General features: G+C 70.4%; 48 protein-coding genes, 1 tRNA gene and 1 rRNA gene (1 of these 50 running past the window's edge). 33 read left to right on the forward strand and 17 right to left on the reverse strand.

All coding sequences use genetic code 11. The features are described 5' to 3' along the window. From rrf to AC5P09_RS18600, 3 genes are all read left to right on the forward strand, one after another. A 5S ribosomal RNA gene (gene rrf, locus AC5P09_RS18590) occupies positions 1-73 on the forward strand; the annotation flags it as partial. 114 nt (positions 74-187) lie between these two features. Next, positions 188-850: a DegT/DnrJ/EryC1/StrS family aminotransferase gene (locus AC5P09_RS18595; protein WP_307680232.1), complete on the forward strand. Its 663-nt coding sequence runs from the start codon at positions 188-190 to the stop codon at positions 848-850. Between the two features lie 88 nt (positions 851-938). Then, a tRNA-Thr gene (locus AC5P09_RS18600) sits at positions 939-1,014 on the forward strand. A gap of 67 nt (positions 1,015-1,081) precedes the next feature. On the opposite strand, the gene AC5P09_RS18605 is transcribed toward AC5P09_RS18600, so the two are convergent. Continuing rightward, positions 1,082-3,835, reverse strand: a complete 2,754-nt coding sequence (locus AC5P09_RS18605; RefSeq protein WP_307677660.1) for a SpoIIE family protein phosphatase — start codon at positions 3,833-3,835, stop codon at positions 1,082-1,084. Positions 3,836-4,211: 376 nt separating this feature from the next. On the opposite strand from AC5P09_RS18605, the gene AC5P09_RS18610 reads away from it, so the two are divergent. From AC5P09_RS18610 to AC5P09_RS18650, 9 genes are all read left to right on the forward strand, one after another. After that, positions 4,212-9,704, forward strand: coding sequence for a HAMP domain-containing protein (locus tag AC5P09_RS18610; RefSeq protein WP_493874956.1), 5,493 nt, complete (start codon positions 4,212-4,214; stop codon positions 9,702-9,704). Between the two features lie 318 nt (positions 9,705-10,022). Further along, positions 10,023-10,706, forward strand: coding sequence for a response regulator (locus AC5P09_RS18615; protein ID WP_493874957.1), 684 nt, complete (start codon positions 10,023-10,025; stop codon positions 10,704-10,706). A gap of 124 nt (positions 10,707-10,830) precedes the next feature. Beyond that, positions 10,831-13,533, forward strand: a complete 2,703-nt coding sequence (locus AC5P09_RS18620) for a DNA translocase FtsK (RefSeq protein WP_493874958.1) — start codon at positions 10,831-10,833, stop codon at positions 13,531-13,533. A gap of 234 nt (positions 13,534-13,767) precedes the next feature. Next, positions 13,768-14,607, forward strand: coding sequence for a helix-turn-helix domain-containing protein (locus tag AC5P09_RS18625; protein WP_493874959.1), 840 nt, complete (start codon positions 13,768-13,770; stop codon positions 14,605-14,607). A gap of 85 nt (positions 14,608-14,692) precedes the next feature. Continuing rightward, the gene (rimO, locus tag AC5P09_RS18630) at positions 14,693-16,165 is read left to right on the forward strand and encodes a 30S ribosomal protein S12 methylthiotransferase RimO (protein WP_493874960.1); all 1,473 of its coding nucleotides are present in this window, start codon (positions 14,693-14,695) and stop codon (positions 16,163-16,165) included. Further along, a complete protein-coding gene (gene pgsA / locus AC5P09_RS18635; protein WP_493874961.1) occupies positions 16,162-16,956 on the forward strand; it encodes a CDP-diacylglycerol--glycerol-3-phosphate 3-phosphatidyltransferase in 795 nt (264 codons plus the stop codon). Before rimO ends, pgsA begins: the two co-directional genes overlap by 4 nt. Beyond that, positions 16,953-17,510, forward strand: coding sequence for a CinA family protein (locus AC5P09_RS18640; protein ID WP_493874962.1), 558 nt, complete (start codon positions 16,953-16,955; stop codon positions 17,508-17,510). The genes pgsA and AC5P09_RS18640 overlap by 4 nt, the downstream gene beginning before the upstream one ends. A 109-nt stretch (positions 17,511-17,619) precedes the next feature. Further along, positions 17,620-18,000 (forward strand): helix-turn-helix domain-containing protein, encoded by a 381-nt coding sequence (locus AC5P09_RS18645; protein WP_003993396.1) that lies wholly within the window; start codon positions 17,620-17,622, stop codon positions 17,998-18,000. A gap of 319 nt (positions 18,001-18,319) precedes the next feature. Continuing rightward, positions 18,320-18,625: a hypothetical protein gene (locus tag AC5P09_RS18650; RefSeq protein WP_493874963.1), complete on the forward strand. Its 306-nt coding sequence runs from the start codon at positions 18,320-18,322 to the stop codon at positions 18,623-18,625. Here the strand turns inward: AC5P09_RS18650 and AC5P09_RS18655 are convergent. From AC5P09_RS18655 to AC5P09_RS18665, 3 genes are all read right to left on the reverse strand, one after another. Then, positions 18,573-19,337: an SDR family NAD(P)-dependent oxidoreductase gene (locus tag AC5P09_RS18655; RefSeq protein WP_493874964.1), complete on the reverse strand. Its 765-nt coding sequence runs from the start codon at positions 19,335-19,337 to the stop codon at positions 18,573-18,575. The genes AC5P09_RS18650 and AC5P09_RS18655 overlap by 53 nt on opposite strands. 33 nt (positions 19,338-19,370) lie before the next feature. Beyond that, positions 19,371-20,207, reverse strand: a complete 837-nt coding sequence (locus tag AC5P09_RS18660; protein ID WP_493874965.1) for a DNA-formamidopyrimidine glycosylase family protein — start codon at positions 20,205-20,207, stop codon at positions 19,371-19,373. A gap of 149 nt (positions 20,208-20,356) precedes the next feature. Further along, a complete protein-coding gene (locus AC5P09_RS18665) occupies positions 20,357-25,336 on the reverse strand; it encodes an ATP-dependent helicase (RefSeq protein WP_493874966.1) in 4,980 nt (1,659 codons plus the stop codon). A gap of 338 nt (positions 25,337-25,674) precedes the next feature. On the opposite strand from AC5P09_RS18665, the gene AC5P09_RS18670 reads away from it, so the two are divergent. From AC5P09_RS18670 to AC5P09_RS18680, 3 genes are read left to right on the forward strand one after another with little or no spacing between them, the layout of a single operon-like run. Next, positions 25,675-26,541: an AraC family transcriptional regulator gene (locus AC5P09_RS18670; protein ID WP_493874967.1), complete on the forward strand. Its 867-nt coding sequence runs from the start codon at positions 25,675-25,677 to the stop codon at positions 26,539-26,541. Continuing rightward, positions 26,538-27,281 carry an AzlC family ABC transporter permease gene (locus tag AC5P09_RS18675; protein ID WP_493874968.1) on the forward strand — a complete coding sequence of 248 codons (744 nt, stop codon included), beginning with the start codon at positions 26,538-26,540 and terminating at the stop codon, positions 27,279-27,281. Before AC5P09_RS18670 ends, AC5P09_RS18675 begins: the two co-directional genes overlap by 4 nt. Continuing rightward, positions 27,278-27,586 carry an AzlD domain-containing protein gene (locus AC5P09_RS18680; protein ID WP_493874969.1) on the forward strand — a complete coding sequence of 103 codons (309 nt, stop codon included), beginning with the start codon at positions 27,278-27,280 and terminating at the stop codon, positions 27,584-27,586. Before AC5P09_RS18675 ends, AC5P09_RS18680 begins: the two co-directional genes overlap by 4 nt. Positions 27,587-27,643: 57 nt before the next feature. Here AC5P09_RS18680 and AC5P09_RS18685 read toward each other — a convergent pair whose 3' ends face one another. Next, a complete protein-coding gene (locus tag AC5P09_RS18685) occupies positions 27,644-28,588 on the reverse strand; it encodes a hypothetical protein (RefSeq protein WP_493874970.1) in 945 nt (314 codons plus the stop codon). An 80-nt stretch (positions 28,589-28,668) separates the two neighbouring features. Here AC5P09_RS18685 and AC5P09_RS18690 point away from each other — a divergent pair, with 80 nt between their 5' ends. The 4 genes from AC5P09_RS18690 (at position 28,669) to recX (ending at position 32,592) form a co-directional block, all read left to right on the forward strand. Then, positions 28,669-28,863, forward strand: a complete 195-nt coding sequence (locus tag AC5P09_RS18690) for a DUF3046 domain-containing protein (protein WP_266432991.1) — start codon at positions 28,669-28,671, stop codon at positions 28,861-28,863. A gap of 126 nt (positions 28,864-28,989) precedes the next feature. Beyond that, positions 28,990-30,237 (forward strand): AI-2E family transporter, encoded by a 1,248-nt coding sequence (locus tag AC5P09_RS18695; protein ID WP_493874971.1) that lies wholly within the window; start codon positions 28,990-28,992, stop codon positions 30,235-30,237. A 322-nt stretch (positions 30,238-30,559) separates the two neighbouring features. Next, positions 30,560-31,687, forward strand: a complete 1,128-nt coding sequence (gene recA / locus AC5P09_RS18700; RefSeq protein WP_493874972.1) for a recombinase RecA — start codon at positions 30,560-30,562, stop codon at positions 31,685-31,687. 110 nt (positions 31,688-31,797) lie between these two features. Further along, complete coding sequence (gene recX / locus AC5P09_RS18705; protein ID WP_493874973.1) at positions 31,798-32,592, forward strand: recombination regulator RecX; 795 nt, start codon at positions 31,798-31,800, stop codon at positions 32,590-32,592. A gap of 302 nt (positions 32,593-32,894) precedes the next feature. Here recX and AC5P09_RS18710 read toward each other — a convergent pair whose 3' ends face one another. The 7 genes from AC5P09_RS18710 to AC5P09_RS18740 form a co-directional block, all read right to left on the reverse strand. Next, the gene (locus AC5P09_RS18710; RefSeq protein ID WP_493874974.1) at positions 32,895-33,434 is read right to left on the reverse strand and encodes a cupin domain-containing protein; all 540 of its coding nucleotides are present in this window, start codon (positions 33,432-33,434) and stop codon (positions 32,895-32,897) included. Positions 33,435-33,516: 82 nt separating this feature from the next. Continuing rightward, the gene (locus AC5P09_RS18715) at positions 33,517-33,702 is read right to left on the reverse strand and encodes a putative leader peptide (RefSeq protein WP_493874975.1); all 186 of its coding nucleotides are present in this window, start codon (positions 33,700-33,702) and stop codon (positions 33,517-33,519) included. Further along, positions 33,686-35,314, reverse strand: a complete 1,629-nt coding sequence (locus AC5P09_RS18720; protein WP_493874976.1) for an FAD-dependent monooxygenase — start codon at positions 35,312-35,314, stop codon at positions 33,686-33,688. Before AC5P09_RS18720 ends, AC5P09_RS18715 begins: the two co-directional genes overlap by 17 nt. Before the next feature lie 175 nt (positions 35,315-35,489). After that, positions 35,490-36,398: an amino acid ABC transporter permease gene (locus AC5P09_RS18725; RefSeq protein WP_493874977.1), complete on the reverse strand. Its 909-nt coding sequence runs from the start codon at positions 36,396-36,398 to the stop codon at positions 35,490-35,492. After that, positions 36,395-37,069 carry an amino acid ABC transporter permease gene (locus AC5P09_RS18730; protein WP_329336717.1) on the reverse strand — a complete coding sequence of 225 codons (675 nt, stop codon included), beginning with the start codon at positions 37,067-37,069 and terminating at the stop codon, positions 36,395-36,397. Before AC5P09_RS18730 ends, AC5P09_RS18725 begins: the two co-directional genes overlap by 4 nt. Before the next feature lie 96 nt (positions 37,070-37,165). Then, entirely contained in the window at positions 37,166-38,014 is an 849-nt protein-coding gene (locus tag AC5P09_RS18735; RefSeq protein WP_493874978.1) for a glutamate ABC transporter substrate-binding protein, read from the reverse strand. Between the two features lie 89 nt (positions 38,015-38,103). Then, positions 38,104-38,880, reverse strand: coding sequence for an amino acid ABC transporter ATP-binding protein (locus tag AC5P09_RS18740; RefSeq protein ID WP_266432978.1), 777 nt, complete (start codon positions 38,878-38,880; stop codon positions 38,104-38,106). A gap of 288 nt (positions 38,881-39,168) precedes the next feature. On the opposite strand from AC5P09_RS18740, the gene AC5P09_RS18745 reads away from it, so the two are divergent. Further along, entirely contained in the window at positions 39,169-39,855 is a 687-nt protein-coding gene (locus AC5P09_RS18745) for a response regulator transcription factor (protein WP_266432976.1), read from the forward strand. 9 nt (positions 39,856-39,864) lie between these two features. Then, a complete protein-coding gene (locus AC5P09_RS18750) occupies positions 39,865-41,256 on the forward strand; it encodes a sensor histidine kinase (RefSeq protein ID WP_493874979.1) in 1,392 nt (463 codons plus the stop codon). A 153-nt stretch (positions 41,257-41,409) separates the two neighbouring features. Here AC5P09_RS18750 and AC5P09_RS18755 read toward each other — a convergent pair whose 3' ends face one another. Then, positions 41,410-42,399: a TAXI family TRAP transporter solute-binding subunit gene (locus tag AC5P09_RS18755; protein ID WP_493874980.1), complete on the reverse strand. Its 990-nt coding sequence runs from the start codon at positions 42,397-42,399 to the stop codon at positions 41,410-41,412. A 110-nt stretch (positions 42,400-42,509) separates the two neighbouring features. Here AC5P09_RS18755 and AC5P09_RS18760 point away from each other — a divergent pair, with 110 nt between their 5' ends. Beyond that, entirely contained in the window at positions 42,510-42,914 is a 405-nt protein-coding gene (locus AC5P09_RS18760) for a pyrophosphohydrolase domain-containing protein (RefSeq protein WP_493874981.1), read from the forward strand. Between the two features lie 90 nt (positions 42,915-43,004). Here the strand turns inward: AC5P09_RS18760 and AC5P09_RS18765 are convergent, their stop codons facing one another. After that, on the reverse strand, positions 43,005-44,240 hold the full coding sequence (locus tag AC5P09_RS18765) for a cation:proton antiporter (protein ID WP_493874982.1): 1,236 nt from the start codon (positions 44,238-44,240) through the stop codon (positions 43,005-43,007). 4 nt (positions 44,241-44,244) lie between these two features. Continuing rightward, positions 44,245-44,730: a cation:proton antiporter regulatory subunit gene (locus tag AC5P09_RS18770; RefSeq protein ID WP_266432967.1), complete on the reverse strand. Its 486-nt coding sequence runs from the start codon at positions 44,728-44,730 to the stop codon at positions 44,245-44,247. Between the two features lie 198 nt (positions 44,731-44,928). Between AC5P09_RS18770 and AC5P09_RS18775 the strand changes: the two genes are divergently transcribed. From AC5P09_RS18775 to AC5P09_RS18795, 5 genes are all read left to right on the forward strand, one after another. Then, positions 44,929-45,879 carry a sensor histidine kinase gene (locus tag AC5P09_RS18775; RefSeq protein ID WP_493874983.1) on the forward strand — a complete coding sequence of 317 codons (951 nt, stop codon included), beginning with the start codon at positions 44,929-44,931 and terminating at the stop codon, positions 45,877-45,879. A 17-nt stretch (positions 45,880-45,896) separates the two neighbouring features. Then, a complete protein-coding gene (locus tag AC5P09_RS18780; protein ID WP_493875058.1) occupies positions 45,897-46,550 on the forward strand; it encodes a response regulator in 654 nt (217 codons plus the stop codon). 94 nt (positions 46,551-46,644) lie between these two features. Further along, positions 46,645-47,499, forward strand: coding sequence for a protein kinase domain-containing protein (locus tag AC5P09_RS18785; protein WP_493874984.1), 855 nt, complete (start codon positions 46,645-46,647; stop codon positions 47,497-47,499). A gap of 37 nt (positions 47,500-47,536) precedes the next feature. Next, positions 47,537-49,054 carry a tRNA (N6-isopentenyl adenosine(37)-C2)-methylthiotransferase MiaB gene (gene miaB / locus AC5P09_RS18790; protein ID WP_493874985.1) on the forward strand — a complete coding sequence of 506 codons (1,518 nt, stop codon included), beginning with the start codon at positions 47,537-47,539 and terminating at the stop codon, positions 49,052-49,054. Positions 49,055-49,150: 96 nt separating this feature from the next. Next, positions 49,151-49,864 carry a class III extradiol dioxygenase subunit B-like domain-containing protein gene (locus AC5P09_RS18795; protein WP_493874986.1) on the forward strand — a complete coding sequence of 238 codons (714 nt, stop codon included), beginning with the start codon at positions 49,151-49,153 and terminating at the stop codon, positions 49,862-49,864. A 182-nt stretch (positions 49,865-50,046) separates the two neighbouring features. Here the strand turns inward: AC5P09_RS18795 and AC5P09_RS18800 are convergent, their stop codons facing one another. Next, the gene (locus AC5P09_RS18800; protein ID WP_493874987.1) at positions 50,047-50,331 is read right to left on the reverse strand and encodes an antitoxin; all 285 of its coding nucleotides are present in this window, start codon (positions 50,329-50,331) and stop codon (positions 50,047-50,049) included. A 24-nt stretch (positions 50,332-50,355) separates the two neighbouring features. Beyond that, on the reverse strand, positions 50,356-50,688 hold the full coding sequence (locus tag AC5P09_RS18805; RefSeq protein WP_493874988.1) for a hypothetical protein: 333 nt from the start codon (positions 50,686-50,688) through the stop codon (positions 50,356-50,358). Positions 50,689-50,871: 183 nt separating this feature from the next. Between AC5P09_RS18805 and miaA the strand changes: the two genes are divergently transcribed. The 6 genes from miaA to hflX all read left to right on the forward strand — a co-directional run. Then, on the forward strand, positions 50,872-51,810 hold the full coding sequence (miaA, locus tag AC5P09_RS18810) for a tRNA (adenosine(37)-N6)-dimethylallyltransferase MiaA (protein WP_307677697.1): 939 nt from the start codon (positions 50,872-50,874) through the stop codon (positions 51,808-51,810). Between the two features lie 108 nt (positions 51,811-51,918). Further along, entirely contained in the window at positions 51,919-52,422 is a 504-nt protein-coding gene (locus tag AC5P09_RS18815; protein WP_493875059.1) for a hypothetical protein, read from the forward strand. Between the two features lie 77 nt (positions 52,423-52,499). Then, positions 52,500-53,369 (forward strand): diaminopimelate epimerase, encoded by an 870-nt coding sequence (gene dapF, locus AC5P09_RS18820; protein WP_493874989.1) that lies wholly within the window; start codon positions 52,500-52,502, stop codon positions 53,367-53,369. Between the two features lie 210 nt (positions 53,370-53,579). Further along, positions 53,580-55,763 (forward strand): RelA/SpoT family protein, encoded by a 2,184-nt coding sequence (locus tag AC5P09_RS18825; RefSeq protein ID WP_493874990.1) that lies wholly within the window; start codon positions 53,580-53,582, stop codon positions 55,761-55,763. 135 nt (positions 55,764-55,898) lie between these two features. After that, a complete protein-coding gene (locus tag AC5P09_RS18830) occupies positions 55,899-57,401 on the forward strand; it encodes a M1 family metallopeptidase (protein ID WP_493874991.1) in 1,503 nt (500 codons plus the stop codon). Positions 57,402-57,570: 169 nt separating this feature from the next. Beyond that, positions 57,571-57,671, forward strand: partial view of a GTPase HflX gene (gene hflX / locus AC5P09_RS18835; protein WP_493874992.1) — the 5' end (the start) only. It continues 1,393 nt past the right edge of the window; 101 of the gene's 1,494 nt are visible here — the first part of the coding sequence; the start codon lies at positions 57,571-57,573; its stop codon lies beyond the right edge, outside the window.

Here is a 57,671-nt window from a genome sequence, read left to right on the forward strand (position 1 = left end):
CCCGGAAGCTAAGCCTTACAGCGCCGATGGTACTGCAGGGGGGACCCTGTGGGAGAGTAGGACGCCGCCGAACAATTTTTCAAAGGGTTGGATCCTGAACTTCGGTTCGGGGTCCAGCCCTTTTTTGTTGTGCGTCACTTGAAGTTCACGTTGCGCTACCACGATCGTCGACATGGGTACTGCTGCAATGCTCAGGGCCGCTGGTGTCGGAGTCGGTGACGAGGTTGTCGTGCCGGCCTTCGGGAACGTGGAAGTCGCCGAGGCCGTGGTCCTGGCGGGGGCGCTTCCGGTGTTCGCCGACATAGATCCGGTGACGTACTGCCTCGACTCGTCCGCTGTCGAGGCGGCCATAACTCCGCGTACCGCGGCCGTCGTTGTCGTACACCGCTTCGGTCGGCCGGCCGACATGGTGCGGCTGCTCGGGGTGGGGGAGCGGCACGGGCTGCTTGTGCTTCAGGAGGGGGAGTCCGGGGAGCCGTACGACGAGATCGCTCAGCGGAGGCAGCGGGCCGGGTATCTCGATGCGAAGTTGAGGGGTGTGCGGACGCCTGATGGCGGTGACGGGCACACCTATCAGCAGTACGTCGTGCGGGTACCGGGGAACGGGCGGCCGGATCGGGACGCCTTTGCCCGGGCCGTGCAGGCCAAGGGAGTTGAGTGCCGGGTGCCGGTGAAGACGCCAGTGCATCGGCTGCCCGAATACCGTCGGTGCGTGTCCCTGCCGGAGACCGAGCGGGCCGCGGACGAGACGCTCGCTCTTCCGGTGGATGCCGCGTTGACCAAGCGGGACATGCAGCGGATTGTGGGGGCGTGCAATGCCCTTGGGGGACTGCTCCAGCCGGCTTTCTGAGGGCCCGTGAGGTGGTTGGGGGTACGGGTCTGTTCGGGGTATGATCTATTCCGTTGCCGCGGGGGGAAATCCCTCGAAAAGGTGACTGGCCCCTATAGCTCAGTCGGTAGAGCGTCTCCATGGTAAGGAGAAGGTCAACGGTTCGATTCCGTTTGGGGGCTCCAGCACAAAAGGCCCTCGTCCTTACGGGCGGGGGCCTTTCGCATGTCCTCTTCCGCTCTTTCGGTTCCTTCAGTCCTTGTGGAGGCCCGGTACGCGCATCGCCAGGATCGCCATGTCGTCGGAGGGGGCGTCCTGCGCGAAGCGTTCCACCGCGCGCATGATGCGGGCGGCGACCGCGCCTGCCGTGAGGCCTGTGCAGGTCGTGAGGACGTCGGCGAGGCCGTCGTCGCCCAGCATGCGGGTGCCTTCACGGCGTTCGGTGACGCCGTCCGTGACACAGAGGAGGACGTCGCCCGGGTCGAGGGTGATCGTCTGCTCGTAGAGCTCGAGGTCCTCCATGACGCCGAGGAGCGGCTGGGGCTCGGCGGCCGGTTCGACGGTGCCGTCCTGGCGGAGGCGGAGCGGGAGGGGATGGCCGGCGCAGACCACCTTCAGCTGGGCGCTGCCGTCCTCCTGGGGCCACAACTCGCCGTAGAGGAGGGTCAGGAAGCGGCTGCGGGCACCCTCGTCGAGGATCGCGGAGTTCAGGCGCTCCAGGACCGCGGGGCCGCTGAGGCCCTCCCTGGCCAGCAGTCGGAGGGCGTGGCGGGCCAGGCCTGTGACGGCCGCCGCGTTCGGGCCCGTGCCGCAGACGTCGCCGATGGCGAAGCCGTACGCGCCGTCCCGGATCGGGAAGAGATCGTAGAAGTCGCCGCCAACCTCGTTGCCCTCGCCGGCCGCGCGGTAGATGACCTCGACCTCGACGCCGTCGATCTCGGGGAGTTCGGGCGGCAGGAGGCTGCGCTGGAGGGACTGGCTGATGGCGGTGCGCTCGGAGTAGAGGCGGGCGTTGTCGAGGGCGAGGGCGGCCCGGCGGGACAAGTCCTCGGCCAGTTCCAGGATTTCCTGGCGGAAGTGCTCGTCCGTGGGCTTGCCGAGGGTGAGCATGCCGATGACCCGGTTGCGGGCCACGAGGGGGAGGACCACGGTTTCGCCGCCGACGGCGGAGGCCGTGGCGAGGGTGGGGCCGATGCCCGACGTGACCTGGTGCGGCGGGCCGCCGCTCATGCCGAGGCTGCGCATGGAGCTGCGCAGGGCGGCCTGGTGGGCCGCCTCGCCGGGGGCCGACCAGACGCGGGCGCCGGGGGTGGGTACCGGGTCGGGCGGGGCGACCTTCGACAACAGGGACTTGATGCCGTCGATCAGTTCCTCGTCCTCGTGCAGGACGTACGACAGGTACGGCTCGGAGGCCTGGTCGGCGATCGTGTAGACCGCGCACCAGGTGGCCAGGGTCGGGACCGTCATCTGGGCCATCAGGGCCAGCGTCTGGTCGCGGTCCAGGGTGCCGGCGAGGAGGTCGGAGGCCTCGACGAGGAAGCTCAGGGAGCCTCGGCGCAGGCGTTCGAGTTCGCCGAGGCGGGCGGATTCGACCGCCAAGGCGATGCGGTCGGCGGCGAACTGGAGGCGCAGCGCTTCTTCGTTCGAGTATCTCCCGGGGGATTCGGCGGCGACGCCGAGTGAGCCGGTGAGGCGGCCTTCCACCTTCAGGGGCACCGTGACGACGGAGCGCATGCCGGTGCCGCTCAGCAGCGGTACGGCGCCCGGTACGGCCGTGAGGTCGTCGTGGACGGCCGGCATGCGGGCCGAGCCGTAGCGGCCGGGGCCCGCCTCGACGGGGACGCGGGCGAAGCGCTGGCGGGCCGAGGGCAGGCCGGTGGAGGCGCGGACCTCCAACTCCGTTTCGTCGTCGGTCGCCAGGAGCAGGAAGGCGGAGTCGCCGTCGAGCATGTCGCGGGCGCGTTCCACCGTGCGCTGGAGGAGGCCGTCGAGGTCGTCCGGGGCCGGCGAGCCGATGAACACCTCGAAGGGGTCGGTGCTCTGGCCGTCGGACCCGGTGTTCGTGTCGGAGGCCGGGACGCGCAACGGCGTCTGCAGGACCGCCCGTTCGTGGTCGCGGACCAGGAGACAGACCGTGGAGGGCTCGCCGCCCGTGTCGCGGACGCGGAGGTGGGAGGCGTACACGGAGCTGACCCGGCCGTTGGCGGCCCTGATGCCGTAACTGCCCTCCCAGCGCGAGAGTTGCAGGGCCTCCGCGATGCCGGTGCTGGTGCCCGGGGTGTGCGGCCAGGCGGCGAGGTCGGTCAGCGGTTTGCCGAGGACCTGTTCGGCGGCGTAGCCGAAGAGTTCCTCGGCGTCCTCGTTCCAGGACGTGAGGGCGCCGGTGCGGTCGATCTGGACCACGGCGACTCGGACGCGGCCGTCGGCCAGCGGCAGGAGGTCGGCGGGCAGTGCGGGGCCCGCGGCGCGGGTGCCCACCGGGCGTTCGGGGAGGTCGAGCTGGAACCAGACCTGCTTGTGTGTGGGCGTGTACTCCACGCCCCAGTGGCCGGCCAGCGCCGCGCACAGTTGGAGGCCGCGGCCGCCCTCGCGGTCGGGGCTGCCCATGTCGACGGCCTGGCCCTGGAGCGGGATCTCGCGTTCCGGATAGCGGTCGGCGACCTCGACGCGTACGCCGTCGTCGCTTCGTAGACACAACACGTCGGCGGAGGTGCCGGCGTGCACCACGGCGTTGGTCACCAGTTCGCTGGTGAGGACCACTGCGTCGTCGATGATGTCGGCGAAGCCCCAGCCCTGGAGGGTGTCGCGGACGAAGGCGCGGGCGCTCGCGACCGATCGCCCGACGGGCTCGAAGCTGGCGGCCGCGCGCGCGGTGATCACAGAACTCCTCGGCCGGTTGTCGACGTGCAGGGCTCCCTGGCCGGCGAGCTCGTGCCGCTGATGCGGCAGGCCGCTGGTCGGCCGGGGGTCCGGGGGCTGTCCCCCAGGGATCAGTCCGGTGGTCATGTGTGCGGCCGCCCCTCCGATGCCCGCTCGTTCTTGTGCCACCGCCCAGGCCGGACGGACCGGCGCGGCTGGACAGCCGCATGCAAGGTTACTTACCTTCCCCGTCCATGCGGATGCCGGTCTGCAGTGTTTCCGTCCGGAGGGTGTGCGGACGATGTGCGAAGCTGCCGAACTGTTATGGCCTGGTTCGGCCAGGGTGAAACACTGGGCAAGCTTCTGGTGAAGGTACTGGCAGGCTGAGTGTGATGTGCACACGGTGGGCAGCAGCCCCGGGTGTGGCCTGATACAGCGGGCATGGATAAGCAGCAGCAACCGAGAAGCCGAGCAGTAACACCTGAGCACAGCAGTAACGGTCGACCCCTGCGGGAGGGACACAGTGGAGTCTGGCGCAGCGACGCGGGGCACTAAGACGCGCGCGAAAGGCGGACAGTCCCTGAGTAACCAGCGCAAACCGCGCAATGGCACCACCGCGGTGGATACGGCTGCCCTGAACAGGCTGCTGGCGGCTCTCGTGTCGATGCGTGACGGGAACTTCCGCAAGCGGCTCACCGTGTCCGGTGACGGCGTGATGTCGGAGATCGCCGCGGTTTTCAACGAGGTGGCCGACCGGAATCTCCATTTGACGGGTGAATTGTCGCGGGTCCGGCGCATGGTGGGGCGTGAGGGAAAGCTCACGGAACGGCTGGAAACAGGTGCCTCAGAGGGCTCCTGGGCGGCCGCCATCGACGCTTCGAACGCGCTGGTCGACGATCTCGTACGGCCTGTCTCCGAGGTCAGTCGGGTGCTGTCCGCGGTGGCGGAGGGTGATCTGTCGCCGCGCATGGAGCTGCGGACGCAGGCGCCGGACGGGACCGGGCATCCGTTGCGCGGGGAGTTCCTGAAGGTCGGGCGGACCGTCAACAATCTGGTCGACCAGCTGTCGACGTTCACCGACGAGGTCACACGGGTGGCCAGCGAGGTGGGTACCGAGGGCAAGCTGGGCGGGCAGGCCCGGGTGCGCGGTATGTCGGGTTCGTGGAAGGACCTGACGGAGTCCGTCAACACGATGGCGTACCGGCTGACGGCTCAGGTGCGGGACATCGCGCTGGTGACGACGGCGGTCGCCAAGGGTGACTTGTCCCGGAAGGTCACGGTTCATGTGGCCGGCGAGATGCTGGAGCTCAAGAACACCGTCAACACCATGGTGGACCAGCTGTCGTCGTTCTCCTCCGAGGTGACGCGGGTCGCGCGCGAGGTGGGTGTCGAGGGCGAGCTGGGCGGGCAGGCGCAGGTGCCCGGTGTGGCCGGTGTGTGGAAGGACCTCACCGATTCGGTGAACCTGATGGCCGGCAATCTGACGGCCCAGGTGCGCGGGATCTCCCAGGTGACGACCGCGGTCGCCAGCGGTGACCTGTCGCAGAAGGTGACGGTCTCGGCGCGCGGCGAGGTGGCGCAGCTCGCGGACACGATCAACCAGATGACCGAGACGCTGCGGATCTTCGCGGACGAGGTCACGCGGGTGGCCAACGAGGTCGGTGCCGAGGGGCAGCTCGGCGGGCAGGCGAACGTGCCGGGTGCGGCGGGGACGTGGAAGGACCTCACCGATTCGGTGAACACGGTCTTCCGGAACCTCACCACGCAGGTGCGGGACATCGCGGCCGTGACGACGGCCGTGGCCAACGGTGACCTCTCGCAGAAGGTCACCGTGAACGTGGCCGGCGAGATGCTGGAGCTGAAGAACACCGTCAACGGGATGGTGGACCAGCTGTCCGCGTTCGGTGCCGAGGTCACGCGCGTGGCGCGTGAGGTCGGGGTCGAGGGTGAGCTGGGCGGGCAGGCGCAGGTGCCCGGGGCCGCCGGCACGTGGAAGGACCTGACCGACTCCGTCAACACCGCGTTCCGGAATCTCACCGGACAGGTGAGGAACATCGCCCAGGTGACCACGGCCGTGGCCAACGGTGACCTGTCGCAGAAGGTCACCGTGGACGTCTCCGGCGAGATGCTCCAGCTGAAGAACACCGTGAACACGATGGTGGATCAGCTGTCGGCCTTCGCCGACCAGGTGACGCGGATGGCCCGGGACGTGGGCACCGAGGGACGGCTGGGCGGTCAGGCCGTGGTGCCGGGAGTGTCCGGCACGTGGAAGGAGCTCACCGACTCCGTCAACTTCATGGGCGGCAACCTCACCTCGCAGGTGCGGCAGATCGCTCAGGTGACGACGGCGGTGGCCCGGGGTGACCTGTCGCAGAAGATCGACGTCGACGCGCGCGGCGAGATCCTGGAGCTGAAGAACACCATCAACACGATGGTCGACCAGCTCTCCGCCTTCGCCGACCAGGTGACCCGGGTCGCCCGCGAGGTGGGTACGGAGGGCCGGCTCGGCGGGCAGGCGCAGGTGCCCGGCGTCGCCGGTGTGTGGCGTGACCTGACCGATTCCGTGAACGGCATGGCGGGGAACCTGACCGCCCAGGTGCGCAACATCGCGCAGGTCGCGACGGCGGTGGCCCGGGGTGACCTGTCGCAGAAGATCGACGTCGACGCGCGCGGAGAGATCCTGGAGCTGAAGAACACCCTCAACACGATGGTGGACCAGCTGTCGAGCTTCGCCGACCAGGTGACGCGGGTGGCGCGCGAGGTGGGTACGGAGGGCATCCTCGGCGGTCAGGCCGAGGTGCAGGGTGTCTCCGGCACCTGGAAGGACCTTACGCAGTCCGTGAACTTCATGGCGAACAACCTGACCATCCAGGTGCGCAACATCGCCGAGGTCACGACCGCGGTCGCCAAGGGCGACCTGTCGAAGAAGATCACCGTCGACGCGAAGGGCGAGATCCTCGAACTCGTCAGCACCGTCAACACGATGGTCGACCAGCTGTCGTCCTTCGCGGAGCAGGTGACGCGGGTGGCGCGCGAGGTGGGCACGGAGGGCATCCTCGGCGGTCAGGCCCACGCGTCGGGCGTCACGGGCATCTGGAAGGACCTCACCGACAACGTCAACCTGATGGCCAACAACCTGACCATGCAGGTGCGCAACATCTCCCAGGTCGCGTCGGCGGTCGCCAACGGTGACCTGACGCGGACGGTGACGATCGAGGCGCGCGGCGAGGTCGCGCAGCTCGCGGACACCTTCAACACCATGGTGAAGACGCTGAGTTCGTTCGCCGACCAGGTCACCAAGGTGGCCCGTGAGGTGGGCACGGACGGCATCCTGGGCGGGCAGGCGCGGGTGCCGGGAGTGGCCGGTACCTGGAAGGACCTCACCGAGTCGGTGAACCAGATGGCGTCCAACCTGACCGGTCAGGTGCGCAACATCGCCATGGTGACCACGGCCATCGCGAAGGGTGACCTGACCAAGAAGATCGACATTGACGCTCGTGGCGAGATCCTCGAACTCAAGACGACGATCAACACGATGGTTGATCAGCTGTCGTCGTTCGCCGAGGAGGTCACCCGAGTCGCCCGCGAGGTGGGTACGGAGGGCCAGCTGGGCGGTCAGGCACGCGTGCGTGATGTCGACGGAACCTGGCGCGACCTCACCGAGTCGGTGAACGAGATGGCCGGGAACCTGACCCGGCAGGTGCGTGCCATCGCGCGCGTGGCGACCGCGGTGACCCGTGGCGACCTGAACCTGAAGATCGACGTGGACGCCTCGGGCGAGATCCAGGAACTCCAGGACTACATCAACAAGATGATCGCCAACCTGCGCGACACCACGATCGCCAACAAGGAGCAGGACTGGCTCAAGGGCAACCTCGCCCGCATCTCCGCACTGATGCAGGGCCGCCGTGATCTGGCCGACGTGGCCTCGCTGATCATGAGCGAGCTGACGCCGGTGGTGACCGCGCAGCACGGCGCGTTCTTCGTCGCCATGCCGCTCCTGGACGGCAAGGACCTGAGCGCCGAGGCGGAGGAACAGTACGAGCTGCGGATGCTGGGGTCGTACGGCTACTCGATGGGCTCCATGCCGACGTCGTTCAGGCCGGGCGAGGCGCTGATCGGGACGGCCGCCGAGGAGAAGCGCACGATCCTCGTGGAGAACGCGCCCAGTGGCTATCTGAAGATCTCCTCCGGCCTCGGAGAGGCGCCGCCCGCGCAGGTGATCGTCCTCCCGGTGCTGTTCGAGGGCAAGGTGCTCGGTGTCATCGAGTTGGCCTCCTTCACTCCCTTTACGCAGATCCAGAAGGACTTCCTCAATCAGATCGCCGAGATGATCGCGACCAGCGTCAACACCATCTCCGTCAACACCAAGACGGAGGTGCTGCTGAAGCAGTCGCAGGAGCTGACCGAGCAACTTCGCGAGCGGTCGGAGGAGTTGGAGAACCGGCAGAAGGCCCTCCAGGCGTCCAACGCCGAACTCGAGGAGAAGGCGGAGCTGCTGGCCCAGCAGAACCGCGACATCGAGGTGAAGAACACCGAGATCGAGGAGGCGCGGCAGGTCCTGGAGGAGCGCGCCGAGCAGCTCGCCGTGTCGATGCGCTACAAGAGCGAGTTCCTCGCCAACATGTCGCACGAACTGCGTACACCGCTCAACTCGCTGCTGATCCTGGCCAAGCTGCTCGCCGACAACGCGGAGGGGAATCTCTCGCCGAAGCAGGTCGAGTTCGCCGAGACGATCCACGGGGCCGGTTCCGACCTGCTCCAGCTGATCAACGACATCCTCGACCTGTCGAAGGTCGAGGCGGGCAAGATGGACGTCTCCCCGACGCGCATCGCGCTCGTCCAGCTCGTGGACTACGTGGAGGCCACCTTCCGGCCGCTGACCGCGGAGAAGGGCCTGGACCTGTCCGTACGGGTGTCGCCGGAGCTGCCGGCCACGCTGCACACCGACGAGCAGCGGCTCCTTCAGGTGCTGCGCAACCTGCTGTCCAACGCGGTGAAGTTCACCGACTCCGGGGCTGTCGAGCTGGTCATCCGGCCCGCCGGCCGGGATGTGCCGGTGGCGATCAGGGAGCAGCTCCTGGAGGCGGGTTCGCTGCGTGACGCGGACGCCGACCTGATCGCGTTCTCCGTGACGGATACGGGGATCGGGATCGCGGCCAGCAAGATGCGGGTGATCTTCGAGGCGTTCAAGCAGGCGGACGGTACGACGAGCCGCAAGTACGGCGGTACGGGCCTCGGGCTGTCGATCTCGCGGGAGATCGCGCAGCTGCTGGGCGGTGAGATCCACGCGCAGAGCGAGCCTGGGCGCGGATCGACGTTCACGCTGTATTTGCCGCTGCATCCGAGCGAACTGCCGCCGCAGGGCTATCAGCAGCTCACGCCGCCCGCCCTGGAGGCCGGTGACCTGATGGGGTCCTCCTCCTCGGGGCGGCACGAGCCGACCGAGCTGTCCGACGCGGAGGTCGAGACGCCGGCCGAGGTGAGGTCGTACCGGGAGACGCAGAACGGTGCCGCGGCGCTCTTCAGGCGCCGTCGGCGGCCCGTGCCGGAGATCGAGCAGCGTCTCGCGCAGCAGGAGCAGTGGCCCGTGGCGGCGGAGCAGCAGACGACGCCGAAGTCGCGCCGCGGCATCCGGTTCGGCGGTGAAAAGGTGCTGATCGTCGACGACGACATCCGCAACGTCTTCGCGCTGACCAGCGTCCTCGAACAGCACGGGCTGTCCGTGCTGTACGCCGAGAACGGTCGCGAGGGCATCGAGGTCCTGGAGCAGCACGAAGACGTGGCGGTCGTCCTGATGGACATCATGATGCCCGAGATGGACGGCTATGCGACGACGACGGCGATCCGCAGGATGCCGCAGTTCGCCGGGCTGCCGATCATCGCGCTGACAGCGAAGGCGATGAAGGGCGACCGGGAGAAGGCGATCGAGTCGGGCGCCTCCGACTACGTGACCAAGCCGGTCGACCCCGATCACCTGCTGACGGTGATGGACCAGTGGATGCGTGGCGAGTGACGGGATCAGTCGGGCAATGCGTGGGCTTCGTGCGGATGTGGCGGGAACCTTCGGCGAGTACCCGGAGTTGCTGACTCTGGGTGGCCGAAGCCGTGTAGAAGTACGGGATTCGGGGAACCTTCTGGTCTCCCGCCGCGTTTCTGCTACGTGCACAGTGACATCGCGGTGACAGGGTGTGGCGACGGGCGGGGTGCGGCTACGATGACCGGCACAAGGACGGGCGGCGCAAGGGAGTCGTCCCCTGGGGCGGCGCCGGTCGGCGTCACCCCAAGTCCTGCGGACAGGGGAGGCCCCACGCCGGGGCGAGGAGGGCGGGCCATGGTGCAGAAGGCCAAGATCCTCCTGGTCGATGACCGGCCGGAGAATCTGCTCGCGCTGGAGGCCATCCTCTCTGCGCTCGATCAGACACTGGTGCGGGCATCGTCCGGGGAGGAAGCGCTCAAAGCACTGCTCACGGACGACTTCGCGGTCATTCTGCTGGACGTCCAGATGCCGGGTATGGACGGCTTCGAAACGGCCGCGCACATCAAGCGGCGAGAACGCACCCGGGACATCCCGATCATCTTCCTCACCGCGATCAACCACGGACCGCACCACACGTTCCGCGGCTACGCGGCGGGCGCGGTCGACTACATCTCCAAGCCGTTCGACCCCTGGGTGCTGCGCGCCAAGGTCTCCGTCTTCGTCGAGCTGTATATGAAGAACTGCCAGCTGAGGGAGCAGGCGGCGCTGCTGCGGCTCCAGTTGGAGGGCGGCGGCGGCAAGGCGTCGGCCGGGGACGCGAAGGAGCCGGCAGGGCTGCTCGCCGAGCTGTCGGCGCGGCTGGCGGCGGTGGAGGAGCAGGCCGAGGCGCTGTCGAAGCAACTGGACGACGACTCCGCGGATGCGGCGGCGGTCGCCACGGCGGCCCATCTCGAACGCAAACTCACGGGGTTGCGGCGGGCGCTCGACGCGCTGGAGCCCGGGACGGGAAGTTCTCCCTCGGTGCCTTCGCAGAACTGACGCCTCCCACAGGCGTCGTTGTGCGTGAACGCGCGTCAGTTCAGCTCCCCTTCAAGGGCGACACGAACGGGTGAAGCAGTAGGCACACGTGTCCGCTGTCGTCTCCACCGGTAACCTCACACCTATGGCCTCACGTCCCTCCGCAGCCAAGAAGCCCGCCAAGAAGGCGGCCGCTCCGGCGAAGGCTCCGGCGAAGAAGGCCGCTGCGAAGAAGGCGCCCGCCAAAAAGGCGCCCGCCAAGAAGGCCGCGGCGAAGAAAGCCGCGCCGCCGAAGCCGGCGCCCAGCCCTACCGGGGGCATCTACCGGCTCGTGCGCGCGCTGTGGCTCGGCGTCGCGCACGCCGTCGGCGCGGTGTTCCGCGGGATAGGGCAGGGCGCGAAGAACCTCGACCCGGCGCACCGCAAGGACGGCGTCGCGCTGCTGCTGCTCGGCCTCGGACTGATCGTCGCCGCCGGGACCTGGTCCAACCTGCGTGGTCCCGTCGGCGACCTCGTCGAAATGCTGGTGACGGGCGCCTTCGGCCGGCTCGACCTGCTCGTGCCGATACTGCTCGCGGTCATCGCCGTACGGTTCATCCGGCACCCCGAACAGCCCGAGGCCAACGGTCGCATCGTGATCGGCCTGTCCGCGCTCGTCATCGGCGTGCTCGGCCAGGTCCACATCGCCTGCGGCTCGCCCGCGCGCGGTGAGGGCATGCAGGCGATACGGGATGCCGGCGGCCTCATCGGCTGGGGAGCGGCGACCCCGCTGACGTACACCATGGGCGAGGTCCTCGCGGTACCGCTGCTCGCGCTGCTGACGATCTTCGGGCTGCTGGTCGTCACGGCCACCCCCGTCAACGCCATCCCGCAGCGGCTGCGGCTGCTCGGGGTGCGGCTCGGCATCGTGCACGACCCGGCCGAGGACGAGTTCGGGGAGGACGACGAGCGCTACGACGACCAGTGGCGCGACGCCGTGCCCGCGCGCCCTCGCAGACGCGGCCCGGCCGCCGCGGCGTACGACCCCGACGGGGCGGAGCAGGAGGCCCTCTCGCGGCGTCGTGGCCGCCCCCGGCGCTCCGCGGTGCCGCAGCCCGATCTGGACCGTCCCATGGACGCCGTGGACGTCGCCGCGGCCGCCGCCGCCGCGCTCGACGGGGCCGTGCTGCACGGCATGCCGCCCTCGCCGATCGTCGCCGACCTCACCCAGGGCGTCAGCGTGGGGGAGCGCGAGGAGCCGACCCCGACTCCCACGCCGGTCCCGGCCGCGCGTCCCAAGCAGGAGAAGCTCGACGTGGGGGTCGCGGACCTCACCAAGTCCGCGCCCGACGTGCCCCGCGAGCTCCCGGCGCGCGCCGAGCAGCTGCAGCTGTCCGGCGACATCACCTACGCGCTGCCCTCGCTCGACCTCCTCACGCGCGGGGGCCCCGGCAAGTCCCGCAGCGCCGCGAACGACGCGGTCGTCGCCTCGCTCACGACCGTCTTCTCCGAGTTCAAGGTCGACGCCGCCGTCACCGGCTTCACCCGCGGGCCGACGGTCACGCGCTACGAGGTCGAGCTCGGCCCCGCCGTGAAGGTCGAGCGGATCACCGCGCTGACCAAGAACATCGCGTACGCCGTCGCCAGTCCGGACGTACGGATCATCAGCCCGATCCCCGGCAAGTCCGCGGTGGGCATCGAGATCCCGAACACCGACCGGGAGATGGTCAACCTCGGTGACGTGCTGCGCCTCGCCGCGGCCGCCGAGGACGACCACCCGATGCTGGTCGCGCTCGGCAAGGACGTCGAGGGCGGCTATGTGATGGCCAACCTCGCGAAGATGCCGCACGTGCTGGTTGCCGGAGCCACCGGTTCCGGTAAGTCGTCCTGCATCAACTGCCTGATCACGTCGATCATGGTCCGCGCGACTCCCGAGGACGTCCGCATGGTCCTCGTCGACCCCAAACGTGTCGAGCTGACCGCGTACGAGGGCATCCCGCACCTGATCACGCCGATCATCACCAACCCGAAGCGGGCCGCCGAGGCGCTCCAGTGGGTCGTACGGGAGATGGATCTTCGGTACGACGATCTGGCGGCGTACGGCTACCGGCACATCGACGACTTCAACGAGGCCGTGCGCAGCGGCAAGGTGAAGTCGCCGGAGGGCAGTGAGCGGGAGCTCCAGCCGTATCCGTATCTGCTGGTGATCGTCGACGAGCTCGCCGACCTGATGATGGTCGCCCCGCGGGACGTCGAGGACTCGATCGTGCGCATCACGCAGCTCGCGCGCGCGGCCGGCATCCACCTGGTCCTCGCGACGCAGCGGCCGTCGGTCGATGTCGTCACCGGGCTGATCAAGGCGAACGTGCCCTCGCGCCTCGCCTTCGCCACCTCCTCGCTCGCCGACTCGCGGGTCATCCTCGACCAGCCCGGTGCCGAGAAGCTGATCGGCAAGGGTGACGGGCTGTATCTGCCGATGGGTCAGAACAAGCCCACCCGTATGCAGGGTGCCTTCGTGACCGAGGAGGAGGTCGCGACGGTCGTCCAGCACTGCAAGGACCAGATGGCGCCGGTCTTCCGGGACGACGTCACCGTGGGCACCAAGCAGAAGAAGGAGATCGACGAGGAGATCGGCGACGACCTCGACCTGCTGTGCCAGGCCGCCGAACTGGTCGTCTCCACGCAGTTCGGGTCGACGTCCATGCTGCAGCGGAAGCTGCGGGTCGGGTTCGCCAAGGCGGGTCGGCTCATGGACCTCATGGAGTCCCGGGGGATCGTCGGGCCGAGCGAAGGCTCCAAGGCTCGTGATGTTCTTGTGAAGGCTGACGAACTGGACGGAGTGCTCGCGGTGATCCGCGGGGAGGCTTAAAGGGAGTCCCAAGGCCGCTGTTCAATCGTGACTCACCCGTAAGGGATCATTGAGCAACCGTTTCCCTTCCGCGTACGTCAAGTTGAGGGAAGCGACAAGCTGCTGCCCCACCATCGGCGTGTCCGGCCATTCCGATGGCGTACAAAGTGCCACCGCCCGGTTGCCCCACCCTTTCTTACCCCCCATAGACTGAACCTCCAGCACAGGCGGCTAAAACGCTCGAAAGGCGCCCCCGTGTCCCTCGGCAACTCCCCTGAAGACGAGCGTCCGTTCGAAGACGACCGTGAGGAAGCCCGCCCCTCGATCGGTCGTGCCCTCCAGCAGGCGCGTATCGCGGCCGGACTGACCGTCGACGACGTCAGTTCCGCCACCCGGGTCCGCATCGCCATCGTGCACGCCATCGAGGCGGACGACTTCGACCCCTGTGGCGGCGACGTCTACGCCCGCGGTCACATCCGGACCCTGGCCAAGGCCGTCCGTCTCGATCCCGCCCCGCTGCTCGCCCAGTACGACGACGATCACGGCGGGCGTCCGGCGCCGACCCCGGCCGCTCCGCTGTTCGAGGCGGAACGCATCCGTCCGGAGCGGCGCGGGCCCAACTGGACCGCGGCCATGGTCGCCGCGATCGTCGCCGTGGTCGGCTTCGTCGGGTTCACCGCCTTCAGCGGCGGTGACGATGAAGGCGGCAAGACGCAGGTCGCCGAGGGCTCCAAGCCCTCGACCAGCAAGAACGCCTCGCCCACGCCGAAGAACGACAAGCCCGAGGACACCGAGCCGGTGCCCTCGGACAGCGCCATCGCCGCCGCGCCCCAGGACAAGGTGACCGTCCAGGTCAGCGCCGCCGATGGAAAGAGCTGGATCTCCGCCAAGGACCACAACGGGCGGAGCCTGTTCGACGGACTGCTCAAGCAGGGCGAGTCCAAGACCTTCCAGGACAGCCAGAAGGTCAACCTCGTCCTCGGCGACGCCGGGGCGATCCAGCTGTATGTGAACGGCAAGAAGATCGACGAGGACTGGCAGCCGGGGGCCGTGGAGCGGCTCACCTATACGAAGGGCGACCCTCAGGTCGGTTAGGACCGGACGGGTACGGACGGGGTTGGCCAAGATCGGCCAACCCCGTCGACGTGGGGTGTCAGTGGGACGAAGTAGTCTTGAGCCCATGCCTGAACGCCGTACCGTCGCACTCGTCACTCTTGGCTGCGCCCGTAACGAGGTGGACTCGGAGGAGCTGGCAGGCCGCTTGGAGGCGGACGGCTGGCACCTCGTGGAGGACGCCTCGGACGCGGACGTGGCCGTCGTCAACACGTGCGGCTTCGTCGACGCCGCCAAGAAGGACTCCGTCGACGCCCTCCTGGAGGCCAACGACCTCAAGGGGCACGGCAGAACCCAGGCCGTCGTGGCGGTGGGCTGCATGGCCGAGCGGTACGGCAAGGATCTCGCGGAGGCCCTCCCGGAGGCCGACGGCGTGCTCGGCTTCGACGACTACACCGACATCTCCGACCGGCTGCAGACCATTCTGAACGGCGGAATCCACGCCTCCCACACCCCGCGCGACCGGCGCAAGCTGCTGCCGATCAGCCCCGCCGAGCGGCAGTCGGTCTCCGACGTCGCCCTGCCCGGGCACGGCGCCGCGGCCGACCTGCCGGAGGGGCTCGCTCCGGCCTCCGGTCCCCGTGCGCCCCTGCGCCGCCGTCTGGACGGCGCCCCGGTCGCCTCGGTGAAGCTCGCCTCCGGCTGCGACCGGCGCTGCTCCTTCTGCGCCATCCCGTCCTTCCGCGGCTCCTTCATCTCGCGCCGCCCCAGCGACGTGCTGAACGAGGCGCGGTGGCTGGGCGAGCAGGGCGTCAAGGAGATCATGCTGGTCTCCGAGAACAACACCTCGTACGGCAAGGACCTGGGCGACATCCGCCTGCTCGAGTCCCTGCTGCCCGAGATCGCCGAGGTCGACGGCATCGAGCGGGTGCGGGTGAGCTACCTCCAGCCCGCCGAGATGCGGCCCGGGCTCATCGACGTGCTGACGTCCACGCCCAAGGTCATGCCCTACTTCGACCTGTCCTTCCAGCACTCCGCCCCCGACGTGCTGCGCGCGATGCGCCGCTTCGGCGACACCGACCGCTTCCTGGAGCTGCTCGACACCATCCGGAGCAAGGCACCCCAGGCCGGCGTGCGCTCCAACTTCATCGTGGGCTTCCCCGGTGAGAGCGAGGCCGATCTGGCCGAGCTGGAGCGCTTCCTGAACGGCGCGAGGCTGGACGCCATCGGCGTCTTCGGGTACTCCGACGAGGACGGCACCGAAGCGGCGACGTACGAGAACAAGGTCGACGAGGACGTCGTCGCCGAGCGGCTGGCCCGCGTCTCCCGACTCGCGGAAGAACTCGTCTCGCAGCGGGCCGAGGAGCGTGTCGGCGAGACCGTGCAGGTGCTCGTGGAGTCGGTGGACTCCGTGGAGGGCGTGTACGGCCGTGGGGCGCACCAGGCGCCCGAGACCGACGGCCAGGTGCTGCTCACGAGCGGCGAGGGCCTGAGTGTCGGTCGTATGGTCGAGGCGAAGGTAGTCGGTACCGAAGGTGTCGACCTGGTGGCCGAGCCGCTGCAGGGCTCGCCCGCGTGGAGTGAGGAGGCAGGCAGATGACCGGAGTCCCGGCGTCCGCTGCGGGTGGCTCCTCCGCTGCGAAGGGTGCGGCCGCGGGCACGGCTTCGGGTGCCGCGTCCGCGTCCGGTGCCGTCTCCGGTGCTTCTGGTGCGCTTAGTGCTTCTGGTACTCCTGGTGCCTCTGGTGCTGACTCCGGTGGGAAGTCGGCGCGTGGTGGGAAGCTGACGGCCGCCGCCGTCAATCAGGCCAGTGTCTGGAACATCGCCAATCTGCTGACCATGCTCCGGCTGCTTCTCGTGCCCGGTTTCGTCGCGCTGATGCTCGCCGACGGCGGCTACGACCCGGCGTGGCGCTCGTTCGCCTGGGCGGCCTTCGCGGTCGCCATGATCACCGACCTGTTCGACGGGCATCTGGCACGCACGTACAACCTCGTCACCGACTTCGGGAAGATCGCCGACCCCATCGCCGACAAGGCGATCATGGGGGCGGCGCTGATCTGTCTGTCCGCGCTCGGTGACCTGCCGTGGTGGGTGACGGGCGTCATCCTCGGCCGGGAACTCGGGATCACGCTGTTGCGTTTCGTGGTCATCCGGTACGGCGTCATTCCCGCCAGCCGCGGCGGCAAGCTGAAGACCCTCACGCAGGGCGTGGCCGTGGGGATGTACGTCCTGGCACTGACGGGATGGCTGGCCACCCTGAGGTTCTGGGTGATGGCGGCCGCGGTCGTGCTGACCGTCGTGACGGGGCTGGACTATGTGAGACAGGCCATTGTGCTGCGCCGGCAGGGAATCGCCGAGCGCAAGGCGGCGTTGGAGGAGACGGAAGCGTGAGTTCCCCGGCCGCGGACGTGGCCGTAGCAGTGGTACGACTACTCACCGTGAAGGGTGAGACGCTCGCCGTTGCCGAGTCGCTCACGGGCGGTTTGGTCGCGGCGGAAATCACAGCGGTCCGTGGGGCCTCCAAGGCCTTTCGAGGTTCGGTGACCGCCTACGCCACCGAACTGAAGCATGAACTGCTGGGCGTGGACGCCACTCTGCTGGCGGCGCGCGGGGCCGTGGATCCGCAGGTCGCGGGCCAGATGGCGGCCGGAGTGCGCAAGGCGCTCGGCGCCGACTGGGGCATCGCGACCACCGGCGTCGCCGGTCCGGAACCGCAGGACGGCAAGCCCGTCGGCACGGTTTTCGTGGCCGTCGACGGGCCCCTCGCGGAGTCTTCCGGCGCAATCGGTGGCGGGAAAGTGACCGCACTGCGGTTGAACGGCGACCGTGCGGAAATTCGTATGGAGAGTGTACGGAGCGTACTCGCACTGCTCCTGGAGGGGCTTGCGAGCGAACTGACCGGGAATGAGCGGACACAGGATACGGAACGGAACGGGGGGTTTTGATGTTTGCAGCCCTGAGTGAACACGACATCGCTCCCCGCACGGCCGCGGCGCAAGGCGGTACGGTGGGGCGAGAAGGATGCGGCTACGCGGTCCGAGGAGGGAGCCACCGATGATTCTGCTCCGTCGCCTGTTGGGTGACGTGCTGCGTCGGCAGCGCCAACGCCAGGGCCGTACTCTGCGCGAAGTCTCCTCGTCCGCCCGAGTCTCACTCGGCTATCTCTCCGAGGTGGAGCGGGGGCAGAAGGAGGCTTCCTCCGAGCTGCTCTCCGCCATCTGCGACGCGCTGGACGTACGGATGTCCGAGCTCATGCGGGAAGTGAGCGACGAGCTCGCCCTCGCCGAGCTGGCCCAGTCTGCTGCGGCCACCCCCAGCGAGCCTGTGCCGACGCCGGTTCGCCCGATGCTGGGTTCCGTCTCGGTGACCGGTGTGCCACCGGAACGGGTGACGATCAAGGCGCCCGCCGAAGCGGTGGACGTGGTGGCCGCGTGACGCTCGCGCGGATCTGCTCGCGCCGACGTTGACGTGCGCTGATCGCGTCCGATTGCGCTTGCGCTGAAGAAGTGTGAGGCCCCGGCCGGGGCTTCTCCGGGGAGACCTGGAGGGGAGCGGTCGGGGTTTTTCGCGTTTTCGTGGGCTCGGGGTCGCTCTGGTCCGTTTGCCGGTGGGGTCGGTGGCGGTCATGGTGGAGCTTGGTTGTGCCTGGCCGGGATCGAGTGACGGGCGGTGCTCCCGTGTGCCGCCGGTGCGCCCTCCCCGTGGGTGAGGCGGCGGCCTAGCGTTGGGCTGGTCGGGGCTGGAGGTGACGTCCATGGCGGGGCCGACAGCGCGCTGGGGGGCGGTGCTCGGGCTCGGGGCGCTGTGGTGGTGGGCCGTGCTGCGGCTCGCGCTGGCGTCGGACGCGGGGGTGTTGGAGGGAGCGGTCGCGGCCGGCGGGTGGGGGCTGAGTCTGCTGCCGGTGCACTGTGTGCCCAAGGGCCGGGCCGCGGGAGCTCTGGCCTCGGGGCGGTGGGCGGCGGCCTGGCGGACGGCGCGGGTCACCACGTTGTCGCGGGTGTCGCGGGCTACCACGGCATCGCCACACCGCCGTTCGGACGCAGGATCTGGCCCGTCGTGAAGGACGAGGCGTCGGAGGCCAGGTAGAGCACGGCCTGGGCGACGTCCTCCGGTTCGCCCACCCGGCCCAGGGGCGACATCCGGGCCATGAGCGACTCGGTGTGCGCCTGCGCCTCGGTGTCGCTGCGGTCGGTCATGGGGGTGCGGATCCAGCCCGGTGCGACCGCGTTGACCCGGATGCCGTGTCGGCCGACCTCGGTCGCCAGTGTCTTCGTCAGCTGGACGACGGCCGCCTTGGCGGCGCCGTAGCAGAGCAGGCCGGGGCCGCCAGTGTCCACGGCGCCCGAGGCCATCGTGACGATGCTGCCCCTGATGTGCCGGGCGAGCATCAGTCGGGCCGCCTCCTGGCAGGCGTACAGCACTCCCTTGAAGTTGACGTTCAGCACCCGGTCGAGGTCCTCCTCCCGGGTCTCCAGGACCGGGCTGCTGTGCATGACGCCGGCGACCGCGGCCATCACGTCCAGGCGCTCGCAGGAGGCGACGGCCTCGTGGAGCTGTTCGCGGTCGGTGACGTCGAGGGCGTGGGTGTGGGCCGTGCCGCCGGTGTTCTTGATGGCTCTCGCGGTCTCGTCGAGGCCCGGTGCGTCGAGGTCCGCGCAGTGCACGGTGGCGCCGGCCGTGGCGAGCAGCACAGCCGAGGCGCGGCCTATGCCACTGGCGGCGCCGGTGACGAATGCGGTGCGGCCGGTGAGGTCGTACGCCGTGAGGGGCATGAAGGGGACGGTACGAGCGATCCTGACGGGTCGTCAATTGTTCGTACGGCGCTGGGTTCCGCGGAGCGGGGTGGTGGTTGGGGCGGGGCCTCGCTGGCAGGTCGGGCACCAGTACGTGGGGCGTTCGCGGGATCCGTCGCCCTGGTCGGCCACGCGGACGGGAGTGTGGCAGCGGAGGCAGGGGCGGGGTGCGCGGCCGTACACGAACAGGTCCTGGCCTCGGCGGCCCGTCGTGGTGCGGACCGGGCGGTCGCGGTTGGCTTCCAGGAGCTTCTTGGCGAGCGCGGGCAGGTGCGCGGCGCGGTCGCCGGGGAGGGCGCCGACGGGCAGCCAGGGGGTGACGCCGAGGAGGAAACAGAGCTCGCTCTTGTAGACATTGCCTATGCCGGCGAGGTTGCGCTGGTCGAGCAGGGCCTCGCCGAGGGGGCGGGTGGGATCGGCGAGGAGGTTGGCCAGGGCCTGGTCCGGGTTCCAGTCCGGGCCCAGGAGATCGGGGCCCAGGTGCCCGACGGCGCGGTGCTCGTCGGTGGTGCGCAGGAGTTCGAGCACGGGGAGGCGGTAGCCGACGGCCGTGCGGTCGGCGGTGCCGAGGATCGCGCGGATCTGGTGGCTCGGGCCGCCGGTCCAGCGCTGGTGGTTGGCGTACACCTTCCAGGAGCCGTCCATGCGCAGGTGCGAGTGGAGGGTGAGACCGCCCTCGATGCGGGCGAGAAGGTGTTTGCCGCGTGGGGTGACGTCCAGGACGGTGCGGCCCGTGAGGTCGGCCGTGGCGTACTTCGGCACCCGGAGGTCGCTGCGGGTCAGCACCTTGCCGGCGAGGGCGCTGTGCAGCCGCCTCGCGGCCTGCCAGACCGTGTCTCCTTCGGGCATGGGTCAAGGGTGGCATGGGGTGGGCGGCGGGGATGCGTGATGTGGGGTTGGGCTGGGGGGCGGGATGGGTGTTGATGCGGTGCGCGTTGGGGGGTGGAGCGTGGGTGCGGGGTGCGGGGTGCGGGGTGCGGGGTGTGGCTCTGGCGGGTTCATGCGCGTAGTCGCAGGCCGCGTGGGGTGGCGATGAAGCCCGTTCCCTCCAGGAGGGTGCCGATGGGGGATGTGAGGGCAGATGCGCCGTTGACGCGCTCGACGGTGACTGTGCCGAGGGAGCCCGCCTTTGCCGCCGCGGCGAGGGCCTGCGCCGCCGCTTGGAGACGTGGGTCGTCGGTGGCTGTGCCGGACGGGTCGGAGGGCCAGGCCAGCAGGGTCTTGCCGCCTCGCTCCATGTAGAGCGTCAGCTCGCCGTCGACGAGAACCACCAGGGAGCCCGCCTTCCGGCCCGGCTTGTGGCCGGCGTCGGTCGGAGGATCCGGCCAGGGGAGGGCCGCGCCGTATGCGTTGGCGGGGTCGGCGGCGGCGAGGACGACGGCTCGGGAGTCGGGGGTGGGGCGGGTGCGGTGGGGGGAGGAAGGCGTGCCGAACGGGCCGTACGCGGGGCCGGTCGATGGGGGGAAATCGCGGGGGGAGATCCATTCGCTCCGCGAGGTGGGGGCGGGGAAGGGCGGCCAGTCGTCGGTGAGGCCGGGGTCGAAGGTGCGGGCGCTTTGGTCTGTGTGGCCGTCGGCCGGGTTCGGTCCGTCGGTGGTCGGGTGGGGGTCGGGTGATGCGAAGTGGTCGGGTGTGAAGTCGGTGGGGGAGTCGAAGGGGCTCGGGGCGAAGGGGGAGTCGAGGCCGAAGCCGTCTCGGGCGTCGTTGCCTTGGGGCGGGGGTGGCAGGGATTCGCCCCGGTCGCGGGCGTTGGCCACCGCGCGGAGGCGGTCCACCGCGCCGTCCATGGCGAACTGTGCGGCGCCGAGTCCCTCCACCACGTAACCGCGGCGGGCCTGGCCGTTGTCCTCGAAGGCGGACAGGATGCGGTACACCGCCGAGAAGCCGCCCTCGATGCCCTCCGCGGAGACGGCTCCCCGGGTCACCACGCCGTGCCGGTCGAGGAGGACGCGGGCCAGGGCATGGGCGCGCACGGTGGGGTCGGCATCGCGGTCCGGGAGCACGGACCAGCGGCCGGCGACGGTCGGCGGGCCGGTGCGGGACGCGGGGCGTGCGGCGGCAGTGAGGGAGCCGTAGCGCCCGCGCGGGACGGTGCGCTTGGCGCGGTGGGCCGTGGAGCCGGCGGTGCGGCCCGAGCCCAGGAGGGAGCGCATGGGGGCGAGCGTGTCGTTCGTGAGCCGTCCGGACCAGGTCAGGTCCCATACGGCGTCGGCCAGTTGGGGGTCGGTGGCTTCGGGGTGGGTGGTGGCGCGGACCTGATCGGCGATCTGGCGGAAGAACAGGCCGTAGCCCCCCGAGAGAGCGTCCAGGACGGACTGGTGCAGCGCCGTCAACTCCAGGGGGTGGGGTGGCGGGAGCAGCAGGGGGGCCGCGTCCGCGATGTACAGGGAGACCCAGCCGTCCTTGCCGGGGAGGGCTCCGGCGCCGGCCCAGACGATCTCGCCGGCCGCGGTGAGCTCGTCCAGCATCGCGGGTGTGTAGTTCGCGACGCGGGAGGGGAGGACGAGCTTCTCCAGGGCGGACGCGGGTACGGACGCGCCCTGCAACTGCTCCACGGCACGCACCAGTCCGTCGATGCCCCGCAGGCCGTGGCCCTTGCCGATGTGCTGCCACTGGGGGAGGAACTGGGCGAGCGCGGGCGGCGGCACCGGTTCCAGCTCGTGGCGCAGGGCGGCGAGGGAGCGGCGGCGGAGGCGGCGCAGGACGGTGGCGTCGCACCATTCCTGGCCGATCCCGGCCGGGTGGAACTCGCCCTGTACGACCCTGCTCGTCGCGGCGAGCCGTTGGAGGGTGCCATCGGTGACCGCAACGCCCAGGCCGAAGCGGGCTGCCGCGGTGGCCGATGTGAACGGGCCGTGGGTGCGGGCATAGCGCGCGAGGAGGTCGCCGAGCGGGTCCTTGACGGGCTCCGTGAAGGCTTCCGGGACGCCCACCGGCAGTGCTGTGCCGAGCGCGTCGCGCAGACGGCCCGCGTCCTCGATCGCCGCCCAGTGGTCGGTGCCGGCGACGCGGACGCGGATCGCGCGGCGGGCGGCGGCAAGCTCCTGGGGCCACTGGGGTTCGGCGCCCCGCTCGGCCAGCTCGGCGTCGGTGAGCGGGCCGAGCAGGCGCAGCAGGTCGGCGACGCCTTCGGCGTCCTTGACGCGGCGGTCCTCGGTGAGCCACTGGAGTTCTTTTTCCAGCTCGGTCAGTACCTCGGCGTCGAGCAGTTCGCGCAGTTCCGCCTGGCCGAGCAGTTCGGCCAGCAGACGCGAGTCCAGGGAGAGGGCGGCGGCGCGGCGCTCGGCGAGCGGTGAGTCTCCCTCGTACAGGAACTGGGCGACGTATCCGAAGAGGAGGGAGCGGGCGAAGGGGGAGGGTTCGGGGGTGGTGACCTCGACGAGGCGCACCTTGCGGGACTCCAGGTCGCCCATCAGCTCTACCAGGCCGGGGACGTCGAAGACGTCCTGGAGGCACTCGCGGACGGCTTCCAGGACGATCGGGAACGAGCCGAACTCGCTGGCGACCTGGAGCAGTTGGGAGGCGCGCTGGCGCTGCTGCCACAGGGGGGTGCGCTTGCCGGGGTTGCGGCGCGGCAGCAGCAGGGCGCGGGCCGCGCACTCGCGGAAGCGGGACGCGAACAGGGCCGAGCTGCCCACCTGCTCGGTGACGATCTGTTCGACCTCGCCCTTGTCGAAGACGACGTCCGCCGCGCCGACGGGGGCTTGGTCCGCGTCGTATTCAGTGCCGATCTTTGTCGGTTCCTGGTCGAGCAGGTCCAGGCCCATGAGGTCGGCGTCGGGCAGCCGCAGGACGATGCCGTCGTCGGCGTGCATGACCTGGGCGTCCATGCCGTACCGCTCGGAGAGCTTGGTGCCGAGGGCGAGCGCCCAGGGCGCGTGCACCTGGGCGCCGAAGGGGGAGTGCACGACGACCCGCCAGTCGCCGAGCTCGTCGCGGAAGCGCTCCACGACGATCGTGCGGTCGTCCGGGATGTGGCCGCAGGCCTCGCGCTGTTCGTCCAGGTAGGACAGCACGTTGTCTGCGGCCCAGGCGTCCAGGCCCGCGGCGAGGAGGCGGAGGCGGGCGTCCTCCTTGGTCAGCGAGCCGACCTCGCGCAGGAACGCGCCCACCGCGCGGCCCAGTTCCAGCGGGCGGCCCAGCTGGTCGCCCTTCCAGAAGGGGAGCCGACCCGGGACGCCCGGCGCGGGGGAGACCAGGACGCGGTCCCGGGTGATGTCCTCGATGCGCCAGGAACTGGTGCCCAGTGTGAAGACGTCGCCCACCCGGGACTCGTAGACCATCTCCTCGTCGAGCTCGCCGACCCGGCCGCCGCCCTTCTTGGGATCGGAACCGGCGAGGAAGACGCCGAAGAGGCCGCGGTCGGGGATGGTGCCGCCGGAGGTGACGGCGAGGCGCTGGGCGCCGGGGCGGCCGGTGATCGTGCCCGCGACTCGGTCCCAGACCACGCGGGGGCGCAGTTCCGCGAAGGCGTCGGACGGGTAGCGGCCGGCGAGCATGTCGAGGACGGCCGTGAAGGCGGATTCGGGGAGGGAGGCGAAGGGGGCCGCGCGGCGGACCATCGCGAGGAGGTCGTCGAGCTGCCAGGTGTCCATCGCGGTCATCGCGACGAGTTGCTGGGCGAGGACGTCCAGAGGGTTGGCGGGGACCTTGAGGGACTCGATGGAGCCCGTGCGCATGCGTTCGGTGACGACAGCCGCCTGGACCAGGTCGCCGCGGTACTTCGGGAAGACCACACCGGTGGAGACCGCGCCGACCTGGTGGCCCGCGCGGCCGACGCGCTGGAGGCCGGAGGCCACGGAGGGCGGGGACTCCACCTGGATGACGAGGTCCACGGCGCCCATGTCGATGCCCAGCTCGAGGCTGGAGGTCGCCACCACGGCGGGGAGGCGGCCGGCCTTGAGGTCCTCCTCGACGAGGGCGCGCTGTTCCTTGGAGACCGAGCCGTGGTGGGCTCGGGCGATGACGGGCGGGGCGCCCTGAGCCGCTCCCGAGCCGCCCATGAGTTCGGCGGGGGCGTGGTGTTCGTCCAGTGGTTCGCCGGTGGCTCGCTCGTAGGCGATCTCGTTGAGCCTGTTGCAGAGGCGTTCCGCGAGGCGGCGGGAGTTGGCGAAGACGATGGTGGAGCGGTGGGCTTGGACGAGGTCGGCGATGCGCTCCTCGACGTGCGGCCAGATCGACGGGCGTTCCGCGCCTTCGCTGCCGTCGGCGACCGGGGAGCCGCCCAGTTCGCCCAGGTCCTCGACCGGGACGACGACCGAGAGGTCGAACTCCTTGCCGGACTTCGGCTGGACGATCTCCACCTTGCCGCGAGGAGAGAGGTAGCGGGCGACCTCGTCGACAGGGCGGACCGTGGCCGAGAGGCCGATGCGGCGGGCGGGCTTCGGCAGCAGCTCGTCCAGGCGCTCCAGGGAGAGGGCGAGGTGCGCGCCGCGCTTGGTGCCGGCCACCGCGTGGACCTCGTCCAGGATCACCGTCTCGATGCCGGTCAGTGCGTCGCGGGTGGCCGACGTCAGCATCAGGAACAGGGACTCCGGGGTGGTGATCAGGATGTCCGGGGGGCGGGTGGACAGGGCTCGGCGCTCGGCGGCCGGGGTGTCGCCGGAGCGGATGCCGACCTTGATCTCCGGTTCGGGCAGGCCCAGGCGGACGGACTCCTGGCGGATGCCGGTCAGGGGGCTGCGGAGGTTGCGCTCCACGTCCACGGCGAGGGCCTTGAGCGGGGAGACGTACAGGACGCGGCAGCGCTTCCTGGGGTCGGCGGGTGGGGGTGTGGCGGCGAGCTGGTCCAGGGCGGCGAGGAAGGCGGCCAGGGTCTTGCCGGATCCGGTGGGGGCGACGACCAGCACGTCCGAGCCCGCTGTGATGGCCTGCCACGCGCCTGCCTGGGCGGCGGTGGGCGCGTCGACGGCTCCCGTGAACCAGCCGCGGGTCGCGGGGGAGAAGGCTTTGAGGGCCTGGTGTGCGGAGCTGACCATGTGTCCATCCTGCACCTCGGGACTGACAATGCGGCTGACCTGCGGTGTCGCTGCGGCGTCGCTGCGCTGGGCTGGGGCGGGCGATGCCTGCGGCGGCCTGTGCGGGGTGGGTGGGGGTGCGCGTAGCGCCTGCGGTTGCGTTGTGGGTCGGGGCCGTGTCGGGGGTGTCCGTCCTCGGAACGGCGCGGAATCGGTTTCTCACCAACGTGCCGGTGTTGACGCGCCAACCGCTGCGGGCGGACAACCCCCGACACGTCCCCTTGCCGCCGTGGGCGCCTGCGGGTACGCGAGTGGCCGCCGCCGGGCCGGGCTGTCGGCCGTTGTCGGAAAATGGGGGCATGGCGGGTTCGGGTGAGCGGGCGCGGCACTGGCGGTATGCCGGGTTGCCGGGGGTCGATCTGCTGCGGGCTCGGTATGTCCGGAAGACCTTTGTTCGGCATACGCATGAGAACTTCGTCATCGCGGCCATCGCCGACGGGGTCGAGGTCTTTCATCATCGGGGGGCCGATCAGTACGCGGGGGCGGGGGCTCTGGCCCTGGTCAATCCGGATACGGCTCATACGGGGCGGGCCGGCGTTCCAGATGGGTGGCGGTACGGGGCCGTGTATCCGTCGCCGGAGGTGGTGGCGGAGATCGCTGCTGAGACGACGCTGATCCGGGGGACGCCGGGGTTCGTCCGGCCTGTGCTGGACGATGCGTATGCCGTGGAGCTGGTGCATCAGGTGCTGCGGGCCGCGGAGGAGGGGAACGCGCTGGCCGCCGACACGTTGTTGCGGGTTGCCGTGACCCGGTTGCTGCGGTTGAACGGCGGGGCGCTGCCGCAGCGGGAGGTACGGACGGCGGGGGCCCGGGTCGCGGCACGCGCACGTGCCGTGCTGGAGGAGCGGATGGTCGAGCCGCCGACGCTGGAGAGGCTGGCCGGTGACCTGGGGACCGGTCCGTTCGCGTTGTTGCGGGCGTTTCGCGATGCCTACGGGATGCCGCCGCACGCCTGGCTGACCGATGCGCGGGTACGTCGGGCGCGGCAGCTGCTGGACGCCGGTACGACTCCGGCCGAGGCTGCCGTCGCGGTGGGGTTCACGGATCAGCCGCATCTGCATCGGCACTTCACCCGGATCGTGGGCGTGCCTCCGGGCGCGTACCGGCGTGAGCGCAAGAACGTACAAGACGAGCGGGGGCGGCTGCTCCTACCGTCCGACGCGTGACAGATCAGATAGGTCTCGTGGACGAGCGTGATGGTGGAGAGAAGCCCGACTCCGCCGTCGTGAGGGACGCGCTGGGGGTCGGAGTCGCCGTAGGGCTGTCAGGGTTCGCCTTCGGGGTGACCTCGGCGGGGAGTGGTCTCACGCTGTTGCAGACCTGTGCGCTCAGTCTGCTGGTGTTCACGGGTGCTTCGCAGTTCGCGTTGGTCGGGGCGCTCGCGGCGGGCGGGAACCCGCTGACGGCGGCTGCGGGGGCGTTCTTCCTGGGGGTGCGCAACGCCTTCTACGGGTTGCGGTTGTCGCAGTTGCTGGCCCTCCCGCGCGCGGTGCGTCCGTTCGCCGCGCAGTGGGTCATCGACGAGACGACGGTGGTCGCGCTGGCGCAGCCCACGCGGCGTGGGGCGCGGATCGGGTTCGCTGTGACGGGGCTCAGTCTGTACGTGCTGTGGAACCTCACCACGCTCCTCGGCGCGCTGGGGGCCGAGGCCATCGGGGACACCGACGCCTGGGGGCTGGACGCGGCCGGGCCCGCGGTCTTCCTGGCGTTGCTGGCGCCCATGCTGAAGACCACGGTGGAGCGGACGGTCGCCGGTGTCGCGGTCCTTCTGGGGCTCGGTCTGCTGCCTGTGCTGCCCGCCGGTGTGCCTGTTCTGGTGGCGGCGCTCGCGGCGCTGGCCGTGCTGTGGGCGGAGGGCCGTCGCAGGGGCGCCGACCGTGACGACGTACAAGGGGGAGATCGTTGAACACCTGGATCGCGATCGGTGCGACCGCCCTGGGGTGCTACGCCGTCAAGCTCGCCGGACTGCTCGTGCCCGCCGGTGCGCTCGAGCGGCCTCCCGTCAAGCGCCTCGCCGCGCTGTTGCCCGTGGCTCTCCTGGCCGCGCTCACGGCCCAGCAGGCCTTCGCCGACGGGCGGGCACTGGTGCTCGACGCGAGGGCCGCGGGGCTCGCCGCGGCCGCTGTTGCGCTGGTCCTGCGAGCCCCCTTCCTGCTCGTCGTCGCTGCCGCCGTGCTGGTGACCGCGGGAGTGCGGGCGATGGGCGGGTGAGGCGGCAGTGGTGACGTGGCCTGACCTGTCGCCGATCGGCCGGCTGGCACCGTGGTCTCAGCCCAGGGAATGACCGTAGGCCCGCAAGGTGCGCAGCGCATCGAGCGTCACCAGGGGGCGCGCCTCCACTGCGGGGCCCGGCGCCCATTGACGCCAGCGGATCGGCCAGCCGCCGTCCTCCTGCTGTTCTTCCGCGAGGAAGTCCAGGGAACGGGCCATCTCGTCGTCCGTGAACCACCCGCGCGCGAGGGAGGTCGGCGTCTTCGCGTAGTCGTGCGGGAAGTGGTGCTCCCCGGGGGCGTAGCCGGGCGCGACCGGGTACGCGTCGAGGCGGGCGGGATCCAGGGCCGCGAGCCGGTGTTCGCGTACCAGACGGCCGAGACGATCGGCGACCGCCTCCGCGCGCGGGCGGTCGGGAGCGGAGTCCAGGAAGGCCACGGCGGCCTGGACCTCGTAGGGGTGGGACCGCTCCAGGGACTCGACCGCCTGCCAGCAGAAGTCCGTGGCCCGGAACAGCCAGGCGTGCCACACCTCGTTGCGGTGCAGGAGGCCCACCACCGGTCCGGTGGCGAGGAGTTCGCTCGGCGGATCGTCCACGATCGGGACGAAGGGGGCCGCCGGATAGCCGCGCTGGCTGGGGTGGATCGCCGGCAGCGCGCCGTCCGGCGTGGTCACGGAGGTCAGATACCGGCACACGCGCTCCACGCGCTGCCCGCCGCAGCGCCCGATGGCGTCCAGGACCCGCAGGGCGTGACCGGTGTGCAGCGGCTGACTGACCGGACCCCGCAGATCGGGTTCCAGCGCGTGGCCGTATCCACCGTCCTCGTTGCGGTAGGCGTCCAGCGCCGTCTCCACCGGGTCGGCGCTTCCTTTCAGGAAGTGATACGCGAAGAGGCGCTGCTCCAGCACGCGTGCGGTGAGCCAGACGAAGTGCTCGGCGCGCGCGAGCGGGGAGTGCGCCGGGGAGGTCGGGGGGAGTGGGGAAGCTCCTGTTTCGGCCATGCGTCAGACCGTAGGGCGGAAAGCGGTATCGGCGAGCGGTCCCGGCTCAGGCCCACTCTCAGGGGCGGGATACTGGAGTCATGCGGTTGACGGTCTTCTGGGAGCGGATGACGGATCACTTCGGTCCGGGCTACGCCGACACGTTCGCGCGCGACCACGTGATGGCGGAGCTCGGCGGACGCACGGTGCACGAGGCGCTGGACGCCGGCTGGGACGCCAAGGACGTGTGGCGCGTGGTCTGCACCGTCATGAACGTTCCCTGGGAGAAGCACTGACCGGTCATGAACGTTCGGTGGGAGAAACACCGCTCGGTCATGAACGTGCTGCGAGGGAAGCACTGATCGGTCACGAAGATCGCAGGACGGCGGCCGATTGTCAGCCGCGTGGGCGAGACTTGCCCCGTGGCACCCAATGACGAGACCGACCAGGTCACCCAGCACGCATCCCCGTTCGGCACGACGCCGCCAAACCGGCCCCCGGCCGCCGGCGCCGCCGGGCCGAACGCCCGCATGCCGCGCTGGCTGCCGCGCGCCATGGTGCTCGCGCTCGCCCTCATCGCCGTGTTCCAGCTGGGCAGTTGGGCCTTCCATCAGCTCACCGGCCTGCTGATCAACGTCCTCATCGCATTCTTCCTGGCCCTGGCCATCGAGCCTGCGGTGAGCTGGATGGCCTCGCGCGGCCTGCGCAGAGGTCTGGCCACCGCCGTCGTCTTCCTGGGCGTGATGATCGCGGCGGCGGGCTTTGTCACGCTGCTCGGCTCCATGCTCGCGGGCCAGATCATCAAGATCGTCGAGGACTTCCCGCAGTACCTCGACTCCGTCATCAACTGGATCAACACCCACTTCAACACCGACCTGAAACGGGTGGACGTCCAGGAGGGCCTGCTCCGCTCCGACTGGCTGCGCAACTACGTGCAGAACAGTGCCACCGGCGTCCTGGACGTGTCCGCCCAGGTCCTCGGCGGGCTCTTCCAGCTCCTGACGGTCACGCTGTTCTCCTTCTACTTCGCCGCCGACGGCCCGCGTCTGCGCCGCGCGCTCTGTTCCGTCCTGCCGCCCGCCAAGCAGGCCGAGGTGCTGCGCGCGTGGGAGATCGCCGTGATCAAGACCGGCGGCTACATCTACTCGCGCGGCCTGATGGCCCTCATCTCCGGGGTCGCGCACTACATCCTGCTGGAGGCGCTGAACGTGCCGTACGCGCCCGTGCTCGCGGTGTGGGTGGGGCTGGTCTCGCAGTTCATCCCCACGATCGGTACGTATCTCGCGGGCGCCCTGCCCATGCTGATCGCCTTCACCGTCGACCCCTGGTACGCGCTGTGGGTGCTGATCTTCGTCGTGGTCTACCAGCAGTTCGAGAACTACGTGCTGCAGCCCAAGCTGACCTCGAAGACCGTCGACATCCACCCGGCGGTCGCGTTCGGCTCCGTCATCGCCGGCACCGCCCTTCTCGGGGCCGTCGGCGCACTGATCGCCATCCCGGCGATCGCCACGCTGCAGGCCTTCCTCGGGGCGTACGTGAAGCGGTACGACGTCACGGACGACCCTCGGGTCCATGGGCACCGGAATCGGGGGGAGGGGCCCCTCGCGCGCATGCGGGCGCTGTGGGTACGGAGGCCGGGGGCGGAGGACCCCGGCGACGGCTCCTCGTGACCGCAGGACCAGGACGGCCTGCAGGCCCAGGGGCCGCCATGCCGATGACCTGGCGGTGGCGCGGGGTACTCGTTCCGGATCAACGGGCCGTGGGCCGCCGAGACGTAGTCTCGGAGGTGCCGCGTGGTGCGCTTGACACGAAAATCGAACATCCATTCTGATGAGAGCTCCGGCGAGACTCTCGGTGGGCGTTTCGACATGGTTTTGATGGAGAAGTGCCCGAGTTATCCACAGGCCGGACGGGCGTCGGGGCCCATTGTCAGTGGCAGGCGTTAGCGTCTTTGACGTGAAGCGATCGACTCAAGCAAATCGGGTGGAACCCATGGCAGGAACCGACCGCGAGAAGGCGTTGGACGCCGCGCTCGCACAGATTGAACGGCAGTTCGGCAAGGGCGCGGTCATGCGCCTGGGTGAGCGGCCGAACGAGCCCATCGAGGTCATCCCCACCGGGTCGACCGCACTCGACGTCGCCCTCGGCGTCGGTGGCCTGCCGCGCGGCCGTGTCGTGGAGGTCTACGGCCCGGAGTCCTCCGGCAAGACGACCCTGACCCTGCACGCCGTGGCCAATGCTCAGAAGGCCGGCGGCCAGGTCGCGTTCGTGGACGCGGAGCACGCCCTCGACCCCGAGTACGCGAAGAAGCTCGGCGTCGACATCGACAACCTGATCCTGTCCCAGCCGGACAACGGCGAGCAGGCCCTGGAAATCGTGGACATGCTGGTCCGCTCCGGTGCCCTCGACCTCATCGTCATCGACTCCGTCGCCGCGCTCGTCCCGCGCGCGGAGATCGAGGGCGAGATGGGTGACAGCCACGTGGGTCTGCAGGCCCGTCTGATGAGCCAGGCACTGCGGAAGATCACCAGCGCGCTCAACCAGTCCAAGACCACCGCGATCTTCATCAACCAGCTCCGCGAGAAGATCGGCGTGATGTTCGGTTCGCCGGAGACCACGACCGGTGGCCGGGCGCTGAAGTTCTACGCCTCGGTGCGACTCGACATCCGACGTATCGAGACGCTGAAGGACGGCACCGACGCCGTCGGCAACCGCACCCGCGTCAAGGTTGTCAAGAACAAGTGCGCTCCGCCCTTCAAGCAGGCCGAGTTCGACATCCTCTACGGGCATGGCATCAGCCGCGAGGGCGGCCTGATCGACATGGGCGTGGAGAACGGCTTCGTCCGCAAGGCCGGCGCCTGGTACACGTACGAGGGCGACCAGCTCGGCCAGGGCAAGGAGAACGCCCGCAACTTCCTTAAGGACAACCCCGACCTGGCCAACGAGATCGAGAAGAAGATCAAGGACAAGCTGGGCGTCGGGGTCCGGCCCGAGAAGCCGGCCGCCGAGCCGGGCGCGGACGCCGTGGTCTCCGCCGTCACCGACGACGCCGCGAAGACGGTGCCCGCTCCGGCGGCGGCCAAGCCTGCCAAGACCAAGGCCGCGGTGGCCAAGAGCTGATCCATACCGTGCCTGATTCAAAAGCGTGGCGAACCGACTGGTCCGAGTACGCCGCTCACCCGGACGCTCCGCGTGAGCGGAGCGGGGGAAGCGACGGGGGAATCGCCGGCATGAGCGGTGGTGACGCGGTCCACGACGTGGACGGGAAGTACGCCCGCACGGCGTCGTACGGCACGAGGGGGTCGTACGACGACGAGCCGGGCGATGGGCAGTGGCCGGAGACCGGGCCGGACAGCGGCCGCTCCTCGGCGTTCGGCGCCGACTCGCCCGCGGGCGAGTCACGTCGGGGCGGTGGAGCACGGGGCGCGGGTGGCTCACGCGGGCGCCGTCGGCGCGGTCGCGCAGAGTCGTCCGGTGCGGACGGAGGCACCTTCTCGGCGAGGGCCGAGAAGGCGGAGCCCCCGAAGGACCCGGTCGAGCAGGCGCGGGCGATCTGCCTGCGCCTGCTCACCGGAACCCCGCGCACGCGTAAGCAACTCGCGGACGCCCTGCGCAAGCGGGAGATTCCGGATGACGCCGCCGAGCAGGTGCTGTCGAGGTTCGAGGAGGTCGGGCTGATCAACGACAGCGCGTTCGCGGACGCCTGGGTGGAGTCCCGGCACCACGGACGGGGGCTGGCCCGGCGCGCGCTCGTCCAGGAACTGCGGACCAAGGGCGTCGACTCCACGCTGATCGACGCGGCCGTCGCCCAGCTCGACTCCGAGCAGGAGGAGACGACCGCGCGCGAGCTCGTCGCGCGCAAGCTGCGCTCCACCCGAGGCCTCGACCGCGACAAACGACTGCGCCGTCTCGCCGGCATGCTCGCCCGCAAGGGCTACCCCGAGGGCATGGCCCTGCGGGTGGTCCGGCAGGCGCTGGAGGAGGAGGGCGAGGACACGGAGTTCCTCGGGGACGAGGGGTTCTGAGGACGGGGAGTCCGACGGGCGAGGGGTTCTGAGGAACGGCTCCCGGGGGAGAGCGGCTCCGGCATGGTGACCGGAGCCGTGTGACTCAGCGGCCCGGACACGGTGGACGCGCGGGGGCGCCCATCGCGTTCTGGAGCGGGGCGTGGTGCTGGAGGCGCCGCCGGTCCCGGTGCTGGGCTTCGCGCGACCGCCAAGTGTCGCCGCTCAACGGAAACGGCCCGCAAACTCGTCGATGCCGACCGGCCGTTCAGCCTCGACGCCTGTGACGACCATGCGACCGGTCACCAGCGTGCCCGCACCGCTCACTGCCAGTCCTCCGGGCGCTCCACCTGCTCCAGGCGCAGGATCGGCCCGCTGCGGCTGTAGCGGCGGATCTGCGGCAGGGGCGGGTAGTAGGCGTGGACGGAGATCGCGTGGTGCTCGGTGGACTCGTTGAGGACCTCGTGGACGTGGTGGCGGCCGAAGGCGCGCCCCTGTCCGGCCGGCAGCCGACGCTCCCGGTCCACGTCCTCGGTCAGTTCCAGCGTCTTCCAGCCGTCGGTGGGCAGCCGGGCGGCGAGCGAGTTCTCCTTGAGCTCACCGGAGGCGGTGAGGAAGGCGCCGACCGATTCGGCGTGGTCGTGCCAGCCGGTGCCGGTGCCCGGCGGCCAGCCGATCAACCAGGCCTCGCTGCCGCCCGGCCCTTCCAGCCGCACCCACGTACGGCCCTCCGGGTCGAGCGGGAGCGAGTTGATCAGCTCGGAGTCGGCGGCCGTACGCCGCACGAATTCGAGGAGGTCCGCCTGCGTGGGCACGGAAACGGCGGAACCGGAGGAGACAACGGGGGAGGGGGAGGCAGACACGGGCACCGTCCTGAAGAGCGTTCGCGTGAAGCGCGCGTCAACGCAGAAGCGGCGCGCGCCAAGAGTGAGGTGGAATGCGAATTCAGCAGGACGGGCGACACATGCAGCCCGCATAGCGGACCAGGTCCACATGGACCTTCCGCCACAGGTGCACACAGGTGTCGGTCACGATCCGGAGTACACCATGGCGGTGTGGGGCGGTCAACTCACTGTCACAATGTGGACGCTCGGTGACAGTGAGCACAAACAGGTCAACGGGAGCCGGCACCCGCCCCGGCTTCCGCTTCGGCGCGCGCGGGCCCGCCCAGCGCCGCCTCGGCCGCCGCGTACAGGTCGGCCGGCCGGACCCCGGTCAGCGCTGTGACGAGATGACCGTCGGGCCGTACGAGAAGGACGGTGTGCGGGGCCGCGCCCGGGTACTCCTCGGCGACCAGCAGTTCGGCGGTGTGCGGCAGCGCGGTCACCGCCGCCGCGAGGCGGGGCATGATCCCGGCGGTCACCCAGTGCTTGCGTTCCCACACGCCGGTGCCCGGCGCGATCAGCAGGACGAGCAGTGCGCCGCGACCGAGGCGGTCCCGCAGTCGTACGAAGGAGCCGTCCTCGGCCGTCACCCGCACATCGGTGACCGGTGCGCCGGGCGCCGTGTCGACGAGGGCTTCTCCTTCGAGGTGCCGGGGTGCGAGCGGCGAGTCGGCGTACGCCCCGGGCGCACCGAGCGGGCCGCGCCCCAAGTGACCGTCCGTGAGCAGTGCGTCGTGGCCGCGAGCCGAGCCGGGGACGTACCCGCGCAGGCCCCCGCCCCCGCGCAGCAGCGGCAGTGCCTGGTCGGCGGCGCGCAGCCGGCCGGCGACGACCGCGCGCCGCTCCGCCTGGTAGCTGTCGAGCAGCGCCTCGTGCGGCCCGTGGTGCCAGGCCAACGCCAGCTTCCACGCGAGGTTGTCGGCGTCCTTGAGCCCCTCGTCGAGGCCCTGGGTGCCGAGCGCGCCGAGCAGGTGCGCCGCGTCCCCGGCGAGGAAGACCCGGCCGGCGCGCCAGCGGCGGGCCAACCGGTGGTGGACGATGTGGACCCCGGTGTCGAGGAGTTCGTACGGCGGTGTCGAGCCGCCCGTCCAGCCGGCCAGGGTCTCCCGGACGCGGGCCACCAGCAGTTCCGGCGTGACCAGGTCCTTGCCGGGCGGCAGCAGCCAGTCGAGGCGCCAGACCCCGTCCGGCAGGGGGCGGCCGGTGATCTCGCCGGCCGAGGGGCCGGTCGTACGCCAGGGCGGCATCCGGTGGAGCAACGCCTGGTCGGGCCAGGGGAGTTCCGTGCGCAGGGCGGCCACGGCGTGCCGCTCCACCGCCGTACGGCCCGGGAAGCGGATGTCCTGGAGTTTGCGCACCGTCGAGCGCGGGCCGTCGCAGGCGACCAGGTAACTGCCGCGCCACCAGGTGCCCTTGGGGCCGCGGGTGTGGACCGTGACGGCGGATGGTTCCTGCTCGATGCCGTCGAGGCGGCTTTCCACCGCGATCTTGACGAGGCGTTCGCCGGCGAGGGCGGCGCGCAGGGCGCCGGTCAGCACGTGCTGGGCGATGTGCAGGGGAGCGGGACCGGCATCGCCCTCGGCGTCGGTGTCGTCCCCGAACGTGACCTCGCGCATCACCTGCTTGCGCCGCATCGACCGCCATCCGGCCCAGTGGACGCCGACGTCCGCAAGGGGGATGCCGGTCAGCCGCTCCATCAGCGCGGCCGTGTCCTCGCGCAGCACGACCGTGCGTGCGAGGCGGGGTTCGTCCTTGCCCGGGCCCTCGTCCAGGACCACGGACGGCACCTCCTGGCGGGCCAGAGCCAGGGCGAGCGTCAGCCCGACGGGCCCCGCACCGACGATGATCACCGGGTCCACGGCGCGGCGCCCCCTGCCCGCAGTGGTGTCCTCAGGGACGTACGTGAACAGGAGGTTGGAGCAGGGTGCACGATCACAGAACGTATGCAACCCATTGCCGGTGCTTGCGTCAAGTGACGGAGGCAGTGGTGATCACGCCACTGCCTCCGTGTCGTTCATGTCGCTTGACTGATCATCAGATCGATCCGCCGGCACCGGTTCCGTAGGCGCCCCTGATCTCGGCGGCGTTGATCTCGTCCACGTCCTTCCCGCCGAGGACTGCCCCCGTGCTCCGCTTGCTGCGCCGCAGCCTCTTCTCCAGCCAGCTCGCGAAGGTGGTGAGGATGAAGTTGAGCACGATGTAGATGACCGCCACCACGACGAAGCTTTGAACGACGTTGGCGTAGTTGGCAGCGAGTGTGCCGCGCGTGTTGAGCAGCTCGGTGAACCCGATCATCACGCCGCCCAGTGCGGTGTCCTTCACGATGACCACGAGCTGGCTGACGATGGCCGGCAGCATCGCCGTGACGGCCTGCGGCAGCAGGACGTTGGTCATCGTCTGGCCCTTGCGCAGGCCGATCGCCATCGCGGCCTCGGACTGGCCCTTGGGCAGGGACAGGATGCCGGCCCGGACGATCTCGGCGAGGACGGACGCGTTGTAGAGCACCAGGCCGGTGACGACCGCGTAGAGGGGCCGCTGTTCGCTGGTGACGTTCGTGTAGCGGTCGTAGAACTCGTTGGCGAACAGCATCAGCAGCAGGACCGGGATCGCCCGGAAGAACTCGACCACCGCGGCGGCCGGACCTCGCACCCACCGGTGGTCGGAGAGGCGCGAGATACCGAAGAGCGCGCCCAGCGGAAGGGCGATCAGCATGGCCAGTGACGCGGCCTTCAGCGTGTCGCCGAGGCCCGGCAGCAGATACGTCGTCCAGGCCTGGGACTCGGTGAACGGCTTCCACAGGGCCCACCTCAGCTGGCCCTTGTCGTCCATGGTCTGCCAGACCCACCACAGGAGCAGGGCGAGCAGGACGAAGAAGACCACCGAGAGGAGCACGTTGCGCCGCTTGGCGCGGGGCCCCGGTGTGTCGTAGAGAACGGAGCTCATCGCTTCACCGCCAGTCGCTTGCTCAGCCAGCCCAGGATGAGGCCGGTCGGGAGGGTCAGCACCACGAACCCGAATGCGAAGACGGCGCCGATGAGCAGCGTCTGCGCCTCGTTCTCGATCATTTCCTTCATCAGGAGGGCGGCCTCGGCCACGCCGATCGCGGCCGCCACGGTCGTGTTCTTGGTCAGGGCGATCAGCACATTGGCCAGCGGGCCGATCACCGAACGGAAGGCCTGCGGCAGGATGATCAGCCGCAGCGTCTGGGTGAAGTTCAGCCCGATGGCACGGGCCGCCTCGGCCTGTCCGAGTGGCACCGTGTTGATGCCGGAACGAATCGCCTCGCAGACGAAGGCCGCGGTGTAGGCGGCGAGACCGAGGACCGCCAGGCGGAAGTACCGGACCTCGAAGTCGGACGTCCCCATCGTCACTCGGAAGATGTCGGAGAGGCCGAGCGAGGTGAAGACGATGATGACGGTCAGGGGGATGTTCCGGACGATGTTGACGTAGGCCGTGCCGAACCCACGCATGAGTGGCACCGGGCTGACCCGCATCGCGGCCAGGAGGGTGCCCCAGACCAGGGAGCCGACGCCGGAGAGGACGGTGAGCTGTACCGTCGTCCAGAAGGCGCCCCAGATGCTCGGGTCGTCATAGTCTGAAAGAAAGTCGAACACGATTTCCCGCGCTTCCGGGTGTGTGGCGTACGTGGACAGCGCGGCGTGCCGCCGCCTTGATCGCAGTCGGCGACGGCACGCCCGTGAACCCTCGTGCTACTTGACGATGTTGCCGATCTTCGGCGCGGGCTCGTTCTTGTAGTTGGCCGGACCGAAGTTCTCCTGGACCGCCTTGTCCCAGGACTTGTCGCTGACCATCTTCTCCAGGGCCGCGTTGATCTTGTTGACGGTCTCGGTGTCGCCCTTCTTCACGCCGATACCGTAGTTCTCGTTGCTCAGCTTGAGTCCGGCGAGCTTGAACTGACCCTTGTACTGCTCCTGCGCGGCGAAGCCGGCAAGGATCGAGTCGTCCGTGGTCAACGCGTCCACGGCGCCGCTCTGCAGAGCTGCGATGCACTCCGAGTAGCCGCCCCTCTCGGTGAGGTTGGCCTTCGGAGCGAAGTCGTTCTTGACGTTCTGCGCCGACGTGGAGCCTGTCACCGAACACAGGTTCTCGCCATTGAGATCCGTGGCCTCGGTGATGTCCGAGTCGGCCTTGACCAGCAGGTCCTGGTGGGCCAGCAGGTACGGCCCGGCGAAGTCGACCTTCTGCGCGCGCTCGTCGTTGATCGAGTACGTGGCCGCGATGAACTTCACGTCGCCACGGGCGAGCGCGTTCTCGCGGTCCGCGCTCTTGGTCTCGACGAACTCGATCTGGTCGGGCTCGTAGCCGAGCTCCTTGGCCACGTACGTGGCCACGTCGACGTCGAAACCGGAGAAGGAGCCGTCGGGCTCCTTCAGGCCGAGACCCGGCTGGTCGTACTTGATGCCGACCTTGATCTTGTCGCCGCCACCGGAACCCGAGCCGGTGTCGCCACTGTCGTTGTCGTCGCCTCCACATGCGGTCGCGGTCAGAGCGAGGACGAGCGCGGTGGCCGCCGCGGCGGAGGCCTTGCGGAGCTTCATGGTGAACATCCTTTGTGTGGTGAGGAGAATGCCGACGTTGCGGGTGACACCGCACTCAGTGATGCGGGCGTGTCACGGGTGCGGATGCGTCAGTGGTGCAGGATCTTCGACAGGAAGTCCTTGGCGCGGTCGCTGCGCGGGTTGCTGAAGAACTGGTCCGGCACAGCTTCTTCGACGATCCGGCCGTCCGCCATGAACACCACCCGGTTCGCGGCCGAACGGGCGAACCCCATCTCGTGGGTGACGACGATCATGGTCATACCGTCCCGGGCCAGCTGCTGCATGACCTCTAGAACCTCGTTGATCATCTCCGGGTCGAGCGCCGACGTGGGCTCGTCGAAGAGCATGACCTTGGGGTCCATGGCCAGAGCGCGCGCGATGGCGACACGCTGCTGCTGGCCGCCGGAGAGCTGTGCGGGGTACTTGTCGGCCTGGTTGGCGACGCCGACCCGGTCAAGTAGGCCCCGGGCCTTCTCCTCGGCCTGCTTCTTGTCCATCTTGCGGACCTTGATCTGGCCCAGCATGACGTTCTCGAGCACCGTCTTGTGCGCGAACAGGTTGAAGGACTGGAAGACCATTCCCACGTCGGCACGCAACCGGGCCAGAGCCTTGCCCTCCTGGGGCAGCGGCTTGCCGTCGATGGCGATCGTGCCGGAGTCGATCGTCTCCAGGCGGTTGATGGCGCGGCACAGGGTGGACTTTCCGGACCCGGAGGGTCCGATGACCACGACAACCTCGCCGCGGGCGATCGTCAGATCGATGTCCTGGAGAACGTGCAACGCGCCGAAATGCTTGTTGACGCTCTTCAGGACGACCAGATCTCCGGTCGCGGCCACATCTTCCTTGGCCACCGATACTTCGGTCATCGCTCTAAGGCTCCGTCCTCCTCGGTTTCGGAGGACAGTAGTAACCACTCGCGACCAGCGTCATTACATCTGAGGGGAATCTGAGGATCACGATCCGATAGCAATCGGACACGTGTCGTAGCACTTGCGAGCTGGGCGCGTATCGGCGGGGTAACGGAAGCAACGCGCAACCGGAACCCTCTTGACGCCGTCCTCTTCCATCAGCGTGACTGCCATGTGTGCACGCGCGCGTGCACACGTCTTTGTACACATCCTGATCGTACGTCGGATGAACCGAAGGGGGCCCGGATGCGACTGCTCCTCGTCGAGGACGACAACCATGTGGCAGCCGCCCTGTCCGCGGTCCTCGCGCGGCACGGTTTCGACGTCACTCATGCCCGCAGCGGCGAGGAGGCCCTGCAGGCCCTCGTCCCGGAAGGCGCCGGCTTCGGCGTCGTCCTCCTCGACCTGGGGCTGCCCGACCAGGACGGCTACGAGGTCTGCGGCAAGATCCGCAAGCGCACCAGCATCCCGGTGATCATGGTCACCGCGCGCTCCGACGTCCGCTCCCGCATCCACGGCCTCAACCTCGGCGCCGATGACTACGTGGTGAAGCCGTACGACACCGGAGAGCTGCTCGCCCGCATCCACGCCGTGGCCCGGCGCACCGTCCACGAGGACGCGCCGGGGGCGAGCGAGACCGCGCTGCGTCTGGGCCCGGTGCACATCGAACTGCCCACCCGCCAGGTCAGCGTGGACGGTTCGGTCGTCCAGCTGACCCGCAAGGAGTTCGATCTGCTCGCCCTGCTGGCCCAGCGCCCCGGCGTGGTCTTCCGCCGGGAGCAGATCATCAGCGAGGTGTGGCGGACCAGCTGGGAGGGGACCGGCCGGACCCTGGAGGTGCACGTGGCGTCCCTGCGCGCCAAGCTGCGCATGCCGGCCCTGATCGAAACCGTACGCGGCGTGGGCTACCGGCTCGTCGCCCCGGGCGCGTAGCGGGGCCGGGTGCGCACACGTCTGCTCCCGCTGCTCATCATCCTGATGGCGGCCGTGCTGCTCGCTCTGGGCATCCCGCTCGCCGTCAGCGTGGCCGCGGCCCAGCAGCAGAAGGTGGTCGTCGACCGGATCGACGACACGGCACGTTTCGCGGCCCTCGCCCAGTACGTCACCGACCCGCCCGGGGAATCGAACGAGCGCAAGGACACGCTGGGCATCGAGCTCACGAGCTACTACGACGTCTACGACATCCGGGCGGGCGTCTTCTACCGCAACGACACACCCATGGCCAAGGCGCCGTCGGCCTTCTTCCTCCCCAAGGAGGGCGAGGTCCGAGAGGCGTTCGACGAGGCGCTGCTCAGCCGGCGCAGCCACGACCCGAAGCAGGTGTGGCCCTGGCAGCGCAACCGCCTGGTCGTCGCCTCGCCGGTGATCCGGGACGGTGACGTCGTCGCGGTCGTCGTCACCGACTCGCCCACCGGGCAGATGCGTTCGCGGATCCTGCACGGCTGGCTGGTCATCGGTACGGGCGAGATCGCCGCGATGCTGCTGGCCGTGGGCGCCGCGCTACGGCTCACGGGCTGGGTCCTCAGGCCCGTACGCGTCCTCGACGCGACCACGCACGCGATCGCGAGCGGGGCCCTGAAGTCCCGGGTCGCGGCCGCCGGCGGGCCGCCGGAACTCAGACGCCTGGCCCGGTCGTTCAACGAGATGGCGGACAACGTCGAGGACGTGCTGGAGCAGCAGCGGGCCTTCGTCGCGGACGCCTCCCACCAGCTCCGCAACCCCCTCGCGGCGCTGCTGCTGCGCATCGAACTGCTCGCTTTCGAGCTCCCGGAGGGCAACCAGGAGATCGCCTCCGTCCAGGCCGAGGGCAAGCGTCTGGCGCACGTCCTGGACGACCTGCTCGACCTGGCCCTGGCCGAGCACGCCGAGGCGGACCTCAAGGTCACCGACATCGGTGCCCTGACCGCCGAGCGCGTCGCGGCCTGGACACCGACCGCCGAGGCCAAGGGCGTACGGCTGGCGGGCAGCTGCCCGGCCACCACCGCCTGGGCCGACCCGGTCACCCTCTCCAGCGCCCTGGACGCGGTGATCGACAACGCGGTGAAGTTCACGCCGAAGGACGAGACCGTCGAGGTCACGGTCGCCTCCGACGGCGGCACCTCCACCATCGTGGTCACCGACAACGGCCCCGGCCTGACCGACGAGGAACTCGCCCGCGTCGGCGACCGCTTCTGGCGCAGCGGCCGCCACCAGAACGTCAAGGGCTCCGGCCTCGGCCTGTCCATCTCCCGCGCCCTGCTCGCCGCGGGCGGCGGCTCGATCACTTTCGACCACCACGAACCGCACGGGCTGACCGTGACGGTACGGGTGCCGCGGTCGGGTCCGGCTGCGTGAGGTTCGGTACGATGGGATACGGCAGGTGGCTGAAACTCGCTGCGTCGTGTGGGGCACACGCGCGCCCGGTCTCGTGGTGATGCTTCCTGCGACGGCCCAAGAGACGTTCGTACGGCATCTGCGTGACGTGTCCTACGACGCGCGCGGCGTCGGCTACGGCTTGACCGAGCGGTAGTAACGCCGGGCGCCATCATGCAGGGCCAGCGGGTCCGTGTAGATCGCCGTGCGTACGTCGACCAGCTGGGCGGAGTGGACGTGGGCGCCGATGCCGTCCCGGCTGTCGAGCACGGTCCGTGTCACCCACTCGGTGAGCCTCGGGTCCATGTCCTTGCGTGTCATCAACAGGTTGGACACCGCGATCGTCGCCACCGTGGACCCGTTCTGGACCACGGGATAGGCCGACTCCGGCATGTTCGTGGCGCGGTAGTAGCGGGACGCGCCCCCCTGGTCGTGCAGCTTGGCGACGATGTCGGTGCCGATCGGCACGAACCGGAAGGCGTAGTCGGCGGACAACCTCTCCAGCCCGGCCGTCGGCAGTCCGCCCGACCAGAAGAACGCGTCGATCTCGCCCCGCTTGAGCCGGTCCGGGCCGGTGTCGATCCCGTCGGCCATCGGCGTGATGTCCTTCTTGGCGTCGATGTCGGCCGCCTTGAGCACCCGGTTGGCGATCAGCCGCACGCCCGAGTGGGGCAGCCCTATGGCCACGCGCTTGCCCTTGAGGTCCGCGACGGACCTGACGTCCGAGTCGCGCGGGACGACGAGCTGTACGTAGTCGTCGTACAGGCGGGCTACTCCGCGCAGCCGGTCGGCTCCGGTGCCCGTGTACGTCTGCACCGCGTCGGCCGCCGCGATCGTGAAGTCGGCCTTGCCGGTCGCCACGCGCGCGACGTTCTCCTGCGAGCCGTCACTCGTCAGCAGCCGCACGTTCAGGTTCGGCATGTCCTTGTCCAGCTCGGTGCGGAGCAGCCGTCCGTACTCCTGGTAGACGCCGGCCTTCGTCCCCGTGCTGAACGTGATCGTCCCGCTCGGCGGCGCATCGCCCAGGGGCAGCAGCCACCACAGCAGCAGCCCGAACGCGACGAACCCGGCGGCCGCGCCCTGCAGGGCCCGGCGCCTGCCGATACGGGGGAACACTCTGGACATGCGGGCGATCCTGCCAGCCGGGGCACGGTGCTGACCAGGGGCGGCGGTGCCGAAGGGGCGCCCTCGGGTTCACTGAGGGCGTTGTCCGAGGCGGTCGATAGGGTCGGTGTATGAGCTCCTCGCCCGTCGACCTGGTCCGTGAATTCCATCTCGCCGTCGGGCTCGCCGCCCGCAGTACGCCCACCGAGGTCTCGCCCGACCTGGCCGCCCATCGCGGTGAACTGCTCGCCGAGGAGGCCGCGGAGGTCGCCGAGGTGTCCGTCACCGGCCCGCTCGACCGGCTCGCACACGAACTCGCCGATGTCGTCTACGTCGCGTACGGCACGGCCCTCGTCCACGGCATCGACCTCGACGCGGTGATAGCCGAGATCCACCGCTCCAACATGACCAAGCGCGGCCCCGACGGCCGCGTAGCCCGCCGGGCCGACGGCAAGGTCCTCAAGGGCGACCATTACGAGGCACCGGACGTGGCGGGAGCGCTGCGCCGACAGGGGTGGGTGCCTGGCGGGGAGTGACAGGGCTGACGATTCAGACGGCCACACGTCCGACGTCGGCCTCCGTCGCCCGTGCCCCCACCAGGGCCCCGCCCGCACGCAGCCGACGGCTCAGTCCCCGCCCACCGAAGCACCCGCCTCCGCCTCGGCTGCCTCCCGCGACGAGGCCTCCCGGGTCTCCCGGCGGCCTTCGGCGCGGCGGGTCCACAAGGACGCCAGGGGCTCCGTGTAACGCGCGGTGAGAGGGCCGAGGACGACCAGGATGAGGACGTACGCCGTGGCCAGCGGGCCGAGGGACGGTTCGATGCCGGCGCTCACGGCCAGCCCCGCGATGACGATCGAGAACTCGCCGCGTGCCACCAGCGCGCCGCCGGTGCGCCAGCGGCCCTTGACGGAGATTCCGGCCCGCCGGGCCGCCCAGTACCCGGTGGCGATCTTCGTCGCGGCGGTGAGGACCGCCAGGGCGAGGGCGGGCAGTAGCACGGGCGGGATGCTGGCCGGGTCGGTGTGGAGCCCGAAGAAGACGAAGAAGACGGCGGCGAACAGGTCCCGCAAGGGGCTCAGCAGCGTGTGCGCACCCTCCGCGACCTCCCCGGACAGCGCGATGCCGACCAGGAACGCGCCCACCGCGGCGGACACCTGGAGCTGCTGGGCGATGCCCGCCACCAGGATCGTCAGGCCCAGCACGACCAGCAGCAGCTTCTCCGGGTCGTCGCTGGAGACGAACCGGGAGATCAGCCGGCCGTAGCGCACCGCCACGAACAGGACGAGCCCCGCCGCGCCCAGCGCGATCGCCAGGGTCACGCTCCCGGCGAGCAGCCCGGCGCCGGCCACCAGCGCGGTGACGATGGGCAGGTACACGGCCATCGCCAGGTCCTCGAGGACGAGGACGCTGAGGATCACCGGCGTCTCCCGGTTGCCCACCCGGCCCAGGTCGCCGAGCACCTTCGCGATCACGCCGGACGACGAGATCCAGGTGACGCCGGCCAGCACCACCGCGGCCACCGGCCCCCAGCCCAGCAGCAGCGCCGCGGCCGCGCCCGGAAGGGCGTTGAGCGCGCAGTCGACGAGACCGGACGGGTAGTGGGACTTGAGGTTGGTGATCAGATCGCCGGCCGTGTACTCCAGGCCGAGCATCAGCAGCAGCAGGATGACGCCGATCTCGGCGCCGGTCGCGACGAACTCCTCGCTGGCCCCGAGCGGCAGCAGCCCGCCCTCGCCGAAGGCCAGTCCGGCGAGCAGGTACAGCGGGATGGGGGAGAGCCGGAAGCGAGCGGCGAACCGGCCCAGCAGGCCGAGGGCGAGAATGATGGAACCGAACTCGATCAACAGAACCGCGGAGTGCACCGGTTCACTCCCGACCGAGTATCGTCGCGGCGGCGTCGACGCCCTCACGGGTGCCGATCACGATGAGCGTGTCCCCGCCGACGAGCCGGAAGTCCGGCGCCGGCGAGGGAATCGCCTCCGCCCGCCGCAGCACAGCCACGACGGACGCGCCCGTCTCGGTCCGCATCCGGGTCTCGCCCAGCACCCGCCCGTTCCACCGCGAGCCCGCGGCGACCTCGACGCGCTCGGCGACCAGCCCCAGGTCCGAGGTGTAGAGCAGACTCGCACTGTGGTGGGACGGCTTGAGCGCGTCGATCAGCGCGCCCGCCTCGGAACCGGTCAGGCGCAGTGACTGGGCGCAGGAGTCGGGATCGTCGGCCCGGTACACGCTCACCGTGCGGGCACCGTCGCGGTGCGCCACCACGGACAGATGGCGGTCTTCCCGGGTGACGAGGTCGTACTGGACCCCGATACCCGGCAGCGGCGTCGCCCTCAGGCGTGGAGCAGACACGTTTCTTCCCCTTGCTCGTCGGTGCTTCGATGATCACGGTTGCCAACTCCGCATGCTCCCACTGCCCCGTACGGTGACGACATGGGTGTCGTCACGGATATACGAGGACGAAGGCGTGCGGCGAGGCTGGCTGCGACGGTGCGGCGCGCGGGTACCCGCGCGCCGCGCGCGAAGATGGGAAGGGGCGAGAAAGGGACCGTGTCGTTGTTCTGGCGGATCTTCTCGCTCAACGCCGTCGGCCTGATCACGGCCGCCGCACTGCTGCTGGGCCCGGTCACCGTGTCCACCCCCGTCCTGCCGGGCGAGGCGCTCGCGGTCGTGGTGGGCCTCGCCGCACTGCTGGCCGCCAACGCGCTCGTGCTGCGCATCGGCCTCGCCCCGCTCCAGCGGCTGGGCCGGGCCATGGCGACGGCCGACCTGCTGCGCCCCGGAGCCCGTGCCCCCGTCGCCGGGCCCGCGGAGACGGCCGCGCTCATCACGACGTACAACACGATGCTCGACCGGCTGGAGGCCGAACGCGCCGCCGGCGCCGCCCGCGCGCTCTCCGCCCAGGAACGCGAACGCCACCGCATCGCCCGCGAACTCCACGACGAGGTCGGCCAGACCCTGACCGCGGTCCTCCTCCAGCTCAAGCGCGTCGCCGACCGGGTGCCGGACGAGCTGCGCGAGGAGGTGGGCCAGGCGCAGGAGGCCACCCGGGCCGGCCTCGACGAGATCCGCCGCATCGCCCGCCGGCTGCGCCCCGGCGTCCTGGAGGAGCTCGGGCTGCCGAGCGCCCTGCGCTCCCTCGCGGCCGAGTTCACCACGCACGGACTGACCGTGCGCCACCACGTCCCCGGCGATCTGCCCCGGCTGACCGAGGAGTCCGAACTCGTGGTCTACCGCATCGCCCAGGAGGGACTCACCAACACCGCACGGCACGCCGCCGCCGACCGTGCGGAGGTGCGGCTGAGCCCGGTCACCGGCGGCGTCGAACTCCTCGTACGCGACGACGGCAAGGGCCTGGGCGGGGCACCGGAGGGCTCCGGCATCAGCGGCATGCGCGAACGTGCCCTCCTCATAGGCGCCGCGTTGTCCCTGGAACCCGCCCCGGGGCGGGGCACGGACATACGGCTGCGGATTCCGGCCGCGACCGCGGAGCGTCGCTGATGGCGCCCCGACCGCCGATGAAGACCCCGATCCGCGTCCTGCTCGCCGACGACCACACCCTCGTACGGAGAGGCGTGCGCCTCATCCTCGAGAATGAGCCGGACCTCACTGTCGTGGCCGAGGCCGGCGACGGGGCGGAGGCCGTCGAACTGGCACGCGCGCGGGACGTCGATCTGGCGGTCCTCGATGTCGCGATGCCCCGGATGACCGGCCTCCAGGCGGCCCGCGAACTCTCCCGCCGCCTGCCGGACCTGCGCATCCTCATCCTCACGATGTACGACAACGAGCAGTACTTCTTCGAGGCCCTCAAGGCAGGCGCCGGAGGCTACGTCCTGAAGTCCGTCGCCGACCGCGACCTCGTCGAGGCGTGCCGGGCGGCCGTACGGGACGAGCCGTTCATCTACCCGGGCGCGGAACGGGCCCTCGTCCGCTCCTACCTCGACCGCCTCCACCGGGGCGACGGTCTGCCCGAGCGGGCCATCACCGAGCGCGAGGAGGAGATCCTCAAGCTCGTCGCCGAGGGCCACACCTCGAAGGAGATCGGCGAACTCCTCTTCATCAGCGCCAAGACGGTCGAACGCCACCGCGCGAACCTGCTCCAGAAGCTGGGCATGCGCGACCGCCTGGAACTGACCCGGTACGCGATCCGGGCCGGCCTCATCGATCCCTGAGTCTGTCGGCTCATCACGGTCCGGTTCACCAGAACGTGTGGTGGGAGCCGATGAGCGGGGAACTGCGGCGAGGCGGCGCGGATACGTTGGCGCGGTGCGGCGGATCGGGGAGTTCACCGTGGAACTGCGGCTCGGGGCCGGCGGAATGGGGGCGGTGTACCTGGCGCGCAGTGCCGCGGGGCGCCAGGTGGCGCTGAAGGTGATCCGCCCCGAATACGCCGACGACCCGCACTTCCGGGCCAGGTTCCGGCGCGAGGCGACGGCGGCCCGCAAGGTGAGCGGAGCCTTCACGGCGTCCGTCGTGGGCGCCGATCCGGACGGCGACCCGCCCTGGCCGGCCACCCAGTACGTGCGCGGCGAGTCGCTGTCCGCGCGCGTGCGCTCCGGCGGCCCGCTGCCCGCCGCCGACATCGCCCGACTGGCAGGCCGGCCGGCGGAGGCACTGCGCGACATCCACCGCCAGGGCATCGTGCATCGCGACCTGGCTTCGGCCCGACCTTGCTGGCCGCGACCCTGCGCACCGGCGGGATCGACCTCGTCCACACCGCCCTGGCCCACTCCGGTGCCTGGGACAAGGCCCCCGCGGTGTTCGCGGCGGAGGCCGTCGCGCCCTGCCGCGACGGCACCTTCACCGCCGCCTTCCCGCACAGCGACCTGGAGGACGGCCGGCGATCATGATGTACGACGCGCCCTGCTGACCGCAGCCCGGGCCATCTGGAACACCCCAGCGGTCTCCGACCCCTCCGCCACCCACGTCTTCCGCACACTGTCCGAACTGCGCGAGCAGCAAGGCCTGCCCGGCGCGAGCGGCTGGATCACCATCGGCGGCGACGGCGGCCCCCAGGACAAGGCCACCCCCGTCCTACGCATTGAACCCGACGGCAGGACCACGGCCCTCGCGGTCACGTCGGCCGACGGCACACCGGTCCCCGGGCCCGGAGCCGGCTGAGGCAGGGCGCACTCCGCGCACCGCCTACCCTTGTCGCATGAGCAGCAGCGACCGGAGCCTGGCAGTGGGCGTGAAGACATACGAGGTGCGCACCTACGGGTGCCAGATGAACGTCCACGATTCCGAGCGATTGTCCGGGCTGCTCGAGGACGCCGGGTACGTGCGCGCGCCCGAGGGGTCGGACGGGGACGCGGATGTCGTCGTCTTCAACACCTGCGCGGTCCGCGAGAACGCGGACAACCGGCTGTACGGCAACCTCGGCCGCCTCGCCCCGAGGAAGGCGAGCCGCCCCGGGATGCAGATCGCGGTCGGCGGATGTCTCGCGCAGAAGGACCGCGACACCATCGTGAAGAAGGCGCCCTGGGTGGATGTCGTCTTCGGCACGCACAACATCGGCAAGCTGCCGGTCCTGCTGGAGCGCGCCCGCGTCCAGGAGGAGGCGCAGGTCGAGATCGCCGAGTCGCTCGAGGCCTTCCCCTCCACCCTGCCGACGCGGCGCGAGAGCGCGTACGCGGCCTGGGTCTCCATCTCCGTCGGCTGCAACAACACCTGCACCTTCTGCATCGTCCCGGCGCTGCGCGGCAAGGAGAAGGACCGCAGGACCGGCGACATCCTGGCCGAGATCGAGGCCCTGGTCGCCGAGGGCGTCTCCGAGATCACGCTGCTCGGCCAGAACGTCAACGCGTACGGCTCCGACATCGGCGACCGCGAGGCCTTCAGCAAGCTGCTGCGGGCCTGCGGCGCCATAGAGGGCCTGGAGCGCGTCCGCTTCACCTCACCGCACCCGCGCGACTTCACCGACGACGTGATCGCGGCCATGGCCGAGACGCCGAACGTGATGCCGCAGCTGCACATGCCCCTGCAATCCGGCTCGGACACGGTCCTGAAGGCGATGCGCCGCTCCTACCGCCAGGAGCGCTACCTCGGGATCATCGAGAAGGTCCGCGCCGCCATCCCGCACGCGGCGATCACCACCGACATCATCGTGGGCTTCCCCGGCGAGACCGAGGAGGACTTCGAGGAGACCCTGCACGTCGTCCGCGAGGCCCGGTTCGCGCAAGCGTTTACGTTCCAGTACTCCAAGCGCCCCGGCACCCCGGCCGCGACCATGGAGAACCAGATCCCCAAGCAGGTCGTCCAGGCGCGCTACGAGCGTCTTGTCGCCCTCCAGGAGGAGATCTCCTGGGAGGAGAACAAGAAGCAGGTCGGCCGCACGCTCGACCTCATGGTCGCCGAGGGAGAAGGCCGCAAGGACGGCGCCACCCACCGCCTCTCGGGCCGCGCCCCCGACAACCGCCTGGTCCACTTCACCAAGCCGGAGCAGGAGGTGCGCCCCGGCGACGTGGTGACCGTCGAGATCACGTACGCCGCCCCGCACCACCTCCTCGCCGAGGGCCCCGCCCTCGCCGTGCGCCCCACGCGCGCGGGCGACGCCTGGGAGAAGCGCAACGCCGAGAAGGCCGCCAAGCCGGTCGGCGTCATGCTCGGCCTCCCGAAGATCGGCGCCCCCGAGCCGCTCTCGGCCGCGACAGGCAGCGGCTGCGGCTGCGACTGACGCCGGCGCGTCGAGAGTCGACGGACGGAGGGACGTACGGCCGTTCCGCTCCCGTCGGCTGCCGTCCCGCCGCTCCTCGGCGTTACCCTGCCGATCATGCTTGTCGCCGCCGCAGTCTGCCCCTGCCCGCCGCTGCTCGTGCCCGAGGTCGCCGCGGGTGCCGCACCCGAACTGAACGCCGCCCGTGCCGCGTGCTCGGATGCGCTGGGTGTGCTCGCCGCCGCCCGGCCCGACCGGCTCGTCGTCGTCGGGCCGGCCGAGCGGAGCGGGCGCGGGACGCACCCGGAGGGCACGCGGGGCTCGTTCCAAGGGTTCGGCGTCGACATCGACGTACGCCTGGGCGCGAAGCGGGGCACGGCGGCCGGGCGCCTGCTCCCGCCCTCGCTCGCGGTGGCCGCGTGGCTGCTGGAACGGGCCGGATGGGCGGATGCCCCGATCGAGGGACTCGGCGTGGGGGAACCTCTCGAGGCCGAGCGGTGTATTGAACTCGGAGGGGAAATCGCCGCCGGGGCCGAGCGGGTGGCGCTGCTGGTGATGGGCGACGCCAGCGCGTGCCGCACACTCAAGGCGCCGGGCTATCTCGACGAGCGGGCGGCACCCTTCGACGCGGCGGTCGCGCGTGCGCTGGGTTCGGCAGACGTGTCGGCCCTCAAGGCGCTGGACGCGGGTCTGGCGTACGAGCTGAAGGCATCCGGCCGGGCCCCTTGGCAGGTGCTGGCCGGCGCGGCCGAGGGCACGCACCTCGGCGGCACACTCCTGTACAAGGACGCGCCGTACGGGGTGGGGTACGTGGTCGCGTCCTGGTCATAACGCCTGGTCATGAGGGTCTGGCAAGATCTGGCAAGCCCGCCTGGGCATATCGGCTCGGTCATGACGGCCTGGTCATGGCGGCCTGGTCATGGCGGCCTGGTCATGGCGGACGCGACGAACACGGCGGACGGCCGGGAGCGTGGTGCTCCGCGGCCGTCCGTCGGTGTGCCGTGCCGTGCCGTTCAGGAAGTCGGCGGGGGGCCGGCCGGTGGCGGGGAGGCCGGCGGTGTGCTGGTACCGCCTCCCGTGCCCGTGCCGTCCTTGTGCGCGAGTCGGTCCATGGCGCCCTTGGCCTTGCCCGTCCCCGACTCGATCTTGTGGCTGTACTTGCCCTTGGTCTTCTCGTCAACGACCTTCGCGGCCTTGTCGATGCCGTGTTGGATCTTGTCCCCGTGCTGCTGCGCGAGGCCGGAGACCTTGTCCTTTGCCGGGTTGAGTTTGGTCTTCAAATTGTCCAGGAGACCCATGGTCCACCTTCCCTCGCGGGGCAGTTACGTGCGGGCGCCTTCTCCGGCATCGCTGTCGGCAGCCTCATCGGCGCACTGCTGCTTGGGGATCTCGACGCCCTCGCCGGAGCCGGAGGTGTCCTCGGCGGCCGGTGCCGCCGTCTCCTCCACCGCGTCCTCGGCCTTGGGCTCGGCCTTCGTCTCGGCCTTCGTCTCGGACTTCGTCCCGGCCTCGGTCTGAGCCTCGACCGACCCCTTCGCCTCTGTCGCCTCCTGAGCCGCGGACTCGGCCGTCGCTGTGCCGGCCTGCGCCTCGGCGGCGGTCGACGCCTCCTCCGTGGTCTTCGACCTCCGGAGAAGTCGTGCCAAAACGCCCATATCCACTCCATACATTACTCGTGCGGGCGAAATCCCGCGTCGTCCGGTGCGTCCGTTTGCGCCGCCCGGGCCGCCGCCTCTGTGATCGGGCGGCGGAGAACCTCGCAACTGGCAACGACCCCGCGCGCGTGCCGTCACGTAACTCGTTCGAGGCGGGGTCCTGAGGTTTGCGAGACTGGGGCGGTGAGCAGCGCACCCCCCGCCCCACGAGTCATCGCCGTCGTCGGACCGACCGCGGCCGGAAAGTCCGATCTGGGCGTTTTCCTGGCCCAGCATCTAGGCGGTGAGGTCGTCAACGCAGACTCCATGCAGCTCTACCGAGGGATGGACATCGGCACCGCCAAGCTGACGCCCGAGGAGCGCGCGGGCGTCCCGCACCACCTCCTGGACATCTGGGACGTCACGGTCACCGCCTCCGTCGCCGAGTACCAGAAACTGGCCCGCGCCAGGATTGACGCATTGCTCGCCGAGGGCCGCTGGCCGATCCTGGTCGGCGGATCCGGCCTGTACGTCCGCGGAGCCGTCGACAACCTGGAGTTCCCCGGCACCGACCCCGAGGTCAGAGCCCGGTTGGAGGAGGAGCTCACCCTGCGCGGCTCGGGAGCGCTGCACGCGCGCCTGGCCGCCGCCGATCCCGAGGCCGGGCAGGCGATCCTGCCCAGCAACGGCCGCCGTATCGTGCGGGCCCTCGAGGTGATCGAGATCACCGGCCGGCCCTTCACCGCCAACCTCCCGGGCCATGACTCCGTCTACGACACCTTCCAGATCGGTGTCGACGTGGCGCGGCCCGAGCTTGACGAGCGCATCGCGCGCCGGGTCGACCGGATGTGGGACGCGGGCCTGGTGGAAGAAGTGCGCGCACTGGAGGCGCAGGGGTTGCGCGAGGGGCGTACGGCCTCGCGCGCGCTCGGCTACCAGCAGGTGCTCGCGGCGCTCGCCGGGGAGTGCACCGACGAAGAGGCGCGGGCCGAGACCGTGCGAGCCACCAAGCGCTTCGCGCGCCGTCAGGATTCGTGGTTCAGGCGCGATCCCCGGGTGCACTGGTTGAGTGGGGCCGCGGCGGATCTCACAGAACTTCCGCAGCTCGCATTGGCGTTGGTCGAACGACCGGTTACAGCCTGATCACGTCATGGCATCGGGACGCTCCGGCCGTCATCGCGGCCTTCGGCGCCGTGCCATCATCGAGCTTCGATCGACCAAGTGGAGTCCGAGTTGGGAGGGCGCGTGGCGATGGAGGCCGGCCCTCGCGACACCGCACAAGGCACCGAGCCCCTCACCGCAGAGAGCGGTGAAACGGAGCAGGACGGCGACCGTCTGAGCCCCGACGGGCCCGACGAGACGCAGGACGGTGTGACCGCCGACGGTCCGGAGCCCGAGGAGATGTTCCCGGGCGGCCCGGAGGTCGAGGTCGAGCTGCGCCCGCAGCGCCGGATGCGCATCTGGCAGCTCGCTCCCATCGTGAGCCTGGCCGCGGTCGGCTCGCTGATGTTCGCCTTCCCGCTGGCCTTCGACTTCGGCGACAGTGGGGCCGTGATCGCCATGCTGGGGCTGCTGATCTGCTCCTGCGCGGCCGGCTGGGGCATGATGGCCGCCCGCCGCGTTGGTTACACGTGGCCCGGGCTGCCGCAGCGGGGCTCCGGGCGCCGTCCGGACTGGCGGATCGTGATCGCCTACGTCGTGGTGGTCGCCGCGGTGGTCGTGCTTGCCGTGTGGCGCGTGGCCCGGCTGCGCTGACGCGGAGCTTCGGCGGTCGGCCGCGGTGAGCTTTCCGCGCGCGCGGGGTTGTCGTACCCACCCCGTACGATCGAGGAATGAGCACGCGGATCGCCTTCCTCAAGGGTCATGGCACCGAGAACGACTTCGTGATCGTCCCGGACCCCGACAACGCCATCGACCTGCCCCCGGCCGCCGTCGCCGCCCTGTGCGACCGCCGAGCCGGCATCGGCGGTGACGGCCTGCTGCACGTGGTGAGGTCCGCGGCCCACCCCGAGGCCAAGGACATGGCGGCCGAGGCGGAGTGGTTCATGGACTACCGCAACGGCGACGGCTCGATCGCGGAGATGTGCGGCAACGGCGTGCGGGTGTTCGCGCGCTACCTCCAGCGCGCCGGGTACGCCGGTGACGGCGACCTGGCGGTCGCCACCCGCGGCGGCGTGAAGACCGTGCACATCGCCAAGGAGGGCGACATCACGGTCGGTATGGGCAAGGCGGTCCTCCCCGAGGGGGACGTCACGGTCAGCGTCGGGGAGCGCAGTTGGCCCGCGCGCAACGTGAACATGGGCAACCCGCACGCCGTCGCCTTCGTGGACGACCTCGCGCACGCGGGCAACCTGTACTCCCCGCCGCCCTTCAGCCCGGCCACCGCCTACCCGGACGGGGTGAACGTCGAGTTCGTGGTCGACCGCGGCCCCCGGCACGTCGCCCTGCGTGTGCACGAGCGCGGCTCCGGCGAGACCCGCTCGTGCGGCACGGGCGCGTGCGCCGTCGCCGTCGCCACCGCCCGACGGGACGGCGCCGACCCGACCGTCACCGGAATCCCGGCGACGTACACCGTCGACCTGCCCGGCGGCACCCTGGTGATCACCGAGCGGCCCGACGGCGAGATCGAGATGACCGGCCCCGCGGTGATCGTCGCCGAGGGCCGGATCGACGCGGAGTGGCTGGAAAGGTCCGCTCGCTGACACCGCCGCTGATCACGGGACACGAAACCGTAAACCTCCAAACCGTCGCTCGAATGGGTGATCCTTTTCACGCTCGGCGAGAGGCGGTCAGGCGCACGTGATGGGCTCGGTAGCATCAAGCACCGGCCCGGACGGGGGAGCGATGCCATCCCCCGAGCCGTGTCCGCCCTGGGGCACCCCGTCCGCCGGTCCACGCAGCCGGAGGTGCCCATGAGTGCGGAGGCCACGAATCCCGCGAGCCCAGGCCCGGTGACAGCAGGCCCTGTACTGCCGACCGTGCCCCGCAGGAAGGCCCGCTCCCGGCTCGACCTGCGCCGCCTCGGCCGGGCCGCGCTGCTCGGCCCCACCGCCCGCGACCGGCTGCCCGACGCCATCGGCCACGTGGTCGAGGCCCACCGCTCGCACTACCCCGACGCCGACCTCGACGCGCTGCGCCGCGCCTATGTCCTGGCCGAGTCCTCGCACCGCGGTCAGATGCGCAAGAGCGGTGAGCCGTACATCACACACCCGCTCGCCGTGACCCTGATCCTCGCCGAACTGGGCGCCGAGACAACAACCCTGACGGCCTCTCTGCTCCACGACACCGTGGAGGACACTGACGTGACGCTCGATCAGGTCCGGGAGGAATTCGGCGAGGAGGTGCGCTTTCTCGTCGACGGCGTCACGAAACTGGAGAAGGTCGACTACGGCGCCGCCGCTGAGCCCGAGACCTTCCGCAAGATGCTCGTCGCCACCGGCAACGACGTCCGCGTGATGTCGATCAAACTCGCCGACCGGCTGCACAACATGCGCACCCTCGGCGTGATGCGCCCCGAGAAGCAGGCCCGCATCGCCAAGGTCACCCGGGACGTCCTCATCCCGCTCGCCGAACGGCTCGGCGTCCAGGCGCTCAAGACCGAACTGGAGGACCTGGTCTTCGCGATCCTCCTCCCCGAGGAGTACGAGCACACACGGGAGTTGATCGTCGACAACGCCTCCCGCGCGGACGACCCCCTTGCGGAGATGGCCGACGAGATGCGCACGGTCCTGCGGGACGCCGACATCCCTGCCGAAGTCCTCATCCGGCCCCGGCACTTCGTCTCCGTGCACCGCAGGGCCCGCAAACGCGGTCGGCTGCGCGGCACCGACTTCGGCCGTCTGCTGGTGCTGGTGAACGAGGACGCCGACTGTTACGGCGTACTGGGCGAACTGCACACCTGTATGACGCCCGTCGTCTCGGAGTTCAAGGACTTCATCGCCGTCCCCAAGTTCAACCTGTACCAGTCGCTGCACACCGCGGTGGCCCGCGGGGACGGCCAGGTCGCCGAAGTTCTCATCCGTACCCACCAGATGCACAAGGTCGCCGAGGCCGGCGTCGTCGCGCTGGGCAATCCCTACGCTCCTCCTTCGGAGGAGCAGACCGTTTCGAGCGACGGCGAGCGCGCCGACCCGACCCGGCCCGGCTGGCTCTCCCGCCTTCTCGACTGGCAGGAGGCCGCGCCCGACCCCGACACCTTCTGGTCCACCCTGCGCGAGGACCTCGCCCAGGACCGCGAGATCACCGTCTTCCGTCCCGACGGGGGCACCCTGGGCCTGCCCGAGGGCGCGACCTGCGTGGACGCCGCGTACGCGCAGTACGGCGAGGACGCGCACGCGTGCATCGGCGCCCGCGTCAACGGCCGCCTGGCGACCCTGAGCACGGTCCTGAAGGACGGCGACACCGTCCAGCTCCTCATGGGCCAGGACCCCGCCTCCGAGCCCTCCAGAGAGTGGCTGGACCACGCCCACACGGCCGCCGCCAGGATCGCCATCCAGCGGTGGCTGGCAACGCATCCGGCGTCCGCCGAGGCGCAGGAGGAGGGGCCGGTTCCGACCCTCCAGGCCGGCGAGGCAGCGGCCCGGCCCGCCGCCGGGAACTCCGTGACCGCCTCCGAAGGCCCCACACCCCGCACCGCCGACCGCCCCGCCGCCGCGAACGCCGTCGTCGACCAGCCCGGCGCGAGCGTACGGCTCGCGGGCTGCTGCACACCCGTACCGCCCGACGAGGTGATCGGCTTCTCCGTGCGCGGGGGAGCGGTGACCGTCCACCGGGTGGAGTGCGCGGCCGTGGCGCGCATGAAGAGCGCGGGGCGCGCGGAGGTCGGCGTGCGCTGGGGGGACACCACCGGGTGCCGGGTCACCCTGTTCGCCGAATCGTTCGGCCGCCCGCATCTGCTCGCGGACCTCACGGAAGCGATGGCCTCGGAGGGCGCCGAGATCGTCTCCGCGACCGTCGAGCCCCCGAGCCAGCAACGCGTACGCCACACCTACACCGTCGAACTCCCCGACGCGGCGCACCTGCCCGCCCTGATGCGGGCGATGCGCAATGTGCCGGGGGTGTACGACGTGAGCCGCGCGCAGACGCCGGGGGCCTGAGACCGCCTGCGGAACATGCACGCGCGCGTGGGGCGCGGTTGCGCGCGGCCCCCGTCGTCCTGCTGAGCTACCCGTTCGAGTGGGCCGATCGCGCGCCGCCGCCGTACCGCACGCGCGCGCTGGTAGCCGTGGTGCATGCCGCTCACCCCCCGCACCGTGGCTCCCCGAGCCCGCATCACGCCCTCCCGGCGCCGGAAGGCCGCCGCGCTCCTCGCCTGCGCCGTCTCCGTCTGCCTCCTCGCCGCGAGCGCCCCGGCCACCCCGCTGGGTGTCGGCGACCGCCTCTTCCCGTACCTCGGCAACCCGGGATACGACGTGGCGTCGTATGACCTCGCCTTCACCTATCCGGGCACCAACAGCAAGCCCCTCCAGGCGGTCACCACGATCGACGCCTGGACGACGACTTCGCTGGACCACGTGAACCTCGACTTCGCGCACGGCAAGGTCGACTCGGTCGAGGTCGACGGCGAGCCCGCGGCCTTCACGAGCGCCGGCGAGGACCTGGTGGTCACGCCCGAGGAAGCGTTGCCCGAAGGTAGCTGGATGCGGATCACCGTCCGGCACACCAGCGACCCCGTGTCCGCCGCGGACCGGGACGGCGGCTGGATCCGGACCGCGGACGGCCTCGCCATGGCCAACCAGGCCGATGTCGCCCACCTGGTGTACCCGTGCAACGACCACCCCTCCGACAAGGCGATGTTCACCATCAGGGTCACCGCGCCCAAGGGCTACACGGCCGTCGCCAACGGCCTGCCCACCGGCGTGGACCGGGCGGGCCGGGCGACGACCTGGACCTACCGGACCCAGCACCCCATGGCCACCGAGCTCGCCCAGGTGTCCATCGGCCGCTCCACCGTGCTGCGCCGCAGCGGCCCGCACGGGCTGCCCGTACGGGACGTCGTGCCCACCAAGGACCGCGCGCTGCTGGAACCGTGGCTGAAGAAGACCCCCGACCAGATCGTCTGGATGGAGGGCAAGGTCGGGCCGTACCCCTTCGAGACGTACGGACTGCTCATGGCCGATGCCGGCACCGGCTTCGAGCTGGAGACACAGACCCTCTCTCTCTTCGAGAGAGACCTGTTCACCGAGCCCGGCTTCCCCAAGTGGTACGTCGAGTCGATCATGGTGCACGAGCTGGCCCACCAGTGGTTCGGCAACAGCGTCAGCCCCCGCACCTGGTCCGACCTGTGGCTGAACGAGGGGCACGCCACCTGGTACGAGGCGCTGTACACGGAGGAGAAGGCGGACCGGCCCGTGGAGGCGCGGATGAAGGCGGCGTACGGCGCCTCCGACCGCTGGCGCGCGGCCGGCGGACCGCCCGCCGCCCCGAAGGCGCCCGACCCCGGCCAGAAGATCAGCATCTTCCGGCCGAACGTCTATGACGGCGCCGCGCTGGTCCTGTACGCACTGCGCCAGGAGATCGGCCGCCCGGCCTTCGAACGCCTGGAGAGGGCCTGGGTGAACCGCCACCAGGACGGTGTCGCCAGCACCGCGGACTTCGTCGAGCTCGCCGAGGAGATCTCCGGACGGGAACTGGGCGACTTCTTCGAGGGCTGGCTGTACGGCGCGAAGACCCCTCCGATGCCCGGCCACCCGGACTGGAAGTCGGCCACACCCCGGTCGGCCGCTGTGAAATAACACGGTGACGAGACGGGCCGTGCCGTGCGACCATCTTCAGGTCGGCGCGGCACGGGACACGGGAATCTCCCGGGGCACTCGTGCGTTGTGAGCAGTGACGGATCGGCTCAGAAGCTTCCGCTTCGGCTCTGTCGCGCTTTATCGGAATCCTCATCGACGTAAGGACCCAATGACCTCCTCTTCATCTTCTTCCCAGGACACTGAGCGCTTCGCGCATGCCTACCCCGAAAGTCTCCGGGCCGATGCCCTGATGGAAGAGGACGTCGCCTG

The organism is Streptomyces sp. a15 (genome assembly GCF_059026085.1).

Coding starts and splice junctions, on each gene's coding strand:
- miaB (WP_493874985.1), top strand. CDS start 47,537: ATGAGCAGCAGCGACCGGAGCCTGGCAGTGGGCGTGAAGACATACGAG.
- recX (WP_493874973.1), top strand. CDS start 31,798: ATGAGCGGTGGTGACGCGGTCCACGACGTGGACGGGAAGTACGCCCGC.
- AC5P09_RS18685 (WP_493874970.1), bottom strand. CDS start 28,588: ATGGCCGAAACAGGAGCTTCCCCACTCCCCCCGACCTCCCCGGCGCAC.
- AC5P09_RS18620 (WP_493874958.1), top strand. CDS start 10,831: ATGGCCTCACGTCCCTCCGCAGCCAAGAAGCCCGCCAAGAAGGCGGCC.
- AC5P09_RS18815 (WP_493875059.1), top strand. CDS start 51,919: ATGGAGGCCGGCCCTCGCGACACCGCACAAGGCACCGAGCCCCTCACC.
- AC5P09_RS18645 (WP_003993396.1), top strand. CDS start 17,620: ATGATTCTGCTCCGTCGCCTGTTGGGTGACGTGCTGCGTCGGCAGCGC.
- AC5P09_RS18800 (WP_493874987.1), bottom strand. CDS start 50,331: ATGGGTCTCCTGGACAATTTGAAGACCAAACTCAACCCGGCAAAGGAC.
- AC5P09_RS18725 (WP_493874977.1), bottom strand. CDS start 36,398: ATGAGCTCCGTTCTCTACGACACACCGGGGCCCCGCGCCAAGCGGCGC.
- AC5P09_RS18650 (WP_493874963.1), top strand. CDS start 18,320: ATGGCGGGGCCGACAGCGCGCTGGGGGGCGGTGCTCGGGCTCGGGGCG.
- AC5P09_RS18615 (WP_493874957.1), top strand. CDS start 10,023: ATGGTGCAGAAGGCCAAGATCCTCCTGGTCGATGACCGGCCGGAGAAT.
- AC5P09_RS18655 (WP_493874964.1), bottom strand. CDS start 19,337: ATGCCCCTCACGGCGTACGACCTCACCGGCCGCACCGCATTCGTCACC.
- AC5P09_RS18660 (WP_493874965.1), bottom strand. CDS start 20,207: ATGCCCGAAGGAGACACGGTCTGGCAGGCCGCGAGGCGGCTGCACAGC.
- AC5P09_RS18735 (WP_493874978.1), bottom strand. CDS start 38,014: ATGAAGCTCCGCAAGGCCTCCGCCGCGGCGGCCACCGCGCTCGTCCTC.
- dapF (WP_493874989.1), top strand. CDS start 52,500: ATGAGCACGCGGATCGCCTTCCTCAAGGGTCATGGCACCGAGAACGAC.
- AC5P09_RS18830 (WP_493874991.1), top strand. CDS start 55,899: ATGCCGCTCACCCCCCGCACCGTGGCTCCCCGAGCCCGCATCACGCCC.
- AC5P09_RS18665 (WP_493874966.1), bottom strand. CDS start 25,336: ATGGTCAGCTCCGCACACCAGGCCCTCAAAGCCTTCTCCCCCGCGACC.
- AC5P09_RS18795 (WP_493874986.1), top strand. CDS start 49,151: ATGCTTGTCGCCGCCGCAGTCTGCCCCTGCCCGCCGCTGCTCGTGCCC.
- AC5P09_RS18690 (WP_266432991.1), top strand. CDS start 28,669: ATGCGGTTGACGGTCTTCTGGGAGCGGATGACGGATCACTTCGGTCCG.
- AC5P09_RS18760 (WP_493874981.1), top strand. CDS start 42,510: ATGAGCTCCTCGCCCGTCGACCTGGTCCGTGAATTCCATCTCGCCGTC.
- AC5P09_RS18740 (WP_266432978.1), bottom strand. CDS start 38,880: ATGACCGAAGTATCGGTGGCCAAGGAAGATGTGGCCGCGACCGGAGAT.
- AC5P09_RS18745 (WP_266432976.1), top strand. CDS start 39,169: ATGCGACTGCTCCTCGTCGAGGACGACAACCATGTGGCAGCCGCCCTG.
- AC5P09_RS18805 (WP_493874988.1), bottom strand. CDS start 50,688: ATGGGCGTTTTGGCACGACTTCTCCGGAGGTCGAAGACCACGGAGGAG.
- pgsA (WP_493874961.1), top strand. CDS start 16,162: ATGACCGGAGTCCCGGCGTCCGCTGCGGGTGGCTCCTCCGCTGCGAAG.
- AC5P09_RS18780 (WP_493875058.1), top strand. CDS start 45,897: ATGAAGACCCCGATCCGCGTCCTGCTCGCCGACGACCACACCCTCGTA.
- AC5P09_RS18825 (WP_493874990.1), top strand. CDS start 53,580: ATGAGTGCGGAGGCCACGAATCCCGCGAGCCCAGGCCCGGTGACAGCA.
- rimO (WP_493874960.1), top strand. CDS start 14,693: ATGCCTGAACGCCGTACCGTCGCACTCGTCACTCTTGGCTGCGCCCGT.
- AC5P09_RS18605 (WP_307677660.1), bottom strand. CDS start 3,835: ATGACCACCGGACTGATCCCTGGGGGACAGCCCCCGGACCCCCGGCCG.
- AC5P09_RS18595 (WP_307680232.1), top strand. CDS start 188: ATGCTCAGGGCCGCTGGTGTCGGAGTCGGTGACGAGGTTGTCGTGCCG.
- AC5P09_RS18755 (WP_493874980.1), bottom strand. CDS start 42,399: ATGTCCAGAGTGTTCCCCCGTATCGGCAGGCGCCGGGCCCTGCAGGGC.
- AC5P09_RS18670 (WP_493874967.1), top strand. CDS start 25,675: ATGGCGGGTTCGGGTGAGCGGGCGCGGCACTGGCGGTATGCCGGGTTG.
- recA (WP_493874972.1), top strand. CDS start 30,560: ATGGCAGGAACCGACCGCGAGAAGGCGTTGGACGCCGCGCTCGCACAG.